This window comes from Thermomonospora sp. CIF 1, from assembly GCF_001896795.1.
Lineage (GTDB): Bacteria > Actinomycetota > Actinomycetes > Streptosporangiales > Streptosporangiaceae > Thermomonospora > Thermomonospora curvata.
Genome location: NZ_MOYN02000021.1, coordinates 454748 through 510885, shown reverse-complemented (window position 1 = coordinate 510885; position 56138 = coordinate 454748). Strand labels below are relative to the sequence as shown.

Annotated in this window: 53 protein-coding genes and 1 tRNA gene; 26 read left to right on the top strand and 28 right to left on the bottom strand. The window is 71.9% G+C overall.

Going from position 1 to position 56138, the window contains the following annotated elements; translation table 11 throughout:
* Positions 1-9: 9 nt before the first annotated feature.
* Entirely contained in the window at positions 10-702 is a 693-nt protein-coding gene (locus tag BUE48_RS15620; RefSeq protein ID WP_012853483.1) for an LppX_LprAFG lipoprotein, read from the bottom strand.
* Between the two features lie 166 nt (positions 703-868).
* On the opposite strand from BUE48_RS15620, the gene BUE48_RS15615 reads away from it, so the two are divergent.
* Positions 869-942, top strand: a tRNA-Ile gene (locus BUE48_RS15615).
* A gap of 120 nt (positions 943-1062) precedes the next feature.
* Here BUE48_RS15615 and BUE48_RS15610 read toward each other — a convergent pair.
* Entirely contained in the window at positions 1063-1266 is a 204-nt protein-coding gene (locus tag BUE48_RS15610; protein ID WP_286990288.1) for a DUF397 domain-containing protein, read from the bottom strand.
* Between the two features lie 586 nt (positions 1267-1852).
* Between BUE48_RS15610 and BUE48_RS15605 the strand changes: the two genes are divergently transcribed.
* On the top strand, positions 1853-2671 hold the full coding sequence (locus tag BUE48_RS15605; RefSeq protein ID WP_286990286.1) for a helix-turn-helix domain-containing protein: 819 nt from the start codon (positions 1853-1855) through the stop codon (positions 2669-2671).
* The gene (locus BUE48_RS15600) at positions 2659-2856 is read left to right on the top strand and encodes a DUF397 domain-containing protein (RefSeq protein ID WP_286990284.1); all 198 of its coding nucleotides are present in this window, start codon (positions 2659-2661) and stop codon (positions 2854-2856) included. The genes BUE48_RS15605 and BUE48_RS15600 overlap by 13 nt, the downstream gene beginning before the upstream one ends.
* 525 nt (positions 2857-3381) lie before the next feature.
* Here BUE48_RS15600 and BUE48_RS15595 read toward each other — a convergent pair.
* Genes BUE48_RS15595 through BUE48_RS15585 form a run of 3 tightly spaced genes read right to left on the bottom strand, consistent with a single transcriptional unit; the run spans position 3382 to position 7888 of the window.
* On the bottom strand, positions 3382-4026 hold the full coding sequence (locus BUE48_RS15595; RefSeq protein ID WP_012853479.1) for an SLATT domain-containing protein: 645 nt from the start codon (positions 4024-4026) through the stop codon (positions 3382-3384).
* Between the two features lie 4 nt (positions 4027-4030).
* Positions 4031-7477 (bottom strand): WD40 domain-containing protein, encoded by a 3447-nt coding sequence (locus tag BUE48_RS15590; RefSeq protein ID WP_286990281.1) that lies wholly within the window; start codon positions 7475-7477, stop codon positions 4031-4033.
* A 15-nt stretch (positions 7478-7492) separates the two neighbouring features.
* On the bottom strand, positions 7493-7888 hold the full coding sequence (locus tag BUE48_RS15585; protein ID WP_286990279.1) for a metallophosphoesterase family protein: 396 nt from the start codon (positions 7886-7888) through the stop codon (positions 7493-7495).
* A gap of 270 nt (positions 7889-8158) precedes the next feature.
* Here BUE48_RS15585 and BUE48_RS15580 point away from each other — a divergent pair, with 270 nt between their 5' ends.
* Entirely contained in the window at positions 8159-9568 is a 1410-nt protein-coding gene (locus BUE48_RS15580; RefSeq protein ID WP_286990277.1) for a S28 family serine protease, read from the top strand.
* Between the two features lie 196 nt (positions 9569-9764).
* On the opposite strand, the gene BUE48_RS15575 is transcribed toward BUE48_RS15580, so the two are convergent.
* Positions 9765-10961, bottom strand: coding sequence for a L,D-transpeptidase (locus BUE48_RS15575; RefSeq protein ID WP_041439846.1), 1197 nt, complete (start codon positions 10959-10961; stop codon positions 9765-9767).
* Positions 10962-11130: 169 nt separating this feature from the next.
* On the opposite strand from BUE48_RS15575, the gene BUE48_RS15570 reads away from it, so the two are divergent.
* Positions 11131-11361 (top strand): hypothetical protein, encoded by a 231-nt coding sequence (locus tag BUE48_RS15570; RefSeq protein WP_012853475.1) that lies wholly within the window; start codon positions 11131-11133, stop codon positions 11359-11361.
* Positions 11362-11389: 28 nt separating this feature from the next.
* Here BUE48_RS15570 and galT read toward each other — a convergent pair whose 3' ends face one another.
* The 3 genes from galT to BUE48_RS15555 form a co-directional block, all read right to left on the bottom strand.
* A complete protein-coding gene (gene galT, locus BUE48_RS15565; protein WP_041439843.1) occupies positions 11390-12424 on the bottom strand; it encodes a galactose-1-phosphate uridylyltransferase in 1035 nt (344 codons plus the stop codon).
* A 393-nt stretch (positions 12425-12817) separates the two neighbouring features.
* Positions 12818-13072: a DUF6343 family protein gene (locus BUE48_RS15560; protein WP_012853473.1), complete on the bottom strand. Its 255-nt coding sequence runs from the start codon at positions 13070-13072 to the stop codon at positions 12818-12820.
* A 7-nt stretch (positions 13073-13079) separates the two neighbouring features.
* The gene (locus BUE48_RS15555; RefSeq protein WP_012853472.1) at positions 13080-13532 is read right to left on the bottom strand and encodes a YbhB/YbcL family Raf kinase inhibitor-like protein; all 453 of its coding nucleotides are present in this window, start codon (positions 13530-13532) and stop codon (positions 13080-13082) included.
* Between the two features lie 187 nt (positions 13533-13719).
* On the opposite strand from BUE48_RS15555, the gene BUE48_RS15550 reads away from it, so the two are divergent.
* The 5 genes from BUE48_RS15550 (at position 13720) to BUE48_RS15530 (ending at position 16572) form a co-directional block, all read left to right on the top strand.
* Positions 13720-13845, top strand: coding sequence for a hypothetical protein (locus BUE48_RS15550; RefSeq protein WP_012853471.1), 126 nt, complete (start codon positions 13720-13722; stop codon positions 13843-13845).
* Between the two features lie 14 nt (positions 13846-13859).
* Positions 13860-15158: an erythromycin esterase family protein gene (locus tag BUE48_RS15545; RefSeq protein WP_286990273.1), complete on the top strand. Its 1299-nt coding sequence runs from the start codon at positions 13860-13862 to the stop codon at positions 15156-15158.
* Positions 15159-15343: 185 nt separating this feature from the next.
* A complete protein-coding gene (locus tag BUE48_RS15540) occupies positions 15344-15811 on the top strand; it encodes a fluoride efflux transporter FluC (protein ID WP_286990271.1) in 468 nt (155 codons plus the stop codon).
* Entirely contained in the window at positions 15808-16164 is a 357-nt protein-coding gene (gene crcB, locus BUE48_RS15535; RefSeq protein ID WP_286990269.1) for a fluoride efflux transporter CrcB, read from the top strand. Before BUE48_RS15540 ends, crcB begins: the two co-directional genes overlap by 4 nt.
* A 111-nt stretch (positions 16165-16275) precedes the next feature.
* Entirely contained in the window at positions 16276-16572 is a 297-nt protein-coding gene (locus tag BUE48_RS15530) for an MTH1187 family thiamine-binding protein (protein WP_012853468.1), read from the top strand.
* Positions 16573-16628: 56 nt separating this feature from the next.
* On the opposite strand, the gene BUE48_RS15525 is transcribed toward BUE48_RS15530, so the two are convergent.
* Together BUE48_RS15525 and BUE48_RS15520 are read right to left on the bottom strand one after the other, a co-directional pair.
* On the bottom strand, positions 16629-17417 hold the full coding sequence (locus BUE48_RS15525; RefSeq protein ID WP_286990267.1) for a neutral zinc metallopeptidase: 789 nt from the start codon (positions 17415-17417) through the stop codon (positions 16629-16631).
* Positions 17418-17622: 205 nt separating this feature from the next.
* Positions 17623-18018, bottom strand: a complete 396-nt coding sequence (locus tag BUE48_RS15520) for an STAS domain-containing protein (RefSeq protein ID WP_169313035.1) — start codon at positions 18016-18018, stop codon at positions 17623-17625.
* 586 nt (positions 18019-18604) lie between these two features.
* On the opposite strand from BUE48_RS15520, the gene BUE48_RS15515 reads away from it, so the two are divergent.
* Positions 18605-18742: a hypothetical protein gene (locus BUE48_RS15515; protein ID WP_286990266.1), complete on the top strand. Its 138-nt coding sequence runs from the start codon at positions 18605-18607 to the stop codon at positions 18740-18742.
* Positions 18743-18949: 207 nt separating this feature from the next.
* On the opposite strand, the gene BUE48_RS15510 is transcribed toward BUE48_RS15515, so the two are convergent.
* Both BUE48_RS15510 and BUE48_RS15505 read right to left on the bottom strand, forming a co-directional pair.
* On the bottom strand, positions 18950-19771 hold the full coding sequence (locus BUE48_RS15510) for an NUDIX hydrolase (RefSeq protein WP_012853464.1): 822 nt from the start codon (positions 19769-19771) through the stop codon (positions 18950-18952).
* An 85-nt stretch (positions 19772-19856) separates the two neighbouring features.
* The gene (locus BUE48_RS15505) at positions 19857-21848 is read right to left on the bottom strand and encodes an APC family permease (RefSeq protein WP_286990264.1); all 1992 of its coding nucleotides are present in this window, start codon (positions 21846-21848) and stop codon (positions 19857-19859) included.
* A 251-nt stretch (positions 21849-22099) separates the two neighbouring features.
* On the opposite strand from BUE48_RS15505, the gene ggt reads away from it, so the two are divergent.
* The 3 genes from ggt to BUE48_RS15490 all read left to right on the top strand — a co-directional run bounded on the left by ggt (position 22100) and on the right by BUE48_RS15490 (position 25424).
* Complete coding sequence (ggt, locus tag BUE48_RS15500) at positions 22100-23944, top strand: gamma-glutamyltransferase (RefSeq protein ID WP_012853462.1); 1845 nt, start codon at positions 22100-22102, stop codon at positions 23942-23944.
* A gap of 45 nt (positions 23945-23989) precedes the next feature.
* The gene (cutA, locus tag BUE48_RS15495; protein WP_012853461.1) at positions 23990-24379 is read left to right on the top strand and encodes a divalent-cation tolerance protein CutA; all 390 of its coding nucleotides are present in this window, start codon (positions 23990-23992) and stop codon (positions 24377-24379) included.
* A 136-nt stretch (positions 24380-24515) separates the two neighbouring features.
* Positions 24516-25424 (top strand): oxygenase MpaB family protein, encoded by a 909-nt coding sequence (locus BUE48_RS15490; protein WP_012853460.1) that lies wholly within the window; start codon positions 24516-24518, stop codon positions 25422-25424.
* A gap of 24 nt (positions 25425-25448) precedes the next feature.
* Here BUE48_RS15490 and BUE48_RS15485 read toward each other — a convergent pair whose 3' ends face one another.
* From BUE48_RS15485 to uraH, 6 genes are all read right to left on the bottom strand, one after another.
* Positions 25449-25748, bottom strand: a complete 300-nt coding sequence (locus BUE48_RS15485) for a metal-sensitive transcriptional regulator (RefSeq protein ID WP_012853459.1) — start codon at positions 25746-25748, stop codon at positions 25449-25451.
* Positions 25749-25849: 101 nt separating this feature from the next.
* Positions 25850-26437, bottom strand: a complete 588-nt coding sequence (locus BUE48_RS15480; protein WP_012853458.1) for a histidine phosphatase family protein — start codon at positions 26435-26437, stop codon at positions 25850-25852.
* Between the two features lie 39 nt (positions 26438-26476).
* Complete coding sequence (gene ald, locus BUE48_RS15475; protein WP_286990261.1) at positions 26477-27592, bottom strand: alanine dehydrogenase; 1116 nt, start codon at positions 27590-27592, stop codon at positions 26477-26479.
* Positions 27593-27733: 141 nt separating this feature from the next.
* Positions 27734-28867 (bottom strand): glycerate kinase, encoded by a 1134-nt coding sequence (locus BUE48_RS15470; RefSeq protein WP_012853456.1) that lies wholly within the window; start codon positions 28865-28867, stop codon positions 27734-27736.
* A 256-nt stretch (positions 28868-29123) separates the two neighbouring features.
* Positions 29124-30551 (bottom strand): NCS2 family permease, encoded by a 1428-nt coding sequence (locus BUE48_RS15465; RefSeq protein ID WP_286990258.1) that lies wholly within the window; start codon positions 30549-30551, stop codon positions 29124-29126.
* 172 nt (positions 30552-30723) lie between these two features.
* A complete protein-coding gene (gene uraH / locus BUE48_RS15460) occupies positions 30724-31056 on the bottom strand; it encodes a hydroxyisourate hydrolase (RefSeq protein ID WP_502694615.1) in 333 nt (110 codons plus the stop codon).
* 344 nt (positions 31057-31400) lie between these two features.
* On the opposite strand from uraH, the gene BUE48_RS15455 reads away from it, so the two are divergent.
* The 6 genes from BUE48_RS15455 (at position 31401) to BUE48_RS15430 (ending at position 39462) form a co-directional block, all read left to right on the top strand.
* Positions 31401-32705 (top strand): helix-turn-helix domain-containing protein, encoded by a 1305-nt coding sequence (locus BUE48_RS15455; protein ID WP_012853453.1) that lies wholly within the window; start codon positions 31401-31403, stop codon positions 32703-32705.
* A gap of 225 nt (positions 32706-32930) precedes the next feature.
* A complete protein-coding gene (locus BUE48_RS15450) occupies positions 32931-34157 on the top strand; it encodes a DUF5685 family protein (protein WP_286990253.1) in 1227 nt (408 codons plus the stop codon).
* A gap of 102 nt (positions 34158-34259) precedes the next feature.
* Complete coding sequence (locus tag BUE48_RS15445; RefSeq protein WP_012853451.1) at positions 34260-34487, top strand: hypothetical protein; 228 nt, start codon at positions 34260-34262, stop codon at positions 34485-34487.
* A 13-nt stretch (positions 34488-34500) separates the two neighbouring features.
* Complete coding sequence (locus BUE48_RS15440) at positions 34501-36546, top strand: bifunctional copper resistance protein CopD/cytochrome c oxidase assembly protein (protein ID WP_286990250.1); 2046 nt, start codon at positions 34501-34503, stop codon at positions 36544-36546.
* Between the two features lie 115 nt (positions 36547-36661).
* On the top strand, positions 36662-37600 hold the full coding sequence (locus tag BUE48_RS15435; protein WP_012853449.1) for an LLM class F420-dependent oxidoreductase: 939 nt from the start codon (positions 36662-36664) through the stop codon (positions 37598-37600).
* 140 nt (positions 37601-37740) lie between these two features.
* On the top strand, positions 37741-39462 hold the full coding sequence (locus tag BUE48_RS15430) for an AMP-binding protein (protein ID WP_286990248.1): 1722 nt from the start codon (positions 37741-37743) through the stop codon (positions 39460-39462).
* Positions 39463-39507: 45 nt separating this feature from the next.
* Here BUE48_RS15430 and BUE48_RS15425 read toward each other — a convergent pair whose 3' ends face one another.
* The 4 genes from BUE48_RS15425 to map all read right to left on the bottom strand — a co-directional run bounded on the left by BUE48_RS15425 (position 39508) and on the right by map (position 43145).
* Entirely contained in the window at positions 39508-40587 is a 1080-nt protein-coding gene (locus BUE48_RS15425; protein ID WP_012853447.1) for a S1C family serine protease, read from the bottom strand.
* 118 nt (positions 40588-40705) lie between these two features.
* Complete coding sequence (locus BUE48_RS15420; protein ID WP_041441973.1) at positions 40706-41422, bottom strand: metal-dependent hydrolase; 717 nt, start codon at positions 41420-41422, stop codon at positions 40706-40708.
* Between the two features lie 120 nt (positions 41423-41542).
* Positions 41543-42190 (bottom strand): ComEA family DNA-binding protein, encoded by a 648-nt coding sequence (locus BUE48_RS15415; RefSeq protein ID WP_245536870.1) that lies wholly within the window; start codon positions 42188-42190, stop codon positions 41543-41545.
* A 106-nt stretch (positions 42191-42296) separates the two neighbouring features.
* A complete protein-coding gene (gene map, locus BUE48_RS15410; protein ID WP_041439836.1) occupies positions 42297-43145 on the bottom strand; it encodes a type I methionyl aminopeptidase in 849 nt (282 codons plus the stop codon).
* A 70-nt stretch (positions 43146-43215) separates the two neighbouring features.
* Here map and BUE48_RS15405 point away from each other — a divergent pair, with 70 nt between their 5' ends.
* A complete protein-coding gene (locus BUE48_RS15405) occupies positions 43216-43401 on the top strand; it encodes a hypothetical protein (protein ID WP_041439833.1) in 186 nt (61 codons plus the stop codon).
* Between the two features lie 15 nt (positions 43402-43416).
* Here the strand turns inward: BUE48_RS15405 and BUE48_RS15400 are convergent, their stop codons facing one another.
* Together BUE48_RS15400 and BUE48_RS15395 are read right to left on the bottom strand one after the other, a co-directional pair.
* A complete protein-coding gene (locus tag BUE48_RS15400) occupies positions 43417-44073 on the bottom strand; it encodes a cyclase family protein (RefSeq protein WP_286990244.1) in 657 nt (218 codons plus the stop codon).
* 24 nt (positions 44074-44097) lie between these two features.
* Complete coding sequence (locus BUE48_RS15395; protein ID WP_012853441.1) at positions 44098-44682, bottom strand: hypothetical protein; 585 nt, start codon at positions 44680-44682, stop codon at positions 44098-44100.
* A gap of 141 nt (positions 44683-44823) precedes the next feature.
* Between BUE48_RS15395 and npdG the strand changes: the two genes are divergently transcribed.
* The gene (gene npdG, locus BUE48_RS15390; protein ID WP_012853440.1) at positions 44824-45504 is read left to right on the top strand and encodes an NADPH-dependent F420 reductase; all 681 of its coding nucleotides are present in this window, start codon (positions 44824-44826) and stop codon (positions 45502-45504) included.
* Between the two features lie 113 nt (positions 45505-45617).
* Here the strand turns inward: npdG and panB are convergent, their stop codons facing one another.
* Positions 45618-46484 (bottom strand): 3-methyl-2-oxobutanoate hydroxymethyltransferase, encoded by an 867-nt coding sequence (gene panB / locus BUE48_RS15385; protein WP_012853439.1) that lies wholly within the window; start codon positions 46482-46484, stop codon positions 45618-45620.
* A 301-nt stretch (positions 46485-46785) separates the two neighbouring features.
* On the opposite strand from panB, the gene BUE48_RS15380 reads away from it, so the two are divergent.
* The 4 genes from BUE48_RS15380 to BUE48_RS15365 all read left to right on the top strand — a co-directional run bounded on the left by BUE48_RS15380 (position 46786) and on the right by BUE48_RS15365 (position 52850).
* The gene (locus BUE48_RS15380) at positions 46786-48363 is read left to right on the top strand and encodes an MFS transporter (RefSeq protein ID WP_012853438.1); all 1578 of its coding nucleotides are present in this window, start codon (positions 46786-46788) and stop codon (positions 48361-48363) included.
* 31 nt (positions 48364-48394) lie between these two features.
* Positions 48395-49006, top strand: coding sequence for a TetR/AcrR family transcriptional regulator (locus BUE48_RS15375; RefSeq protein WP_012853437.1), 612 nt, complete (start codon positions 48395-48397; stop codon positions 49004-49006).
* A 240-nt stretch (positions 49007-49246) separates the two neighbouring features.
* Positions 49247-51340, top strand: coding sequence for a SpoIIE family protein phosphatase (locus BUE48_RS15370; RefSeq protein WP_286990239.1), 2094 nt, complete (start codon positions 49247-49249; stop codon positions 51338-51340).
* 466 nt (positions 51341-51806) lie between these two features.
* Entirely contained in the window at positions 51807-52850 is a 1044-nt protein-coding gene (locus BUE48_RS15365) for a hypothetical protein (protein WP_041439829.1), read from the top strand.
* Between the two features lie 85 nt (positions 52851-52935).
* Here BUE48_RS15365 and BUE48_RS15360 read toward each other — a convergent pair whose 3' ends face one another.
* Both BUE48_RS15360 and BUE48_RS15355 read right to left on the bottom strand, forming a co-directional pair.
* Complete coding sequence (locus tag BUE48_RS15360; RefSeq protein WP_012853434.1) at positions 52936-54711, bottom strand: NAD+ synthase; 1776 nt, start codon at positions 54709-54711, stop codon at positions 52936-52938.
* Between the two features lie 51 nt (positions 54712-54762).
* A complete protein-coding gene (locus tag BUE48_RS15355) occupies positions 54763-55806 on the bottom strand; it encodes a terpene synthase family protein (RefSeq protein WP_012853433.1) in 1044 nt (347 codons plus the stop codon).
* Between the last annotated feature and the right edge of the window lie 332 nt (positions 55807-56138).

The following is a 56138-nucleotide window of genomic DNA, read 5'->3' as shown; positions in this document are numbered from 1 at the left end:
CGCCCCCGCTCAGATCGGGGCCTTGAACCGGTAGTCGGCGTTGAACTCGGTGAAGGTGATCACCACCGCGCCCTTCCCGCCGGAGGGCGGCAGCTCCCCGCGCACCTTCAGCAGCCGGTGGTCGTCGGCGGAGATCCACACCTGTCCCTGCAGGTCCTCATCGACCCCGGGGATCAGCCCTTCGATCTCCTGCTTGGGCAGCGTCACCTTCACCCGGTAGGCGTCCTTGCCGCCCACCTTCTCCCGGGCCTCCGGCTGCGCCCCGCGCGCCGCCGTCAGCAGCTTGGCGATGCCCCGCTCGGGGTCCAGCACCGCCGACGGGTCGTACAGCGACCGGAGCTGCTCCTTGGAGGCCTTCTCGTACCCGCCGGTCAGACCCTTGTAGTACAGGACGTCACCGAGCAGCACGAACTCGGTCTCCATGCTCATCCCCACCTGCACGTGCAGCCGGCCCTCGGCGTCGCCGTTGCGCAGCAGCCGCACCTCACCGCTCTTGACCGGGAAGGAGACCGGATCGCCTTCGGTGGAGATGGTGAAGGCGACGCTCTTGAGATCCCGCATCGAGTTCGACGCCTGCTGGAGCGTCTGCGGCCCCTGCGGCAGCGACCCCTGGGAATCCCCGCCGGAGCCTCCCGAGCAACCGGTCAGCGCCAACGCGCACGCCAGGACGACGGTGGGTATTCGACCTCGGATCCAAGACATAGGGCGGACCTTATCGGCGCCCGCCGGGTAAGTCACTCGGCCCGGAGATGAGATGTCATGTCCGACTGTGTGTGGACATGACATTTCAAGTGGCCCGCCCCTCCGCGCCGCGGCTATCATTGCCGCGGCGAGCATGGGTGGTCACCGCGGCTTCGAGGCTCGTCGGGGGGCGGTAGCTCAGCCGGTCAGAGCAGCGGACTCATAATCCGTAGGTCGTGGGTTCGAGCCCCACCCGCCCCACACCGCTGCTTCCACATGCTCGCCCCCTGTGGGGCTTCCCCGACGTACCGTGACCCTCCGCCGAGGCCGGGCCGACCGAGCGGCCCGATGGTGGGGGCCTGTGCGGCCACATGCTTCCTGTCAGCGGCCGAGGGCGCCGTACTTCACCGCTGCCGGCGGCGAGTGCCACTCGTGGACGGCCGTGAGGAGGCACGGGGCGTCCGGCGCTTTGCTGTCACGGATCGCCACCGCACCGTGGACGGCGGCGATTTCGACGCGGTCACCGCCCCTGTTGCTGTGGCTGCTCTTGCGTCGGGCAAGCGGGGATCGATCACGGTTCACCATCCGCCTCCTTTTCCACCGGCGCAGCGCTCGGCCGCACCTCCGGTCAGCCCGGTGGACGCATTGAGGTTTTCTCAATGAGATACGAAGACAGTCCGGCGCCGCCTTCCGGCAGGACGAAGGTTTGCACGGCCAGTCCCAGACGGAGATGAGGCCACCGTAGGGTCACGCTTGATGCAGTGACGCGGTTACTTGCCCGAGGTTGTCTCGGAAGTGTTGGCGACCGGTTCACTGGTGATCAGAGGCGTATCGTCCAGAATGATGTGCAAATAGCCCCGTTTGTGTGGCTGTTGTCGGGCAAGGGTGTGCACCGGATCAGCGGAGCCGACGAGTCCGTTAGGGCAATGGTCAGGAGTCCAGAGCGCCCGGTACGGCCTTTCTCAGTGCATGGACGCAAGCGTTCATCGATCACCAAGATTTCATTCCCGGGGCCGTGACTTCCTAGTTTTATGGATATTCGGCAACCGGTCGAGTGCGCTTCGTCACAAAGCGAAAGGCAAAGGCTGGGAACTGGCCATGGGTGTCTTCTGTTGCCTTTAACGGGTTTCATCGACGCCCCGGTTGGTTTCATCTACTTGGAAGGACGGCAATGGCCCCTCGACGTAGGCGAAGCAGTGTTTCTCCGCCCCTGCCGGCCTTCGGCCGGCAGCTTCGCCGCTACCGGGAAGAGGCCGGGCTGACCCAGGAGAGCCTGGGCCGCCGCGCCAACAACGGCCGGGGCGTGACCGGCCAGTACGTCGGCCAGGTTGAAAGCGGCCGCACTCGCTGCTCCCGTGAGTTCGCCGAGACCATGGACCGGGAGCTGAAGGCGGGCGGCAGGCTCCTGGAGCTGTGGGACGACCTGGTGCTGGACTCGGCCTTCCCCATCTGGTTCGACTGGCCCAGCATCGAGGCTGAGGCAGTCATGATCCAGCCCCACCAGCCCTTGCCGGTTCATGGCCTGCTTCAGACCCCCGATTACGCGGCAGCCCTCTTGAAGGACAACCGCGAGGCCGTTGAAGCACGTCTTCACCGGCAAAGGATCTTGACCGGATCCGAGCCCCCACCGCCCGTCTTCTCCCTGCCGCTCGATGAGGTGGCGCTCTACCACGAGACCGGGAGCCCTGCGATCACGAAAGAGCGGCTAGAGCATCTGCTGGCCCTGGAGGAGCTGCCCAACATCACCATCCAGGTGGTCCCAAGCCGGGGAGAGCATCCCGGCAACAGCGGAGCATTCAATCTGGCCACGCCGGAGGACAGAAGCGAGGTCGCCTACGCTGACTCGGCCATTCGGGGGTTGACCATCAACGACCCAGACGACCTGGCCACAATCACGACTACTCTCATTGCGGTGAGGTCCTTGGCTCTGCCCTCGGCGCAGTCAAGGGAGATGATCCGAAGAGCGGTGGAGGAGAGATGGAGTCAGTAGACGTGAGGTGGCGCAAGTCGAGCTACACCACTTCCAACGGCGGTGACTGCGTCGAGGTCGCCCGCCTTGCCGAGGGCATCGGCATCCGTGACTCCAAAAACCGGGAGCGCGGCCACCTGACCATGCCGTTCTCCCAGTTCACCGCCCTGCTGGCCCACCTCAAGCAGCGGCCCCCGATCGCCTGACCTCCCGACCGCCCACCAGGTCACCCCTGGATGTTCAAGGGCGGTCCTCGTCTCTTTGTGCTTTGCCCTCAGCCCGACACCCGTTGGCCGGGTTCCCTCGGCTCCCGGCTGCCTGCTCTTCCCTTCTGCCGAAAAGCTTCAGAAGGCGCCCGCTCATGAACCCCTGTGGTACAGAGCAGCCACACGTCCTCCACTGACCATTGAGGTTTCCTCAGCGAATATGGCGCCTGCCTCACAATGCAACACTCTTTCCAGGGCTATGGCACAACTGGCCGGCCTCTGCTTTCCTCCCTCCACACTCACCGCGAGCCGCGCGGTTCTACGGCCCGCTGGGTGACGTCCTGCCTGTGCCCTCGCCAAGGCCTTTGCTCCAGCTCGGCGTCCTCGCCGTCCTTCGGAACGGTGAACCGCTGAGAAAGCTTTGTTCTTGGGGAGCACCAAGGCGCAGGGCGGTGAGGAATGACTTCGCTATGCTGCGTTTACTCCGGGGCCATGAGGTTTTGCAGGCCCTGATGAAATGTCAAGTCAGCGGCGGTTGACCTGGGTCTGCAATTGCAACAGCCCCGACTGAAACTCGGCGATCCACTCCGCGGTCTCGTCCATCATGATCTCCGACAGGTCCAGCACGAAGCCGCGCAGCAGGTTCAGATACCAGGCGACGTCCACCTCGGACTGCCCGGACCGGGCCTCCTCGGCGCTGCGGGCGGCCCAGTCGAACTGGAACTCCTGCAGGCGGCGCTGGATTTTCTGGGCGGTGCGCATATCGCGCATCCACCCCGACGAGATGCCCAGGAAGTGATCGAAGCCGTAGCAGGCCCCGGCCAGCGCCAGCAGCACATAACCCCACCCGCTGGGTCGGCCACCGCCTCCCACCACACTGGCCAGCGGCACCACCCCGCCGGCAGAGCCCAGCGCCACGGCCAGCGCGCGCAGCACCCGCGACAGCGTCCGCCGCCGCACCCGGTCCCGCATGTACCACCCGTACGCCTCCACCGCCCGGGCTTCGGCCTCCTCATAGAGCCGCCGCAGCACCTCCTCGGGCCGCTGCCACTCCTGAGCCTCCGGCAACCGAAACCGCCAGGCCCGCAGATCGCTCTGGCGACCCCGGCCGGTCTCCTCGGCGAGGGCGGGTTGGGGGACGGGCGGCTGGCCCGCTGCGGCAGTGCTCATCGGATCACCCCTCCCGGTCAGCGGGGATCGGCGCATTCCAGGGAATTCGACGCAGCTCGGGCACATACGGATCCAGCTCGCCGGGCTCGAACCGGCACAGCCCGATCGACCACCAGAACTCTCCATTCACGGTGCCGTCCACTTTGTAGATCAGCCCGGTCGCGTCGAAGACAGCGGTTCCGTCCTGGAGCGGGAGGAGTGTGCTGAGCGGGGTTCCACTGGTGATGTCCCAGATGCGGATGGCGCCGTCGCGGCTTGCGGTGGCGAGGTGGTGTCCGTTGGGGTGCCAGGCCAGGGCGCTTACCCAGTCGGTGTGGCCGTGGAGGGTGTGGAGGGTTTGTCCGGTGGTGGTGTCCCAGATGCGGGCGGTGCCGTCGTCACTGGCGGTGGCGAGGTGGTGTCCGTTGGGGTGCCAGGCCAGGTCCCAGATGGGGCCGGTGTGGCCGTGGAGGGTGTGGAGGGTTTGTCCGGTGGTGGTGTCCCAGATGCGGGCGGTGCCGTCGTCACTGGCGGTGGTGATGAGTTTGCCGTCCGGGCTCCACGCCACCGTGGTGTACGTGGCTTGCCGACTGGGTGAGGTTTCCAGCCGGGGTTGCCTGAAGGGTGGGAGAGCAGCTCCGGCAGTGTCGCATTCATCAAGAGCGCCATCGTCCAAGACCGCGCCGAGAAGCGCAGCGCGCTGCCAGCGGGAGCCGGTGACCTTGGCTAGGCGGAGGTCGGCCTGGAACAGGCGGGCGGCTTCAAGGGAAGCATCCCGCAGGTCGGCCCCAGAAAGACTGGTGGCGGTGCCGGAGCAGTAGTCGAGTTTGGCACTCCGCAGGATCGCCCCATTCAGAATCGTCCCATTCAAGGAGGCGTTTCTCAGGTCGGCCCCGGTCAGGTCGGCGCCGGTCAGGTCGGCGTTGTCCAGTCGGCAGTCGCGCAGGTCGGCTCCGTTCAGGTTGGCGTTGCGGAGGTCTAGGGCGGACAGATCCCGGCCCTGTATGTCTGCGCCGCTAAGCCGGATGGCCTTGGGCGGAGCGGAAGGCTGCGAGGTGATGCGGCGCCGGCGCTTCCACAACAGCAGGGCGTTGATCTTGGCGGTGTTGTCCTGTTCGCCGCTGGCCAGCACTCGTTCGGCCCAGGCCACTGCGGTCTGCTCACCGGCCAGGGTGCACAGGAAATCGGCCATCAGCTCCGAGATCGACTGTTGGCTGAGCAGGGCCGGGAACGGCTCGCCTGCGGTGAGCCGACGGGCCGCCTCCTCAGCGACCAGCCACTCCATCACCGAACCGTGGACGAAGCTGAAGCGCTCGTCCTCGCTGCGGGTCAGCAGTGTGCCCGAGCCGATCATGTGGGCGGCCTGCTCGGGGGTGAGCTGACGTTCGGCGAGATTGCGCAGGGCGGCGGCGACCTCGCTGAGGTCGGCCACACCCAAGGCGTCCTCGCCGGATTCCCACAGCCGCAGGGCCAGCACACGCACCGCCTCCCACCGTTCTTCCTTGCTGAGAGTCGGGGGAGAACCGGGCATATGGGCGCGGCCGTATTCGTAGCCGAGCCACTGGTCGAGCAGTTCCCGGTAGAGCCGGGCCGCGCTGATCTCGCCCTCACGGGCCCGGATCCGCTCCAGCCGGGTGCGCTCCAGGCGGGTGATGAAGCCGAGCATCCGGGGGTTGGCCGACAGCCCGAGCAGGTCCTTGACCTCGTCCAGCAGCTCGAACCAGGAGCGGGCGGCGACCTCGTCGCCCTTCAGGCATTTGGTCAGGTAGGCCAGGATCTGGTCTTCGTTGAAGCCTTGCAGCTTGACCAGTTGCCGGCCGGGGATGGTGGTTCTCTCTGAGAGGGCGGTCTCGACCTGTTTGTCGGATAGGAAGTACTGGGTGCGACTGGTCAGCACCACCTTCGCTCGGCCGGTGGCGGCCCGCACCAACTGGCCGAGATGCTCGGCGGCCTGGTCGTAGGTGACGCGCAGGGCCAGCTCGTCGAACCCGTCGAACAGCAGCAGTACCCGCCCTTCGCGGATGAGGTATTGCAGCCGCGGGTGATCGATCCGCTGCTCGCCACCCGCGGTGAGATGGACGGCCAGCAGTTCTTCCAGGCTGTGCGTTTTCTCCAGCGCCCGGAGCTGGATGAAGATCGGGACGACCGGGGGACGACCCTCTTCGTGGATGCGCCGAGCCAGCTCGCGCAGTGCGAAGGTTTTACCGTGGCCGAACTCGCCCAGCAGCACCACGAACCGGCCCTCGGGGTCGGCCACCCACTCTTGCAATCGGGCCAGCAGGTCCGTGCCGGGCTCCTTGATGAACTGGTCGTGGCGACCGCGCAGCAGCGTGTATCGCTGCGGCACATACAGCTCCGGCAGGTAGCTTTCATCGGCCGCCAGCCGCTCGGCCTGGCGCTTGGCGTAGGGGCGCAGATCGACCACGCCTTCGAACTCCAGCAGCGAGCGCACCCACACCCCCTGCTTGCCGGCCCACAGCCGCAGCTCGTCGGGGACGGGCTCGCCCTCATAGACCAGGTGAGAGACCATCGTCGGGTCACCAGGCCGCAGCCGAGCGTCGACCTGGGCGATGAAGACCGCGATGTCCTCGCGCGTCGGCGTCCCCTGGAAGGCGCCGATCGGAAACTGGGAGATCTGAGCCGGGCCTTCCTTCTTGGTCACCCGCAGGTACTCCTGAGGGCGGCCGGGAGCTGGGGCGATGCGTTCGATCCGCGCCTCGGGCCAGTGGAGCGTGCAGATCTCCTGGAGGCGGGCGAGCAGGTCGTCTCGCGGGACGGATGGACCGCCGAACTCGTGGGGGGATCGCTCCCGGTCGTGTCGCGGGTCGGCCGGGGAACGGTCGTCGGCCGAGCGCGGGTCGGGGAAGATCCCGTGGACGTCCTCGAACTGGTGTCGGAACCGCCGCACCCACTCTTCACGGCCCTTGCCGATGCCGGTGTCGCCCTCCCAACGGCGACGTGAGGGGTTGTAGCGGCGTCCGTACACCTCCAGGTGCCCGGCGGTGATCCGGATGAGCTGGTACTGGTTGGGCACCTCCGCGGGGCGGGCCTGCGGGCGCACTCCCGCGCTGCCCGCGCACAGCACCGGCAGGCCGTCCGGGCCGAGGGAGCACAGGGCGGCCTGGTGGGTGTGGCCGTGCAGCAGCAGGTTCAGGGAGGGGGCGAGGAGCTCGGTGAACCTGTCGCGGTCGCGGAGGAAGGCCTCATCCGTCTCGTCGCTGATCTCCGGGTTGTGATGCATCACCCCGATCCGCAGCCAGCCCTCCTCCTTGAAGCGGCGCAGACGGTCGGCGAACCACTGGAGCTGTTCCTCGCCGCAGTATCCGTAGTGGTCCTCCTCCCGATGGCTCTCGGCCATCGTGGAGTTCAGCGCCGCCACCACCGTCCGCAGCTCGGGCATCTCATACAGCGTCCAAGGCTGGTCGCTGAGGAAGCGCACCCCTGGCACGTCGGCGTAGAAGTCGGCGAACATCGCCGAAAATGGCTCCTACTTGGGCCAGTACGGCGGGATCGGCTCGGTGTCGTTGTCCTCGCACTCCTCGAAGTACCGCCGGCACTTGCGTCGGCTGACGTCGTGATTGCCCGGGACCATCACCACCCGGTCGCGGCTCAGGCCAAGACCGTCGGTCAGCTCCTCCAGGAACTCTTGGACCTGCTTGAACTCCTTCGGGAGACCCCATTCGGCCAGGTCGCCGGAGGCCACCACCAAATCCGGACGCAGGCCGTGCTCATCTTCCAGATGACGGACGTCCTTCAGTGTCCGGGCGGCCAGAGACGAGTGGCGCCGATCCCCTGGGGTCAGGCCTTCTTCGCCGAACCTGTGCTCCTTGCCGAACTGCGTGTCGGAGACGTGAAGCACGGTGACGGAACGGCCCTGCGACATCGCCCTCCCCCCGGTGACCAGCCCAAGGGAGCTTCCGTCTCGTCCCGCCAGATCAGCGGCGAAAGCGCCCTAACGCTCCATCCTAGAGAGTTATGGCGCCTGTGTGGCCGATTGCTGGATTGTCGGCGCTGGGAAGCGTGTCCCGATCGATCCCTAAACGGGCAGTTGGTGTGCTACAGGTCGGTAAAGAAACGGACCAGACAAATGGCGCGCTCAGTCTGTCCGCCTCTAGGGTCGCGGCGTCGGGGTCGCGTTTCCTGGGAGGTGCGGATGAAAGTCCGTAGTAGGAGGCTGCTCTCGGCCGTGGCCGTCGCCGGGATGCTGGGCGCGGTGGTGACGGTGCCGTCCCATGCGGCGGTGGGCGACATCGTCGAGCGACTGGAGGCCATTCCCGGCATGCGGGTGCTTTGGGAAAGACCCTCGGGGACTTCTGACTATCGGTTCTTCATGCTGAGTTACCGGCAGCCGATCGACCATCGCAAACCGAATGCGGGGACGTTCGAGCAGCGGCTGACCCTCATGCACAAGGACACCGCACGGCCGATGGTGCTGCACACCTCCGGCTACCACGTGGCGGAGGTGCCGTTCCGGGCCGAGCCGACCCAGTTGGTGGACGGTAACCAGATCTCGGTGGAGCAGCGGTTCTTCACGCCGTCCCGGCCGCAGCCGGCCGACTGGTCCACGCTGAACATCTGGCAGGCGGCCACCGACCACCACCGGCTGGTGAAGGCGCTCAAGCCGATCTACTCCGCCAAATGGGTGTCCACCGGCGGCAGCAAGGGAGGTATGGCCTCGGTCTATCACCGGCGCTTTTATCCCTCGGATGTGGACGCCACCGTCGCCTATGTCGCCCCCAACGATGTCGTCAACGCCCACGACAAGGCCTACGACCGTTTCTTTGAGACCGTCGGCTCCGACCCCGCCTGCCGCAGCGCCCTCAAAAACGTCCAGCGCGAGGTGCTGAAACGCCGGGAGGAGTTCGTGCGGCGCTATGAGGCGTACGCCGCGGAGAACGGCCTGACCTTCGGCAATCTCGGCGGCGCCGACCGGGCGCTGGAGGCCACCGTGCTCGACACCGAATGGGCCTTCTGGCAGTACCGGCTGGAGTCCGACTGCGACTCGGTGCCGTCCACTGACGCCTCCACCGACGAGCTGTGGAAGTTCGTCGACGAAGTGGCGGGCTTCTCCTTCTACACCGACCAGGGCCTGGAGCCGTACCTGCCGTACTACTTCCAGGCCGGCACCCAGCTCGGCTGGCCCGAACCCAAGTTCCGCCACCTCAAGGACGTGCGCCGTTATCCCGGCCTGTACAAGCCGCGCTGGTTCGTCCCGGCCGACCTGCGCAAGCAGATGCGCTTCGACCCCACGGCGATGGCCGACATCGACCGGTGGGTGCGGCACCACGGACGCCGCCTGATGTTCCTGTACGGCGGGAACGACCCGTGGACGGCCGAGCCGTTCCGCCTGGGCCCGGGCACCCGTGACTCGCTGTGGTACGAGGTGGCCGGGCTCAACCACAGCGGCAGGCTGATCCAGTACCTGCCCCAGGAGCAGCGCCGGGAGGCGATCGCCGCGCTGCGCCGCTGGGCGGGCCTGGAAGACGAGGTCTCCTTCCAGCGCGTCCGGCCCGGCCTGATCGACGTCTACGACGAAGTGCGCGACCGGCGTCCCCCGCTGTAACCGCGCGGCCCGCCCCCGGACGGCCTGGCACCCCGTGTCAGGGCCGTCCGGGGGACGGGCGGCACGCCGCATCACCCACGGAACGGGCCTGTCGGGTTTTCAACACGCCGTCTCCACGCATCGAAACGGGAACGCCGCGGCACCGGACACCTTCAAAGCCCCGTCCACGGCGCCTGGGCCATGTGTTGCAAAGGGTTCAGTTCAGGGCGCTGCCTTTCTTCCATTCCTTCCACGACAGCTGCCAGTAGCCCCAGCCGTTGTCCCATTCCAGCTCACGGCTGGTGCCGGTGATCTTGTAGATGTCGCCGCGCCGGGTGAACCGGTAGAACCAGGCGGCGTTCGCCGGGCTCATGTTCACGCAGCCGTGGCTGACATTGGCGCGGCCCTGCGCGTACACCGACCAGGGGGCGCTGTGGGTGAACTCGCCGCTGTTGGAGATCCGCACCGCGTAGTACACGTCCAGCCGGTAATACTCCGGATGCCCCTTGGGAATGCCGACCGTCGCCGAGTCCATGACCACGTGGTAGGCCTTCTCCATGGTCAGGTGGACGCCGCTGGTGGTGGTGTAGGCGTACTTGGTGGCCTTGCCCATGCTGACCGGGATCTTGCGGACGACCTTGCCGTTCTTGGTGACGGTCATCTGGTGGGTGCGGGCGCTGGCGGTGCTGATCTGCTCATCGCCCACCTTGAAACGCAAGGTCAGGTTGCGGGTGCCGTAGACGTCCTTGGCGGCCCGCACGCCCTTCATCCGGGCGGTCAGCTTCACCTCGGTGTGCGCGGGCCAGTACTTCTTGGTCCGGTAGATCACCTGCTGGCGGCCCACCCACCGCCAGGCGCCCTCCACCGGCTTGGACGCCGTCACCTGCAGGGCCCGCTCCACCTCGGCCTTGTTGTAGACGGGACGGTCGAAGCTCAAGATGATCGGCATGCCGACGCCGACCGTCTCGTCCTGCATCGGCGCCACGGCGCTGACCCGGATGGTCTCCTTGGGTTTGAGCGTGGTGAACGTGCTGGTGAGGGTGGCGGCCCGGCCGTCGGGGGAGACGGCGACGGCGGTCACCCGGTAGCCGGTGTCCGGGGCCAGCGTCCAGCGGGAGGTCCACCGGGTGCGGTCGGCGCTCAGCGTCCCCTCGACCCCGCCGTCTGCGACGCCGCCCTCGGCGTCCACCCGCTCGACCGTCACCTGCCGGATCGTGCCGCCCGCCGCCTGCACGACGATCGGGTGATCGGGGCGCGCCCGCTGCGTCCCGTCCGCCGGGGTGATGGTCAGCCGCGCCGGCTCGGGCGCCGAGCGGTGCCGGGCGGTCTCGGCGGCGCCGCCGGAGCAGCCGGTCAGGGCGAGCAGCGCCGCGGCGATGGCCGCCGCGGTCTTGCCGATGTGCAGGAGGTTCACTGGCTTGCCCCGCGCTGTGCGTTGCTCCCTCTTTCCGAGGGATCGGCCCTTTTCCTCACCGTAGAACGACATGCCCGGGTCAAGCGAGCCCAATGTCATCATCACTCGGTGTTAGATATCAGCTCCGGAGGGTGATTACATAGGGTCGTCGGCTGGTATGGAGCAGGACATGGGACGGCATAGACGAGGTCAACCCAGGGAGATCACGGTCGGTGAGCTGGTGGCCGCGTTGCAGCAGTTCGACCCGAAGCTGCGGGTGCGGCTGGCGGTCCAGCCCCGCTTGCCGCAAGAGCACCGGATCGGGCCGGTCGCCGAGGCCGACGGCCTGGTGTGGATCGGCGAGGCGGGGCACTGCGGGTACGCCCCCGACGAGGCCGCCGAGAGCCTCGGCTGGCGGTGAGCGGGGGCGGCCGGGCGCCGTGCGGCCTTCAATCCCCTGCCGCGCGCAGCAGCCTGGCCGCCTCCTCGGGGCGGACGTCGTTGATGAACGCCCCCATGGCCGATTCCGACCCGGCCAGGTACTTCAGCCGGTCGGCGGCCCGCCGGATGCTGAACAGCCGCAGATGCAGGTACGCCAGCTCCCGCTCGTGCCGCACCGGCGCCTGATGCCAGGCCGCCACATACGGCATGGGACGGCCGAAGAGCCGGTCGAAACGGCCCAGCACATCCAGGTAGAGCGCGGCGAAGGCGTCCCGCTCGGCCTCCTCCAGCGCGCAGATGTCCGGCACCCGCCGGTGCGGGTACAGGTGCACCTCGAACGGCCAGCGGGCCGCGTGCGGCACGAACGCCGTCCACAGCTCGTTGGCCGCCACCACGCGGGTGCCGGCCTCCCGCTCGGCCGCCAGCAGCTCGGCGAACAGGTCCCCGCCGGTGCGCTCGGCGTGCCGGCGGACGGCCGCCAGCATCTGCCGGGTGCGCGGCGGGACGAACGGGTAGGCGTAGATCTGGCCGTGCGGGTGGCGCAGCGTCACCCCGATCTCCTCGCCCCGGTTCTCAAAGCAGAAGACCTGTTCCACCCCGGGCAGCGCCGACAGCTCGGCGGTGCGGTCGGCCCACGCCTCGATGACCGTGCGCACCTGCTGCGGCGGCAGGTCGGCGAAGGACGCGTGGTGGTCGGGGCTGAAGCACACCACCTCGCAGCGCCCCCCGGTGGCGCCGGGCTGGAAGGTGGGGAACCGGTTCTCCAGCACCACCACCTCGTAGTCGGCGGCGGGGATCTCGGTGGGCCGTCCCGGCGCCGACGGGCACAGCGGGCAGGCGTCCTCGCCGGGCAGGAAGGTGCGGCCCTGCCGGTGCGCGGCGATCGTCACCCACTCCTCCAGCAGCGGGTCGTACCGCAGTTCCGAGACCGGCGGCGGCCCGCCGGCCGGCCGGGTGTCGACGGCGTCGCGGCCGGGGCGCTCGCACCGGTCGAAGTAGATCAGCTCCCGTCCGTCCGCCAGCCGGGTCACGGTGCGCCTCACCCGACCCACCGGGCCTCCCTTCCGCCTGCTCCCGGCGCCGGACGCGTCGTCCGCGCCGGTCCCCGAGCCTAGATCGCACCGGCCGGAGGAGGGGAATCCGGGCGGAGCCCGGCACACCGGGGCGTGCCTTCCCCGGGCTCGACGGAACCGCCGGCTCAAGCGCTCCGGCCGGGCGAGACCACGCCCCGGCCCACCGGCTCGGGGTCGGGCTGCGGCGGCGCCGGACCCGGGGCCGGCTCGGGCATCGGCCGGGGCGGCGGCATCGGGCCCGGCGGCTGCGGCGCCGGTTCGGGGGCCGGGCTCGGGCGCGGGGGCGGCTTGGGAACCGGCGACGGGTGCACCGCCCCGGGGAGAGGCGTTGCGGAAGCCATGTCGGCTCCTTCCTGTGATGGGTCATGGGGCGCGGCTGCGGCGGCGGAGCACCCACAGGTCGATGGCGGCGATCACCGCGACGGCCGCGCTGATCGCCGCCGCCGTCCAGAACCCCGCCACCGGGGAGGTGCCGCCGGCCGCCAGGACCCCGAACACCACGGCGGCGACGATTCCGGCGACCAGCGCCAGGCCGGACAGCACCATCCGCACCCCCAGCGGGCTGCGGGCGTTCAGCGGTTCGGTGCCGCGCGGCGGCCTGCGATCGTGCACGGGCATGGGAGGCTCACCTGCCGAACGTGCCGACCAGGACGCCTTCGCCGACCACCTTGTCCTCGATGGCCTCCTGCAGGTCGTCGGCGGTGAACCCGGGACGCAGGCCGGACGGCTCCGACAGCGCCGTCAGGCGGAAGAAGTACCGGTGCGGGGCGTCCCCGGCGGGCGGGTGCGGGCCGCCGTAACCGAGAGCGCCGTAGTCGTTGCGCCCGGCCACCGCCCCGGGGATCTCCTCACCGGCGTCGATCCCCTCGGTCTCGGGCGGGATCCCCGCCAGCAGCCAGTGCGCGAACGTCCCGCCGGGCGCGTCCGGGTCCTCGCAGACCAAGGCCAGCTCGACCGCCTCGTCGGGAACCTGCGACCACTCCAGCGGCGGCGAGACGTCCCCTGAGGCGTGGGAGTGCTCCCGCGGGATCGGCGCATGGTCGTCGAAGGCCGGGCTGTGCAGTTCGATCGTGTGCATGACCCCGGCGTGCCCGCTGCACCCCGTCCGACACGCCGCTTTCCCGGCGCGGAAAACAGGCCCCGGTGAGGCCGCCCGGCCGCGCCGGGGACGCGTGAGCGGGGCGTTCGCCGCATCGAACCCGGGAAACCGGGAAGGCGGGCGGAGACGGAAGACGGAACCGAGTGGCAGAACGGGGGAGATCCGGATGCACCGTCCGCGAACCCGCGCCTACGACGGCGCACGGGCCGAGACCAGGACGCAGCGGGAGGAGGAGGGAACCGCCTCCGGCAAGTGGGGCGGGTGGGCCGAGACCCCCCGAGACGAGCGCTGAGACCGGAGGCCGCCATGCTCAACGAAACTCCCGACGAGGCCGACATCTACGGCGCCGCCCTGCCGCTGGAGTACGAAAGCGACCTGGACCCGCTGCTGGCGCGCATCGGCGGCGCCCGCTGCGTCCTGCTGGGCGCGGCCAGCCACGGCACGCACGAGTACTGCGCCTGGCGGGCGGCCCTGACCCGGCGGCTCATCGCCGAGCACGGCTTTTCCTTCGTGGCGGTCGAGTGGGACTGGCGGGACTGCCGGCAGATCCGCCGCAGCGTCACCGGGACGCCGGAGGCGCCGCAGGACCCGCGCCGCGTCCTTGAGGCCCGCCGCCGCTGGCCCGCCTGGGTGTGGGCCAACGAGGAGACCGCCAGGTTCTGCCGGTGGCTGCGCGAGCACAACCTCGCCCACAACTCCGAGCTGCCGCCCCACCGGCGGGTCGGCTTCTACGGGCTGGACGTCTACGGGTTGTGGGAGTCGCTGCACACGGTGCACGCCTACCTGACCGAACACCACCCCGACTACCTCGGCATCGCCCGCAACGCCTACCGCTGCTTCGACCCCTACGGGGAGAACCCGCAGGTCTACGCCTGGAAGAGCCGGCTGGTCCCCGAAGGCTGCGAAGCGGAGGCGCTGGAGCTGCTGACCGGGCTGCGCCGCACCGCCGGCTCCGACGCCGTCGCCGAGGAGCTCGACGTCGAAAAGAACGCCGAGGCCGGCGCCGCCCGCTACTACCGGGCGATGCTCGAGGGCGGCCCGCAGGCCTGGAACCTGCGGGATGCGCACATGGCCGACACCCTGGACCGCCTGCTGGCCCTCCACGGCCCCCGGGCGCGGGCCGTGGTGTGGGCGCACAACACCCACGTGGGGGACGCCCGCGCCACCGCCATGGCCGACTCGGGAATGGTCAGCCTGGGGCAGCTGGTCCGGGAACGCCACGGCCGGGACCGGGTGGCCGTGGTCGGGTTCGCCGGCGGGCACGGCAACGTCATCGCCGCCTCGCACTGGGACGGCCCGATGGAGACCATGCCGGTGCCCGCGCCGATGCACGGCTCCCTGGAGGAGCTGCTGATGCGGGAGGTCGAACTGGACCAGGCGTTGTTCGTGTTCGCCGACGGGCCGGACCAGCCCTGGCTGACCGCCCGGCGCGGGCACCGCGCGATCGGGGTGGTCTACGACCCCGACCGCGACCACCGCCAGTTCGTCCCCACCACGCTCGCCGACCGGTACGACGCGTTGTGCTGGTTCTCCTGGACCTCGCCGCTGTCGCCGCTGCACCCGCAGCCCGTCCGGCGCGGCGAGGCCCAGACGCTGCCGGCGTGACCCGAGCCGCCCCGGACGCCCGGCCGGGCGTCCGGGGCGATGGCTCGTCCCTTTCTCCGCCGGGCACCGGCGCGGCGTGGCGGTTCACCCGGCGCCTGGGATCACGCGCTCGAAACGGCCCACTGCGAGGCGCGGCCTAGCCTGGGGTCGGAACCGGTCGATCGTGATGGCGGAGGAGGAGGGGCGTGCTCGACGCCGAGCCCATTCACTCGAACGTTCCGGCGCTGCGGCAAGAGCCGCGTCCTGCGCCGTGGGCCGTGCTCGGCGCCGTCTCGGCGGGCGGCGCGATCGGCGCGCTGGCCCGGTACGGCCTGACGGCGGCCTTCCCCGCGGGCCCGGGCGGCTTCGGCTGGGCGGTCTTCGCCGTCAACGTGGCCGGCTGCCTGCTGATCGGCGTGCTCATGGTCGCGATCACCGAGGTGTGGCGGGCCCACCCGCTGGTCCGCCCGTTCCTGGGGGTGGGCGTGCTCGGCGGCTTCACCACCTTCTCCGCCTACGTCATGGACGCCCACGCCGCGCTGAGCGCCGGTGCCCCGCGCACCGCGCTGGCCTATCTGGCCGGCACCGCCCTGGCCGCGCCGGCCGCCGTCGCCGCCGGCGCATGGGCGATGCGCTTGCTCGCCCGCCGCCTCACCGGGCAGGGGCGGCGGTGACCGCCCTGCTGGTGGCCCTGGGCGCCGCGCTGGGCGCGCCGCTGCGCTACCTGGTGGACCGCGCCGTGCAGGCCCGCCACGACTCGGCCTTTCCCTGGGGCACCTTCACCGTGAACGTCACCGGCTCGGCCCTGCTGGGCTTCCTGGCCGCCCTGCCCGCCGGGGAGGGGCTCACGGCGTTGGCCGGGGCCGGCTTCTGCGGCGCTTTGACCACCTACTCCACCTTCGGCTACGAGACGTTCCGCCTGGCCGAGCAGGGCGCCCGGACGCCGGCGCTGCTGAACGTCGCGGCCTCGGTCACGGCCGGGTTGGGCGCCGCCTATTGCGGCATGGCCCTGGCCGCCGCCTGCTAGGGCCGGTCCTGCCGAAGAGAGCGCCGTGCGGCGAGGCGGCCCGGAAGGTTCGAAGATCATGACAGGGGAGGCGCGGTCGCGGGGACCCGCCGTGGATGAGGAGGACGCAGCGTGCTGGTCGCTTTCTCAGTGACCCCGCTCGGAGCGGGCGAGGACGTCGGTGAGCTGGTCGCCGAGGCGGTGCGGGTGGTGCGCGCCAGCGGCCTGCCCAACCGCACCGACGCCATGTTCACCACCGTCGAGGGGGAGTGGGACGAGGTGATGGCCGTGGTCAAGGCCGCGACCGAGGCGGTGGCGGCCCGCGCCCCACGGGTCAGCCTGGTGCTCAAGGCCGACCTGCGGCCCGGTGTCACCGACGCCATGACCAAGAAGGTCGAGTCTGTGGAGCGGTATCTCAGCGGGGGCTGAGGCCCGCCCTCGTTGCGCCGTGCGGGGACCGCCGCCGTCCCCGCCGGGCCTTCGGCTCACGAGGAGGGCGCGTCGGGAATGCAGGCCCGCACGCCGCCGTCACGGCCCTTGCCGAACGCGGTGATCCGCTCGATGGGGTCGCCGTGGTCCTGCGGATCGGTCCATTCGCTGTCGTCGCCGATCACGACCAGGCCGTTGGACAGCTCCTTGACGTCGCCCTCTTCGAAGCGCAGGGTCCCGTCCGCCGCGGCCCCGTACAGCGCCGCGCCCGCCAGGCAGTCGGCCTGCAGCTCACTGGCCAGCGCCACGTGCTCCATCCGCAGCCGGTTCTGGATGGCGTGCCCCCACTCGTGCGCGATGACCAGGTAAACCCAGGCGTCGCCTTGGGTGTAGCCGGCGCGCATCAGGTTCTCGTCCCAGGCGATGTAGTCCTCCGGGACGCAGTAGAAGGCGTTGTTGGGGGTGGCCGGCTGCCCCGCGCAGGTCGGCGCGCTAGACAGGTCGTTGCCGTCGTAGCCGCCGTAGACCCGCGGCGAGGTGTAGGTGCCGGTGAAGAACTCCGACCAGTGGGTCCGCCAGTAGTCGTCGATTACCTGCGGCGCCCCGGTGATGTCCTGCTGATACTCGGTCTCGTCGATCTGAACGCCCTGGGCCGCGCCGTCTTCGTCCCGGCCGGCGGGCGGGGTGGGCGTGCCGGTGCCGCCTTCGCTCCGGGTGACGGCGGGGGTGGCGGACGCGGCCGGGCCGGCCTCGTCGACCTCGCCGACCTGAATGGTGCAGGCGCTGGAGGCCGTCAGCGCGACGCCCAGGGCGAAGGCGGCCAGGGATCGCCGGGGGATGTGCATCGTGTCTCTCCGTCAGTCGTCCGGCGCGCCGTGCGCGCGACCGATATGCCCTCTGACGGGGGAGAACACGGTTTAGATCCGGGCTTGGATGTGAACAAAGGCACCGGCGTGCGCACGAACAAAGGCGGTATTGGACGCGTCCAAAACGGGAGCGCCGGGCCTGCCGCTCCCCGGGGGCGGCCGGTGCGCGGGAGGGGAGGCGGCCTCAGCCGGCCGACTCCAGCCAGGCGTGGAGGTCGGCGTCGGTGGGCGGCAGCACCCGCCAGAGCGCCTCGTCCAAAGTGGCGCACAGCGGGATGCGCTCATGGATGTGGAAGGCTCGGAACAGGTGGCCCAGGAAGGGGCGCAGCCCGACGATCGCCAAGGCGACGCGGCGTTCGGCGCACCGGCGTTCCACGGCCGACAGCGTCCACAGGGCGCTGCCGTCGCAGAACGTCACCCCGCTCATGTCGAGGATCAGCGGGCGCCCGGCGTCCGGCGCCGCTTCCAGCAGCCGTTCCTGCAGCCCTTGACTGCCATAACAGTCGATCTCTCCGCACAGCAGCGTGACGGTGTAACGGTCGCCGTCCACCACGACCATGTCGACGGAGGAGTCTGCCACGATGACCTCACTGGGATTCTCGTGGCAAATCAGCATTGCGCCGGTGCGCATCCTTGCCAAGAGCCCACACGGGTAATTTCTGACACTGGACCGAGTGGGGTCCTTTCCGGCCCGGCTTTTTTCGTTTACGCGGGCTGTCCCAGGAGGGCTCTGCTTCCCGGGCGGAACCTCCGGCCCCGCCGCGGCCGGAGGGCGCCGCCGGACGCGCGGCTCGGCCCCGTGCGGATGCCCATCTCCCGCGCCCGGTTTTCGGGCTTGCTTTTTGTTTCATTGCGGCCTGGCGCCGCTGTCGCCCGCATGCGATAAAGCGACCGCCGACCGGGGGACTTCTGATCGACGGCGGAGTTTTCGTTTCAGTGATCCAGGCGAGGTGACCGGGCGGTATGCGGGTCCTTATAACCGGCTGACCGAATTTTCTGAACGGGGCGGCCACGGCGGGCGGCGTCTTGACCGCGGAGCCGGTCCGCAAAACGCCGAACGAAGCCGACGCGCCCTGCGATCCGGCCTGGAGCCCGGTATTCCGGCCGGCGGGACCGGGCCCGGCCGGGCCGGACCCGGCCTCCGTGCCGGCGAGCCGACGCTGGACGTGGCCGCGCTGCACTGGCACTGGGAGTGGCGCCTGACCGGACGCGCCGCAGCCGTGGCCTGGTACCTGCGGTCCGACTCCGGCCCGCCGCTCACCGAGGAGCTGCTGAGGGCACTGGACGTGCGCACGGCCGCCTGACCGTCCCCGGAGGGCACCGGGCGGCACCGCATCCTCAGGAGGCCGGGGCGTGATCGCGGTGACCGCTCTTGGCGCCGGTGGGTTGACGGCGTCCCACCGGTGATGCGCGGCCCCCACTGGTCGCGCCGCGGCGGACGATCGCTTCGGACCGGCTCCGGCCCCCGCGCACGGAGCCGGTCCGAAAAGCCGGGGCCGCGGCGGCGAGGTTCACCGCACCTGCTCTTCCCGGCTGGGACGCAGCAGGGCCGGATGCAGCAGCCGGGCGTCGCCGGCCCGGTAGAGCCGGGCACGGGGGCCGCCCCGCCGCCCGCCTCGCTCGGTGGTCTCCCCGGTGCTCTCCACAAAGCCCGGCACCGACAGCACCTTGCGGTGGAAGTTGCCGGCGTGCAGCTCCTCTCCCCACACCGCCTCGTAGACGGCGCGCAGTTCGGGGATGGTGAACTCCGGGGCGCAGAAGGCGGTGGCCAGCGGGGTGTACTCCAGCTTGCTGCGGGCCCGCTCCAGCCCGTCGGCCAGGATCTGCGCGTGGTCGAAGGCCAGCTTGCGGGTGGTGCCGGGACGCTGCGTCCCCGCCTCGGTCAGCCCGAGCGAGTCCACCGGCACCCAGGCCGCGTCGGCGGCGTCGCTGCCGGCCCGCGGGTCGGGCAGCTCGGGGGCGAACGCCAGGTAGGCCACGGAGATGACCCGCATCCGGGGGTCGCGGCCGGGCGCGCCGTAGGTGGCCAGCTGCTCCAGGTGCACCCGGGCCAGCGCGCCCTCCTCGGTGCTCAGCCCGGTCTCCTCGGCCAGTTCGCGGGCGGCGGCCTGCGGCAGGTCCTCGGCCTCCCGCACGCCCCGCACGAACCCGCCGGGCAGCGCCCACATGCCCGCGAACGGCGGGGCGCCGCGCCGCACCAGCAGCACATGCAGCGCCCCGTCGCGGATGGTCAGCGCCACCACGTCGACCGTGACCGCGACCGGGTCGTAGGCGCGCGGGTCGTAGGAGGCCAGGAACTCCTCCTCGCGCTGGGTGTCCGGCGTCCGCTTCACGACGAATCCTTCTCAAGGTGAGATTGTCTCTGGTTGAGAATAACTCAACTCGCGGCGGGACGCACCGTCCATCTCCGCTGTTCGCTCAGGGACGGCGGTATCCCCCGTAGGGGGGCTCGCCGGGCTCCTCCGGGTACGGCAGGTCCCCATCGGCGGGCCCGGCCGGGGTCTGCCCCCAGGGACGCCTTCCGCCCTGGACGTAGGGACGCGGCCCACGGGGCAGGCGGTCCTGGGGGAACTCCCCGTCACGCCCGCTCCTGCCCGGGGGAGGGAAGAGGGGACCGCTCTGCGGGCGGGGCGGCGCGGCCTCCTGGAAGGAGGACGGGGCGTGCGGCGGTGGGGCGCCTTGAGGACGGGGCGGTGCGGCATGCTGCGGCGAGGGGTGCGGATACGGCCCTTCCGGCCGGCGGTGTGCAGAGCCGGTGCCCCAAGGCGACTCCCCCGGGGAAGGGTACGGCGGGGAGGGCTGCACCCCGGCCGGAGCGGAGAAGGGCCGATCGAGAGGGCTTTGCCTGAGCGGACCCGCTTGCGGAGAGATGGGCGGAACGTCGAACGGGGAGCGGGCCGGGGGAGGGGACGAAAGCGCCGTCGCAGGGGCGGGCGGCCGGTCCAAAAGCTCGCGCAGGCGGCTGTGGCGCCGGCCGTAGAGCAGGTAGAAGACGAACCCCGCCAGCATCCAGACGCCGAAGTAGCTCCAGGTCTTCAGCTCCAGGTTGAGCATCAGCCAGGCGATGGACGCCATCGCCAGCATCGGTATCGTCGCCCCGCCGGGCACCCGGAAGGGCGGGCGCAGGTCGGGCCGCACCCGCCGCAGCGCCGGCACCGCGGCCGACACCGCCAGGAACGCGAACAGCGCGCCGATCACCACCAGCGGTTCCAGTGTCAGCACGTCCACCGTCTGCGACAGCACCACGGCCGTCCCGCCCGCCACCAGCGTGGCCCGGCTGGGCACCTGGTAGCGGCTGACCGCGGCCAGGCCCGAGGGGAGCAGCCCGTCGCGGGCCATGGAGAACACCACCCGGGTCAGGCTGATCAGCACCACGAAGATCACGGTGGTCAGCCCCAGCACCGCCCCGATGTCGGTCACCGTGCCCATCCAGCCGGCGCCCGCCTCGGCGAACGCCTGGGCGAACGGCGGGCGGGCCGGGTCCAGCTCGCGGTAGGAGATCATGCCGACCATGGCCACCGCCACCCCCACGTACAGCACGATCGTGATCACCAGGCTGGTCAGCAGGCCCTGGGGCACCTTGCGCGGGGCGTCCTCGGTCTCCTCGGCGGCGGTGGCGATCAGGTCGAAGCCGATGTAGGCGAAGGCGATGGCCGGGGTGGCGGCGAAGATGCCCCAGATCCCGAACGTCTGGGAGGGGTCGCCGAACAGCGCGGTCAGCACCGTCGGCTCGCCGCCGCCGGGAGCGGGCCGGGCGGGCGGGACGAACGGGGTGAGGTTGCCGGCGTCGAACAGCAGCAGCCCGCCCACGATGACCAGCCCGATCACCAGCAGCTTGGCCAGCACCATCGCCCACAGCGTGCGCAGCCCCACCCGGCTGCCGCTGGCCAGCAGCCCGATCAGCAGCACCAAGATGGCCAGGGCGAACACATCGAAGCCCCGCTCCTGCCCGACGACTCCCGCCAGCCCGGACGGCATCCCGATCGACAGGTCCTGCAGCGTCTGGACGGCGATCAGCGACCAGGCGCGCGCCACCGCGCAGGCGGCCAGCAGCAGCTCCAGGATCAGCGCCCAGCCGATGAACCAGGCCCACAGTTCCCCGAAGGCGACATAACCGAAGGAATAGGCGCTCCCGGCGACCGGCACCGCCGAGGACAGCTCGGCAAAGCACAGCGCGGCCAGCAGGCACACCGTGCCGGCGATCACGAACGATGCGATCACCGCCGGGCCGGCCGCGGTGGCCGCCTGCACTCCGGAGATCTTGAAAATGCCGGCGCCGATCATCACCCCCAGCCCGAGAATCACCAGGTCGCGCTTTTTGTACAGCACACGCAGCCGGTGCCGGCCGCCTCCGTAGTTTTGCGGGGCGGCCTGTTCCACGGGCAGCCGCCGCAGCAGATCGTTGCGCATGGGCGTCTCCAAGTCCGGGGCGTCGCCACACGCCGGCCGGTGCGGGCGGCCGAGGTGCGTTTCTGCGCGAGAGTCCGGGGCGTGGGAGACCAAAGAATGTCTAAAGTTCTAGTAAAGAGCAATCTCCTCTCCGGAGAAGTGATCAAAAAGCCATACAGCTCACTTGCCGCCGGCCGGGTCTGGCGGCGCTCTCGGCGGGGTAGTGGGACCGGAGAGACGGTGGTGGCGGCTGTCCATTTGCGGAGGTTCCCGTGCCTGCTGCCCTTTTCCGCAGGTCGGCGCTTGCCGGGACGCTGGTGATCACGCTGCCGTTGCCGGCCCCCGGCCCGGCCGGTGCGATCGCCCCGCCCTCTCCCGCCGAGCGGACGGACCGGCGGGCGCAGACTGTGGCGACCGGCTACGGCGGCGCGGTCTCCACCGTGGACGCCGACGCCAGCCGCACCGCCATCGAGGTGCTGCGCCAGGGCGGCAACGCCGCCGACGCCGCCGTGGCGGCCGCGGCCACCCTCGGGGTGACCGAGCCCTATGTGGCGGCTCTGGGCGGCGGCGGGTTCTTCGTCTACTACGACGCCCGGACGCGCCGCGTCCACACCGTGGACGGCCGGGAGACGGCACCGGCCAAGATGCACGCCCGCTCCTTCGTCGATCCGGCCACCGGCCGGGCCATTCCCTTTGAAGAGGCCGTCACCAGCGGGCTGTCGGTAGGGGTCCCCGGCACGGTCGCCCAGTGGCAGCAGGTCCTGGACCGCTTCGGCACCCGCCCGCTGGGCGCGCTGCTGCGGCCGGCGATCCGGGTGGCCGAGCGGGGGTTCGTGGTCGACCGGGAGTTTCACGAGCAGACCGCGCTCAACGCCGACCGGTTCGCCGCCATCACGCCGACGCGGAAACTGTTCCTGCCCGGCGGCCGCCCGCCGGCGGTCGGCTCCCGCTTCCGCAACCCCGACCTGGCCCGCACCTACCGCACGCTCGCCCGGCGCGGCCCCGCCTGGTTCTACCGGGGGGAGCCGGCCCGGGAGATCGTCCGGACCGTGCGGCATCCGCCGGTGGAGCCCACGGCCACCCGCACCGTCCGGCCCGGCCTGATGGAGCTGTCCGACCTGGCCGCCTACCGGGCGCCGCTGCGCCCGCCCACCCGCGTCACCTACCGGGGACTGGAGGTGTACGGGATGGCGCCGCCTTCCTCCGGCGGCTCCACGGTCGGCGAGGCGCTCAACATCCTGGACCGCTTCCGCCTTGACAAAGGCGACCCCGTGCAGGCCCTGCACTACTACCTGGAGGCGTCCCGCCTGGCCTACGCCGACCGCGGCCGTTACATCGGCGACCCCGACCATGTGGACGTCCCGCTGCGGGAGCTGCTCTCCCGCGGCTTCGCCCGCGAACGGGCCTGCCTCATCGACCCCGGCAAAGCCGCCGTCAGCCCGGTGCCGCCGGGCTCCCCCGACGGGGACTACCGCGACTGCGAGCCCGCCCGGGGCGAACCGCTCCGCCTGGGCCGTGAAGGACCGCAGACCACGCACCTGGTGGTCGCCGACCGGTGGGGCAACGTCGCCTCCTACACCATCACCATCGAGCAGTTCGGCGGCAGCGGCCTGACCGTGCCCGGGCGCGGCTTCCTGCTCAACAACGAGCTGACCGACTTCACGATGCAGCCGCCCCCGCCGGGCGCCGCGCCCGACCCCAACCTGCCCGGCCCCGGCAAGCGCCCGCGCAGCAGCATGGCGCCCACCATCGTGCTCAAGGACGGACGGCCGCTGCTGGCGCTGGGCTCCCCGGGCGGCTCCACGATCATCACCACCGTGCTGCAGATCCTGCTGGGCCGCATCGACTTGGGCATGGACCTGCCGGCCGCGCTGGCCGCCCCGCGCGCCACCCAGCGCAACACCCCGCAGACCTTCGCCGAGCAGGCGTTCCTGGACGCCTACGGGCCGCGCCTGCGCTCTCTGGGGCACGAGCTGGCGCTTTTCCCCGGCCCGCCGGCCGGCCAGATCGGCGCGGCCACCGCGCTGGAGTTCCTGCGCCCGGGGCTGGTGCAGGCGGTGGCCGAACCGCACCGCAGGCACGGCGGCAGCGCCATGGTGGTCAGGCCCGCTCACTGAGCGGAAAGCCGACTACGATCGTCGCTTAGGGGAAGGAGCAACGGCATGCCCCAGGCGTACCTACAGGTGACCACCACGACCGACTCCCGCCAGGAGGCGGCCGCCCTCGCCAAGTCCGCGGTGCGCGAGCGCCTGGCGGCCTGCGCCCAGCTCGTCGGCCCGATCTCCAGCACCTACTGGTGGGAGGGCGAGATGGAGACGGCCGAGGAGTGGATGGTGGTGTTCAAGACCACCGCCGACAACTTCGAAGAGCTGGCGACGCTGATCACCGAGCTGCACTCCTACGACACCCCGGAGATCATCGCCACCCCCGTGGTGGCCGGCAGCAGCGACTACCTGCGCTGGGTCAGCGAGCAGACCAAGCCGGTGGAGACGGCGGACGAAAGCGCCGCCCCGCGCCGGGAACAGGCCGCCCAGCCCAGCGCCTCCGGCTGACTCCGTCCCGACCCGACCTGTCAGAGCAAACCGGGCATCTCGGTAAAAGATGTGATCTACCTCATGACAGGGGGGTAAGTCATTCATTACGCTCGTGTTTCCACATATCCGGGTATGGGACGGACGAGGTGGTGACATGGGCGGGCTCCGCGAGATGGACGGCAAGCGCGGCTCGGACCGTGCGGCGGGCGCCGATCGCCCCGGCGACTTCGGTCTGTTCGGACCGGGCTCGGTGACCTGGCGGGTGATGGGCGAGCCGGTCATGATGATCGGCGGCTTCCGGGCGCTGCTGCTGCAGGCGCTGCACCCGCGCAGCATGTGGGGCACCGCGCAGAACTCCGAGCTGATGAACCCCGACTCCGCCTGGCAGCGCCTGGCCCGCACCATCGAGTTCGTCCGGGTGCGCACCTACGGCTCGCTGGAGGAGGTCGAGCGGATCGGCCGCCGGGTCCGCAAGATGCACGCCAAGCTGGAAGGCCTGGACATGCGCACCGGCGAGGTGTTCCGCATCGACGACCCGGAGAACCTGCTGTGGGTGCACATGGGCGAGGTCGACTCCTACCTCGACATCGCCCGCCGCGCCGGGATCGTGCTCAGCGACGCCGAGGCCGACCGCTTCGTGGACGAGCAGCGCCGCGCCGCCCAGGTCGTCGGGCTGGACCCGGCCGACGTGCCGGCCTCGGTGGCCGAGATGCGCGACTACTACGCGATGATGCGGCCCAAGATCTGGGCGTGCAAGGAGGCCCGGGAGGGGCTGCGGCGGCTGTTCAACCCCCCGGTGCCGCGCCCGATGCTGCCGCTCAAGCTCGCCGCCCCCAGCCTCGCCACGCTCACCGTGGCCACGCTGCCGCGCTGGGCCCGCCGCATGTACGGGCTGCCCGGCCTGCCCACCTCCGACCTGGCGGCGACGCTGACCCTGCAGGCGATGCACCGCGGCACCCGGGTCATCCCGGCCCGGCTGCGCTACTCCCCGGACGCCAAGCGGGCGCACGAGCTGATCCGCGCCTACGAGGCGGAGGCCAGGAGCCTGGGCATGGCCTCCTGAGGGCGCCGGAACCCGCGGCCGCCCTCAGCCGCGGCGCATCAGCCGTCCCACCGCGGCCATCAGCTCGGTGGACATCTCATCGGCCTTGCCCTCTTGGGCGCCCTCGGCCACGCAGTGCCGCACATGCCCGTCCAGCAGGCCCAGCGCCACCTTGTCCAGCGCCGCCTGGACCGCGCTGATCTGGGTGAGGACGTCGATGCAGTAACGGTCCTCCTGGACCATGCGCTCGATGCCGCGGACCTGCCCCTCGATCCGCCGCAGCCGCGTCTGCAGCTGGTCCTTGGTCGCGGTGTACCCGCGCGTGGGAGCCCCGTTGGCCGCCATGGTGGGTGTCGCCCTCCCCGTCTGGGTCTGTGCTCGCCGCACTCAGGGTATCCACCCCTGGGGGGTATGAGCTCTGTCCGGGAGGTGAGGTCGGCCGCCGCTCACACCGGCGTGTTCCAGGAGGTGATCACCGGGCGGCCGTGCTCGGTGCCCAGCGTGCCGGCCGTCCCGGTGTGCAACGCGAACAGCCTGCCGCTCGCCGGCGGCAGCCCCAGCCACCGCGCGGTCAGCACGCGCAGCAGATGGCCGTGCGCCACCACCGCCACATCGCCCTGCTCCAGGTGGGGCCGGATGCGGCCCAGCACGGCGTCGCAGCGCTCACCGACCTGCTCCACCGACTCGCCGGGATGCTCGGCGTCCCCGGGGATCACCCCGTCGGCCCACAGGTACCAGCCCGGCCGCCGCTTGCGGATCTGGGCGCTGGTGAGGCCCTCATAGCCGCCGTAGTCCCACTCCCACAGGTCCGGGTCGATCTCGACGGCGCTCAGCCCGGCGAGCTCGGCGGTGCGCCGGGCCCGCAGCGCCGGGCTGCACACCGCGTGGACCACCCGCCGGCGCGCCAGATAGGGCCCCAGCGCCCGGGCCTGCTCCTCGCCGCGGGCGGTCAGCGGCAGATCGGTGCGCCCGGTGTGCCGCCTGGCCCTGCTCCACTCGGTCTCGCCGTGCCGCAGGACGATGATCTCCCCCATGGCGATCACCTTAGGGGAGCGGTGCGCCGGCGGAGGAGGTCAGCCCAGCACCGAGGCGAGGTCGATGTGGTCCAGGCCGTGCGCCTCGGCGACCTCGGGGCGCACGAGGTGGCCGTCGTGGACGTTCAGGCCCGCCGCCAGCGCCGCGTCCTCGCGCAGCGCCCGCCGCCAGCCCTTGTCGGCGATCGCCAGCACGTACGGCAGGGTGGCGTTGGTGAGGGCGTGGGTGGAGGTGCTGGGCACCGCGCCCGGCATGTTGGCCACGCAGTAGAACAGCGACTGGTGCACCCGGAAGGTCGGGTCGGCGTGCGTGGTGGGGCGGGAGTCGGCAAAGCACCCGCCCTGGTCGATGGCGATGTCCACCAGCACCGAGCCCGGCTTCATCGCGGCCACCAGCTCGTTGGAGACCAGCTTGGGGGCCTTGGCGCCGGGGATCAGCACCGCCCCGATCACCAGGTCGGCCTCGCGCACCTGCCGTTCGACGGCATAGGCGCTGGAGACCAGCGTCTTGATCCGCCCGCGGTAGAGGGCGTCGATGTGGCGCAGCCGGTCGACGTCGATGTCCAGCACGGTCACCTCCGCGCCCATGCCCGCCGCGATCTGCGCGGCGTTCAGCCCGGCCACGCCGCCGCCGATCACCGTCACCTTGGCCGGGGCGACCCCGGGCACCCCGCCGGGCAGCACCCCGCGCCCGCCGGCAAAGCGCATCAGGTTGTAGGCGCCGACCTGCGGGGCGATCCGCCCGGCCACCTCCGACATGGGGGCCAGCAGCGGCAGCGAGCGGTCGGGCAGCTGGACGGTCTCGTAGGCGATGCCGGTCACCCCCGCCCGCAGCAGCGCGTCGGTGCAGGCCCGGGAGGCGGCCAGGTGCAGGTAGGTGAACAGCGTCTGGCCCGGACGCATCCGGTGGTACTCCTCGGCGACCGGCTCCTTGACCTTCAGCACCAGCTCGGCCTCGCCCCACACCTCATCGGCGGTGTCCAGGAGCTTGGCCCCGGCCGAGGCGTACTCGGCGTCGGGGATGGACGAGCCCGCCCCCGCGCCCCGCTCGATGAAGACGTCGTGGTGCCGGCGGGTGAGCTCCAGCACTCCCGCGGGGGTGATGGCCACCCGGTACTCGTGGGTCTTGATCTCGCGGGGAATGCCGACCTTCACCGTGCCCTCCGGGGTCCAGGATGTCCGTTTTCCCCAGAGTGCGGCCGGGTATGCCGGCGGGGCTATGAGCAGCCTGTCGCGCAGTTCCGCCGATTGCCGACAGAGTGTAAAGCCCCGGGGAGCGCCGCCGAGGAGGGCGTATCAGGCGACCGGTCCGAGGCTGCTCGGCGGCAGCCACTCGTCGGCGATCGCCACCGTGAGCTGTTCCAGCAGCGGGCCGGCCTGGCGCATGCAGCGTTCCATGTCGGGCTCGATGTCGCTGAGCGCATAGGCGGCCTGGATGCGGGCGCGGCGCAGCTGCTCGCCGGTCAGCCCGCGCCGCCCGGCCACCGCGATCACCGGGACCCCGGCGCGGGCGGCGGCCCTGGCCACCCCGATCGGCGCCTTGCCGCGCAGCGACTGGGCGTCCAGCGACCCCTCCCCGGTGATCACCAGCCGGGCGCCCTTGGCCTTGTCGGCGAACCCCAGCAGATCCAGCATGAACGAGATGCCCGGCTGGATCTGGGCGCCCAGGAACACCAGGGCGGCAAAGCCCAGGCCGCCGGCCGCCCCGGCCCCGGGCCGGTCGCGGGCGCTCTTGCGGGAGACCGCCTCGGCCAGGTCGGCCCAGCGCCGCAGCCCGGCCTCCAGCACCCGCACCTCCTCCCGTCCGGCGCCTTTTTGCGGCCCGTAGACGGCGGCGGCCCCGTTGCGGCCCAGCAGCGGGTTGTCCACGTCGCTGGCGATGATCACCTGGACTCGTGACAGGTCCGGCAGGCCGCGCAGGTCCAAAGCGTGCAGGGCGCGCAGCGCGGCGCCGCCGGGCGGCAGATCCCGGCCGGTGGCGTCCAGCAGCCGCCCGCCCAGCGCCTGCACCATCCCGGCGCCGCCGTCGGTGCAGGCGCTGCCGCCCAGGCCGAGCACGATGCGGCGGGCGCCCAGCCGCAGCGCGTGCGCGATCAGCTGCCCGGTGCCCAGGCTGGTGGCGCTCAGCGGGGCGGGCCTGCCGCCGGGCAGCAGCCGCAGGCCGGAGGCCGCGGCCATCTCCACCACGGCGGTGTCGCCGTTCATCGCCAGCGCGGCGGTGACCGGCTGCCCGGTGGGGCCGGCCACCTTCACCTCCACCCGCCGCCAGCCGGCCGCGATGACCGCCTCGACGGTGCCGTCCCCGCCGTCGGCGATCGGCAGTTCCACGATCGGCACCTGCGGCCGGGCCCGCCGCAGCCCGTCGGCCAGCCGGCGGGCGACCTGCGGCGCGCTCAGCGACCCCTTGAACTTGTCCGGAGCCACCAGCACATGGCCGCCGGCCGGGACCTGCCCGGGGGAGGATGCCGAGGGGGATGCTGTGGAGACCACTGCCACGCCTTTCACGCCTGATGTCACGCCCGATTCCACGTCCGATGAGGTCAGGCTCTGCCTTCTGCTTACGTCACACCGGGACCATTTGACACCTCGCGGGGACCCTACGTCGTGCGGTCTGAGATTCTCAGTATCCGTTCCCCGCCGCACTTTCCGGCGCGGCCGCCGCGGCGTCAAGGCCGGGCGGCGGGCCTCAGCCGATGCCCAGCAGCAGTTTGATCGGGTGGAGGGCGAAGTAGGCGGCGAACACCGCGGCGGCGATCCACAGCGGGTAGTGCACCTCGCGCCAGCGGCCCCGGCCCGCCTTGATCAGCGTGTAGACGATCAGGCCGGCGCCGATGCCGGTGGTGATCGAGTAGGTGAACGGCATCATGACGATGGTCAAGAAGGCCGGGACGGCCAGCTCCAGATCCGACCAGTCGATCTTGGAGACCTGGGTCATCATCAGCGCCCCCACCAGCACCAGGGCGGGTGAGGCGGCCTGGGCGGGCACCACGGCCGCCAGCGGGGTCAGCAGCAGGGTGCCCAGGAACAGCGCCCCGGTGAACATGTTGGCCAGGCCGGTGCGGGCGCCCTCGCCCACCCCGGCGGCCGACTCCACATAGACGGTGTTGGCCGAGGAGCTGGTCAGCCCGCCCAGGGCGGCCGACAGCCCGTCGGCCGCCAGGATCCGCCCCAGCCGGGGCACCCGGCCCCGCTCGTCCACCAGCCCGGCCTCGTCGCTGATGCCCAAGATGGTGCCCATCGCGTCGAAGAACCCCGACAGCACCAGGGTGAACAGCACCACCAGGGCGCTGAGGAAACCGGCGCGGACGAAGCCGCCGAACAGGTCCACCTGCAGCAGCAGCCCGAAGTCGGGGGCGGCCACCAGCTCCTTGGGCATCCGCGGGGTGACCACGCCCCAGCCGCCTTCGGGGATGCGGGCGTGGGTCTCGATGACGATGGCCAGCGCGGTGCCCACCACGATCCCGATCAGGATGGCGCCGGGCACCCCCCGGGTGTACAGCACGATCATCAGCAGCAGTACCACTGCGAACACCAGGGACGGCCAGGTGTTCAGCGAGCCGGCGGCGCCCAGCGCCAGCGGGGTGCCGCCGGTGCCGGCGGTGACGAACCCGGCGTCCACCAGCCCGATCAGCGCGATGAAGGCGCCGATGCCGACCGCGATGGCGTGCTTGAGGGACAGCGGGATGGCGTTCATGATCCGCTCGCGCACCCCGGTGACCGCCAGCAGCACGATGACCAGGCCCTCCAGCACCACCAGGCCCATCGCCTGCGGCCAGGTCATCTGCGGGGCGGCCTGGTAGGCGACCACCGCGTTGATGCCCAGCCCGGCGGCCAGCGCCAGCGGGGCGTTGCCGACCAGCCCCATCACGATGGTGGCGATCGCCGCCGACAGCGCCGTCATCGTGGTCAGCTGCGGGATCGACAGCCTCGCGCCGGTGACGTCCTGCGCCCCGCCCAGGATGATCGGGTTGAGCAGGATGATGTAGGCCATCGCGAAGAAGGTGGTGACCCCGCCGCGGGCCTCGCGGGCGAGTGTGGTGCCGCGCCCGCTCAGGTCGAATAACCGCTCCAGCGGGCCCCCCGCCCGTCGCGGCCCGGTGCCGGCGTGCACCATCAGGACGTCCCCCGATCATGCTCGCGCGGTACGACGCGGGCGGCCCGCCCCTGGTCGCCGCCCGCGTCGCCGCGTACTCAGATTAACTGCCCGAAATGTGTTCTGGGCTCACCGGAACCCGTTTTAGCGAATGTCCTGTGGTGTCCGGCTGTGACTTTTCACAACCGGAGGCCTAGCTTCCCCGGTAAGTGGAGTAGCCGTAGGGGCTCACCGCCAGCGGCACGTGGTAGTGCTCGGCCGGGTCGGTGATCTCGAAGATCACGCAGATCTCCGGGTAGAAGGCCGGCACGCCCAGCGCGGCGAAGTAGGGGCCGGTGCCGAAGCGCAGCCGGTGCACCCCGGCCGACAGCTCCGTCCCGCCGCCGGGCAGGTCCTCCAGCCGGCCGTCGTCGCCGGTCAGGTCCTCGGCCAGCGGCTGCCAGGTCCGTCCGTCGTAGCGGTCCAGCCGGACCGGCACCTTGGCGGCGGGCCTGCCGCGGTGGGTGTCCAGGACATGGGTGCTCACACTCAAGGGCGCTCCAGAACTCCTATCGGGACGCGGGCGGGCGGCTCTGCGGCGGCGCGGGCCGCCCGGCGCCGCGCGGCCCTCCCGCTCCGCGAGTGCCGTTTTGCACGCCCTCAGTAGAGCATCCGCACCCTGCCGTCTCTACTGGTGGGACGCTCATCACGGTTCTGTATCACGGTACGGGAGGACCCCTCGCCATCAGGGGTGTTCGTGAATACGCTGCGATACCTACGCGGAGAGCGACCGAGCGGCGCGGCCGCCTCTTCAGCGTTCGGGGGTCTGTGGGGAAGAGTCGGGAATCACTACCGTGTGCACACCCCCGCATGCGGTGAGTAAGGGGCTTCGTGGTGGCCGGACAGGAAACTCTCGGACAACGCATACGTGCGCTGCGTATCCGTCAGGGTGTCAGCCAGGCGCAACTCGCCTTTCCCGAGCTGTCCGACAGCTATATCTCACTGATCGAAAGCGACAAGCGGGTGCCGGCCCCCAGCGTGATCGAGCTGCTGGCGGCCAAGCTCAATTGCTCGGCGACCTACCTGGTGAGCGGGGTCAGCGAAGAGGTCGTCGACGAGCTGCGGGTCACCTTGGACTACGCCGAGATCGCGCTGCAGAACGGCGCCGCCGAGGAGGCCCGCGCCCGCTTCGCCGAGGTGCTGTCCAACACCGACGCGGTGGCGCTGCCGGAACTGCTGCAGCAGGCGCGCTGGGGGCACGCGCTGGCCCTGGAGGCGGCCGGGGCGCTGGAGGAGGCGATCGCCGAGCTGCGCCAGCTGACCGCCGAGACCTCCCCGGAGGCGGACCTGGAGCAGTGGGCCAAGGTGCACGTGGCGCTCAGCCGCTGCCTGCGCGAACGGGGGGACATCAGCGCCGGCGTCGAGGTGGCCGAAGAGGCGCTGCGCAAGCTGATCGCCTCCGGGGCGGACTCCACCGACGGCGCGGTGCACCTGGGGGCGTCCCTGCTGGCCGCCTACATCGAGCGCGGCGACCTGGTGCGGGCCCGCCAGCTCGCCGACCAGCTCATCGCCCGGGCCGAGCGGATCGGCAGCCCCCGGGCGAAGATGGCCGCCTACTGGGAGGCCGCCTACGTCGCCGAGGTGCGCGGCAACTACGAAGAGGGCATGGAGCTGGCCGAGCGGGCGCTGCCGCTGGCGGGCGCGATGGACGACCCCCGCAGCGCGCACCGGCTGCGCATGGTCTACGCCGGGCTGCTGCTGCGGGCCCGGCCCGAGCAGGCCGAGCAGGCCCGCGAGATGCTGCTGCGCATCCGCGAGCAGATCGACTCCAGCTCCGCCGGGGAGATCGACGTGGCGCTGTGCCTGGTGGAACTGGCCCGCGCCGAGATCGTCCTCGGCCGGCCCGCCGAGGCGGTCACGCTCGCCCACGAGGCGTTGGACCTGCTCGGCGACAGCCCGCGCCGGGCCGGCGCCTGGGCGCTGACCGTGCTGGGCGAGGCGTACGTGCGGCTGGGCCGCACCGAGGACGCCGTGGAGGTGCTGACCCGGGCCGCCACGCTCATGGAGGAGATGGAGTCCTCCCGGGAGGCCGCGCAGGCCTGGTTCGACCTGGCCGAGCTGCTGGGGGAGACCGGCGCGGCCGACGGCCCGCGGCTGGGCGCCTACCGGCGCGCCCTGGCCTGCGCCGGGCTCTGACGACACGGCCCCGCCTCAAGGGACGGGCGCCTTGGCGGGGGCGCAGCGTCCCCGGGGCGGGGCCACATGTGGTCTCGGCATGACCGAAAGCGACTTTTCGGCCTGTAACGGCTCTATGATCGTCCGCGCCGGACGGGCGGTCCGTCGCCTCCCGGCGGGATGAGATCGCGCCGCGGCCCGGACCGGAGCGCCCGGACGCCCACGGGGCGAGGCGAGGGGAGAGGGATGTTCGGAGTCGTACGGCCGTGCCGCCACGTGATGTGCCGGTCGCTGTTCGAAGGCTGGATGGCGCACCTGTGCGGGTTGTGCCTGACGTTGCGGGCCGAGCACGGACAGGCCGCCCGGCTGGTCACCAACTACGACGGCCTGCTGGTGTCGGTCCTGGTGGAGGCGCAGGCCCCGGAGCGTTCGCCCCACCGCAAGGCCGGTCCGTGCGCGCTGCGGGGAATGCGGACGGCCCGCGTGGTGGACGCCCGTAGCGAAGGCGCCCGGCTGGCGGCGGCGGTGTCGCTGATGCTGGCGGCGGCCAAGACCCGCGACCACATCGCCGACGGCGACGGGGCCTACGCCCGCGCCCTGGTGGCCGCCGGGGCGAGGCGGCTGGCCGGCCGCTGGGAGGCCGCCGGGACGCGCACCGGGCGGGCGCTGGGCTTCGACGCCGGCGTGCTGCGGGAGGCGGTGAGCCGGCAGGCGGAGCTGGAGTCGGCCGGCCGGCCGCTGCGGCTGCTGGAGGTGACCGAGCCGACCGAGACGGCGGTGGCGGCGGCGTTCGCGCACACCGCCGTGCTGGCGGGCAAGCCGCACAACGCCGAGCCGCTGGCGGAGGCCGGGCGTTTCTTCGGCCGCCTGGCCCACATCCTCGACGCCGTGGAGGACCTGGAGCAGGACCGGGCCTCGGGCGCCTACAACCCGCTGATCGCCACCGGCACGGACCTGGCGACGGCCCACCGCCATTGCCGGGACGCCCTGCACGGGCTGCGACTGGCCCTGGCCGACCTCGACCTGGCCGACGACCGCCTGGTCAAGGCGCTGCTGGAACGCGAGGTGGCGCGCTCGGTGGAGCGGGTCTTCGCCGCCTACCCCGGCCCGCCGCAGGGCGGTGGTCCCTACGGTCCGCCCCAGGGGCCCTATGGCCCCGCCCCGCAGCAGCCCTACCCGCCGGCCGGGCACCCGCCGTCCGTCCCCATGGGGCCCGGAGCACCCGGAGGGGGCTGGGGCGGTGGCGGCGGCGGTGGCGGCTGGTACGGCAAGGGGCACGGCCGTCCCAAGCGCCCGCCCTTTCCGATCCCGTGCCTGGCCGACACCTGCGTCTGCCTCAGCTGCGGGCTCTACCAGCCGAAATGGAGCAAATACCGCGGCAAGAGCTGCGGCGACCGCTGCTGGTGCACCCGCGACGGCGACTGCTGTGACTGCTGCGAGGGCTGCGGCAACTGCGGTAACTGCTGCGACTGAAGCGGGCCGGTCCGGTCGCCTGCGGGGGCCGTCGAGGGCTGGGGCGAACCTCAATAGGGTAGAGGGCGCCCCAGTCCGTACCCGGAGACCAGCGACGTTCCCATGACCAGTTCCAAGGCGCGCATCGGCGCCCTCGCCGCGATCCTGCTGACCTTGATGGTGGCAATGGCCGTACCCGCCGCCGCGTCCGTCTCGTCCACCGAAAGCACACCCATAGCCCAGAAAACCTCCGGCGGCGCCCCCAAGTGGCTGATGATCGGCAGCGGGCTGCTGCTCGGCGTGGGCATCGGCGGAGCGCTCACCCTCCTGCGCAAGGACTCCTCCAAGTGACCGGGGGCGCGCGATGAGCAAGGGCGTGGCACAGGTGGCGCGGGCCGCCGCGATCGCCGTCGCGGCGGCGGGCGCGGCGCTGGCGGCGGCGATGGTGGCCGGCGGCGCGGCGGCCGAGGAGATCGTCCCGGGGATCGGGGACGCGGGCGCGCTGACCCGCTGGGGACTGCCGGTCGCCCGGGTCGCCATGCACGCGGCCGCCGCGCTCACCGTCGGCGCGCTGCTGGCCGCCACGATGCTGCTGCCGCTGGAGGTCGCCGGCGGCAAGGGCCGGCTGTCCGCCGACGCGCTGACCTATCTGCGGGCCGCCTCCTGGCTGGGGGCCGGCTGGGCCGCCGCCGCGGCGGCGGCGCTGGTGTTCACCGTCTCCGACGTGCTCGGCGAGCCGGTGGGGCAGGTGCTGACCGGCAACCGGCTCAGCGGCTATGTGGGCGACCTGCCGCAGGCCACCGCGCTGATGCTGGTGATCTTGCTGGCGGTGCTGGTGGCGCTGCTGGCGCGGACCACCGCCACCGTGAACGGGGCGGCGGGCCTGCTGGTGACGGCCCTGGTGGCGCTGCTGCCGCCGCCGCTGACCGGGCACGCCGCCTCGGCCGGCAACCACTCCCTGGCGGTCACCTCGATGGCGCTGCACGTGCTCGCCGTGGCGCTGTGGGTCGGCGGGCTGGCGATGCTGGGCCGACACGTCCTGACCGGCGGCGGGCGGCCGGAGATCATGGCCGGCCGCTACAGCCGCATGGCCCTGTGGTGCTACATCGTCGTCGGGGTCAGCGGGATCGCCGGCACCATGGCCCGCCTGCCCGGCCCGGCCGAGCTGGTGACCACCTCCTACGGCCGGCTGGTCCTGGCCAAGATCGTCCTGTTCGGGGCGCTGGGCTGGTTCGGCTGGTGGCACCGCCGCCGCACGCTGCCGCAGCTGGCCGAGCGGCGGCCCGGCGCGTTCGCCCGGCTGGCCGCGGTGGAGGTGGCGGTGATGGCCGCGGTGCTGGGGGTGGCGACGGCGCTGGCCCGCACCGCCCCGCCCGCCCCCCTGCTGGACGAGAACGCCGTGCAGGTGCTGCTGGGCTACCCGATGCCGCCGCAGATCACCTTCGGCCGCGTCCTGACGCTGTGGAAGCTGGACTTCTTCTTCGCGCTGCTGGTGGTGGTGCTGGGCGGCCTGTACCTGGCGGGGGTGGCGCGGCTGCGCGCCCGCGGCGACCGCTGGCCCATGCTGCGCACCGTCTCCTGGTTCTTCGGGCTGCTGACCATCGTGCTGGTCACCCAGAGCGGGCTGGCGCGGTATGCGCCGCTGCTGTTCAGCATGCACATGGTGCAGCACATGACGCTGAGCATGCTGACCCCGATCTTCATGGTGCTCGGCGACCCGATCACGCTGGCGCTGCGGGCGATCAAACCCGCCCCCGTCCGCGGCGACCGCGGCCCCCGCGAATGGCTGCTGGTGCTGCTGCACAGCCGGTACGTGCGGGTGATCTCGCACCCGGTGGTGGCCGCCGCGATCTTCGTGGTGACCACGTTCGCGCTCTACTTCACCCCGCTGTTTGCGAACGCGATGCGCAACCATCTGGGGCACATCGCGATGGAGATCCACTTCCTGGCGGCCGGGGCGCTGTTCTTCTGGGTGCTGATCGGGGTCGGCCCCACCCCGCGCAAGGTCCCGTACGTGGCCAAGCTGGTGACGCTGTTCGCCACCATGCCCTTCCACGCCTTCTTCGGGATCGCGCTGATGAGCCTGGGCGAGCCGCTCGCCGAGGGCTGGTACCGGTCGGTGCATCCGGACTGGGCCGCCTCGATACTGTCCGACCAGCACGCCGGCGGCGCCATCGCCTGGGGCTTCGGGGAGATCCCCACCTTCATCGTCCTGCTGGCCCTGGTCGTCCAGTGGTTCCTGGACGACCAGCGCACCGCCCGCCGCGAGGACCGCAAGGCCGAGCGGGCCGCCGCCCGCCACGAGGAGGACGAGCTGGCCGCCTACAACGCCCGCCTGGCCGCCTTGGCCCGGCGCGACGAACGCATGAAGAAGACCGCCGGCGGAGGGACCGGGGAGGGCGGCTCCTAGCCGCGCCGCCCTTTCCCGGCGGGGCCCGCTGTCAAGGGGCGGGGCTCAGCTCAGGGCGGATCCGCTGACGGCGGACGGCGCTGACGCCCCCGCCCCGGCCGGGAAAGGTGGGGGCATGCGAGATTTCCGGTTCGGGTTCAACTTCTTCGATCTGCCCTCCCGCCAGGAGTTCGTCGCGCGCTGCCGGACGGCCGAGCGCTTCGGCTACGACGTGGCCTTGATCCCCGACCACCTGGGCGGGCCGGCCCCGTTCCCGGCGATGGTGGCGGCGGCCGAGGCGACCGAGCGGCTGCGGGTCGGTCCCCTGGTGCTCAACGTCGGCTTCTGGAACCCCCACCTGCTGGCCCGCGAGGTGGCCACCGCCGACCGGCTCACCGACGGCCGCGTCGAGCTCGGGCTGGGCGCCGGCCACATGAAGTGGGAGTTCGACGCCGCCGGCCTGCCCTGGGAGCCGTTCGGCGCCCGGGTGGAGCGGCTGGAGCGGACGGTCGAGGAGCTGACCCGGTTGTTTTCCGGCCCGGACTATCCGCAGCGCGCGGCCGTCCGGGAGCTGCATGACCTGGCCGAGCTCAAGCCGGTGCAGCGGCGGGGCTTCGGCGGTTTCGGCCCGCCGCTGCTGATCGGCGGCACCAGCGACCGGGTGCTGCGCCTGGCGGCCCGCTGCGCCGACATCATCGCCTACGGCGGGGGCCTGCAGATGAAGGGCGCCGAGCCGGGGACGTTCCGGCTGGCCACCGCGGCCGAGGCCGAGGAGCGGGTGCGCTTTGTGCGCGGGCTGCTGGGGGAGCGGGCCGACCGCGTCGAGTCCAGCGTGCTGATCCAGGCCGTGATCGTGACCGGCGACCGGCGTGCGGCGGCCGAGCGCCTGTCGGCCGAGCGGATGCCGTTCCTGACCCCCGAGCAGGTCCTGGAGACCCCGTTCCTGCTGCTGGGCACGCACCGGCAGATCGCCGACCAGTTGCTGGAACGGCGTGAACGCTATGGGTTCTCCTACATCACCGTGCACGGTCCGTACATGGAGGCCCTGGGCCCGGTGATCGAACTGCTGCGCTGAGGAGCCCATCGGACGTCGCTTCGGCACATCGGGCGCATCGTTATGGGCAAACCCTTGCGCCAAGAGAACCGAACGCGATTCGATTAGGTCTGCGGCTGTGTGAGCAGCCTCACTACCAGCAGTTTCGTGAAAGGACGACGATGGGTGCGACGTCTGCGGGCAACCCCGCGCACTGGCCGGCCGGACTGCCACGGTCCCTGGATTACCCCGACGTCGCGGTGGGGGCGATCCTCGCCGGTGCGGCCCGCCGCTGGGGCGACCGGACGGCGTTCCACTACCAGGGGCAGGACATCTCCTACGCCGAGCTGGCCAGGCAGGCGGCGCGGTTCGCGCACGGGCTGCGGGCCCGCGGCATCGGGCGCGGCGACGTGGTCGCCATCCACCTGCCGAACATCCCGCAGTTCCCCGTCGCCTACTACGGCATCCTGCTGGCGGGCGCCACGTTCTCCCCGTGCAACCCGCTGCTGCCGCCCGACGACCTGGCCTTCCAGCTCGACGACTGCGGCGCCGTGGCGGTGGTGACGCTGGACTTCGTGGCCGGCTCCCTGGCCCAGGCGCTCAAGAACACCAAGGTCCGCACGGTGATCGTGGCCCCGCTGATGGGCGATGCGGTGGACCTGTCCACCCTGTGCGACGGCGCGTTCGCCGAGTGCGGGGTGAACTTCGCCGAGATCGGCGCAGGGCAGCCGGACACCTTCCCCGAGGTGGACATCGACCCCCGCACCGATTTGGCCCACATCGCCTACACCGGCGGCACCACCGGCCGCTCCAAGGGCGTGATGATCCCGCACCGCAACGTGGTGGTCTGCTCGCTGCAGTACGCCTGCTGGGGCGCCGGGGCGCTGCCGAAGCTGGACGAGGCCGGCGGGCTGACGCTGGACCAGATCGGCTCGGAGGAGGAGTACCCGGTCCGGCTGGGCACCGGCGTGCTGGTCAACGTGGCGCCCTGGTTCCACGCCATGGGCACCATCGGCTACCTGAACATGCCGATGCTCAACGGCTCCACCGTGGTGGTCCACCCGCGGCTGGACGTCCCGGCGTTCCTGGCCGACATGGAGAAGTTCCGCGCCACCACCCTCGGCGGCGCCCCCGCGCTGTTCTCGGCGCTCATGGCCGACCCGTCGTTTGAGACGCGGGACCTGTCGTCGGTGCGGTCCATCTCCTCCGGCGCCGCCCCGCTGCCGGTGGAGATGATCAACAAGCTCCGCGAGAAGTTCCCCGACGCCACGCTGGTCGAGGCCTACGGCCTCACCGAGGTCACCATGGGCGTCACCGCCAACCCCCCGCACCGCTCCGGGGAGCGCAAGGCCGGCACCGTCGGCGTCCCGGTCTTCGACACCCAGGTCAAGCTGGTGCCGGTGGACGCCGAGAAGGTCGACGACTCCACCCCCGGCCTGCCGCCCGGCCAGGAGGGCGAGGTCTGCGCCAAGGGCCCGCAGGTCATGGTCGGCTACCTGAACCGGCCGGAGGAGACCGCCGCGGTGCTCAGCGAGGACGGCTGGCTGCGCACCGGCGACATCGGGGTCTTCGACGAGGACGGCTACCTGTCCATCGTGGACCGCAAGAAGGACATGCTGATCTACAACGGGTACAACGTGTACCCGCGGGAGCTGGAGGAGATCCTCTTCACCCACCCCAAGGTCGCCAACGCCGCCGTGGTGGGCCGTCCCGACCCCAAGGCCGGGGAGCTGCCGACCGCCTTTGTGGTCAAGTCCGGCGAGGTGACCGCCGAGGAGCTGATGGAGTACGTCAACGCCAAGGTCATCCACTACAAGAAGCTGCGTGAGGTGATCTTCGTCGACGAGATCCCGGTCTCGGCGGCCGGCAAGGTCCTCAAGCGGGAGCTGCGCGAGCGGCTGTAGCCTCCCGGTGCCCGGCGGCGCTCCGGCGCCGCCGGGCCTCCTGGCTCACTCTCCGGGCAGCTCGCCCAAGGTGACCTTCACGGTGCGCTCCCCGGCGCCGTCGGCCGGGCGGATGACCACCTCGACGGTGTCCCCGGGCGACAGCTGCGCCAGCACCTGCGACAGCGCCGTCTGCGTGGGGGTGTCGGTGCCGTTGACCCGGACGATGACGTCACCGGGCCGGATCCCGGCCCGCTGGGCGCCGCCGCCCTCGGTGACCGAGACCACCCCCACCCCGGCGGGCTGCCCGCTGCGCAGATCGGCCACCGTGCGGACGGTCACCCCCAGGGCGGCCCGGCCGGAATTGGTGACCCGGCCGTCCTTGATCAGCTGCGGGACGATCCGGGTGACCGTGTTGCTGGGGGTGGCGAAACCGATGCCCGGGGCGGCGCCGCCGCCTTGGGGGTCGTTGGCGGCGGCGGTGGGAATCCCGATCACCTCGCCGTTCAGCGTGACCAGCGCGCCGCCGCTGTTGCCCGGGTTGATCGCCGCGCTGGTCTGGATGGCGTCGGCGATGGTCGCGCCGGGGAAGGCGCCCTGCCGGCCGGTGGTGACGCTGCGGCCGGTCGCCGAGACGATGCCGTTGGTGACGCTGCCCGACAGCCCCAGCGGGCTGCCCATCGCCAGCACGATGGTGCCGACCTCCAGCTTGGCGGAGTCGCCGAAACGGGCCGGGGGCAGCACCCCGCCGCGCACCTTCACCACCGCCAGGTCGTCGGGCACGAAGGCGCCGACCACGCTGGCCTGCAGCGGCCGGCCGCCGCTGGCCGGGACCACCTCGATCCGCCGGGCCCCGGCGATGACGTGCGCGTTGGTGACGATGTGGCCGGCGGAGTCGTAGACCACGCCCGAGCCCTCACCGGAGTCGGTGGTGATCTGCACCACCGAGGGCAGCACCGCCTTGATGACCCTCTCGTACTGCTCCTCCAGCTGAACGGCGCCCTGCGCGGTGGCCACGGTCGCCGTGCCGGTGCCGCCGGCGCCCGGCCTGCCCGGCTCCGGGCCGCCGGCGCACCCGGCGGCCATGGCCGCCCCCAGCAGCACGGCTGCTCCCGCCCGCAGCACGGGCCTGAGCTTTGCGTCCATGCAGAACCTCCTGAACCGGGTTGTCCCCACCACAAAAGGTTCAATCGGACGGTGATCGCCCCCTGACGGGGCGGAGCGCTCGCCGCGGCTCGCGGGACGCGGCAGGGACGGCGCCCGGTCAGCCCGCGCCGGCGAACCAGCGGGCGGCCGCGTCCCCGAACACCGCGTAGGCGGCCAAGATCACCGCGCTCACGGCCAGGACGGGTGCCACCACCACGCGCTCCACCGCGCCGTCGGTGCGCGGCACCAGCGGCAGGCCCACCCGCCACGGCGCCGGCCACAGCACCGGGCAGCCGCGCGGCGTCAGGCAGTCCCCGATCACGTGCGCCAGGCAGCCCAGGGTGACGGCATAGCCGGCGAAGCTCATGTCCAGGCCGCTCATCCACCACACCGCCAGCGCCGCCACCGCGCAGTCGGCGGCCGACGACCACACCGGGTGCCCCTCGAAGTCCAGGCCGATGCCGCGCAGCCCGAACCCGACGGTGATGAACAGCGCCACCCACCAGGCGTACGCCACATGGGTGGCCAGCAGGTCCATCACCAGCCCCGCGGCGAGGGCGAACAGGATCGAATGGGTGGCCTGCCGGTGCCCGCCGGAGATCCGGCCGACCCACTTGCACAGCAGCTTGGTGAGCGGCCCGATGGTGTTGGCGATCCGCCCGTTGTGGTGGTCGATGTCCGGCAGCAGCGCCGCGCCCGCGCACACCACCGCGCCCGCCAGCACCTGAGAGGTCGACAACGAGACCGCGAACTCGCCCAGCAGCCGCTCCTGGGAGAGCAACGGCACGGCCGCCAGCCACACCACCGCGCCGCTGAGGGCGTGCGTACGCCCCATCATGGGAGGTTCACCCGAAAGATCCGCACACACGGACTGTAACCATCGCGGACCCCGGCCGGGGAGCGGCACGCCGAAAACCGGCCATGTCGGGTACCGGCCGCCGGGGCCTTGCCGGCTTCAGGGCAGGAAGACGGCGTATTCGGCGATGTCGGAGGTGAGAGCGGGCGGCAGCTGCGCCAGGGTGGACAGCTCCTCGGCGGACACGAACCCGCCGGTCTCCTGGCGGACCTTGATGATCCGGTGGGCGAGCTCCTCGGTGACGCCCGGCAGCATGGTCAGCACCGTCGCCGGGGCGTGATTGACGTCGATCAGCCCCCCGTCGTCATAGCGGCGCGGCAGGTCCGGCCGGCCGATGCGCAGCTCCTTGGCCATGGCCGGGTCCTTGGCGGCCAGCTCCCGCGCCTTGGCCCGCAGCAGCCGCTGCCGCCGCACCATCTCGATCGCGGCCTCGTTGCCGGCCAGGCCGCCCGTCCCCTCCGGATCGAACACCCTGCGCCGCACCAGGAAGGCGTGAAAGCAGCCCACCACCGCCTGCGTCAGCAGGCACGCCCCGTACAGCCGCTCGGCGCCGGCGTCGGTGTCGATGACCGGCAGCAGCATCATCTGCAGCGCGAACACCCCGAGGTAGAACGCCGCGGCGACCACCAGATGTCCGCTGCGGCGCCAGATCGCCGCGCCCGCGAACGCGAACGGGGTGGCCCAGCCCAGGGTCAGGAAAGGCGACACCGCCCAGATGACGCTGAGCGCCGCACGCCCGGGAGACATGCTGTCGGAGGGGACCCGGGGCTCATACGGCGCTGGCGAGGTCATCCGTCACGTCTCCCATGGCGGAGGCAGAAAGCGGGCGGCAGATCTCTTACCCCGCCGAAGGTCAGGGAAGAGTGAGAATTTCGTGACCGTCCTCGGTCACCAGCACGGTGTGCTCGAACTGGGCGGTGCGCTTGCGGTCCTTGGTGACCACCGTCCAGCCGTCGTCCCAGATCTCGTACTCGATCGTGCCGAGGGTGAGCATCGGCTCGATCGTGAACGTCATGCCCGGCTGCATGATGGTGGTGGCGTTCGGGTCGTCGTAGTGCGGGATGACCAGCCCGGAGTGGAAGGTGGTGCCGATGCCGTGCCCGGTGAAGTCGCGCACCACCCCGTACCCGAAGCGGCGGGCGTACGACTCGATCACCCGGCCGATCACGTTGATGGCCCGGCCCGGCGCGACCGCGCGGATGCCGCGCATCATCGCCTCACGGGTGCGCTCCACCAGCAGGCGGGACTCCTCGTCGACCTCCCCGACCAGGAAGGTGGCGTCGGTGTCGCCGTGCACGCCGTCGATGTAGGCGGTGATGTCGATGTTGATGATGTCGCCTTCGCGCAGCACCGTGTCATCGGGGATGCCGTGGCAGATCACCTCGTTGATGGAGGTGCACAGCGACTTGGGAAAGCCCCGGTAGCCCAGCGTGGAGGGGTAGGCGCCGTGGTCCAGCAGGAACTCATGGCCGATCCGGTCGAGTTCGTCGGTGGTGATGCCGGGCCGCACGTGCCGCCCGACCTCCTGCAGCGCCTGCCCGGCGATCTTGCCCGCCACCCGCATCCGCTCGATGATCTCGGGGGATTTGATGTCGGGCTCGCCCGTGCGGGGCTGTTTCTTCCCGACATACTCCGGGCGGGCGATGTGCGCCGGTACTTTGCGCATGGGGGAGATGCGGCCTGGCCGGAGTTGGGTCGTCATGTCACTGGAGTGTAGTTGTCCCGCCGTGGGCACGACTGTGGACGCGAAGCCGGCAACGGGAGGTGGCGGGTTGGAGATCTCCGACGACGCGTGGTGGTACTGCCTGCGGCACATGCGGGTCGAGCACGGCCCGGGCTGTGCGAACAAGGACCGGATGGGCCCCTACCGGACGGAGGCCGAGGCCGCCGGCGCCCTGGAGCTGGCCCGCAGGCGCAACGAGGCCTGGGACGAGCAGGACGACGAGGGAGACGACTGACTCGCCGGGGGCGTCTTAATCGACCACCGCGTAGGCGCGCACGGGGAACGTGCCCATCCCGGTGATCGGCGGGGGCACCGCGCTGAACCGGAAACCGCCGGGCGGCAGGTCCTCCAGCCCCCGCAGGTGCTCGACGATCGGGATGCCGGCCGCCAGCAGCCCGCTGTGCGCCGGGCGGCTCAGGTCGGCCATGTCGTCGATGTTCACCGAGTCGATGCCGACCAGCGCGGCGCCGCCGGCGATCAGCGCCTCCACCGCGCTGCGGGCCAGGTAGGGGTGGTCGGGCGCGCCGTAGCGCTCGGTGCCGAAATGCCGGCTCCAGCCGGTGGCCACCAGCACCGCCCGGCCCGCCACCGCCACGCCCGCCAGGTCGTCGGCCTCCAGCGCGCGCCGTCCCGGCCGCACCCGCACCACCGTGCCGGGCAGGTCCGCCAGCCGCTCCAGCGGGAACGTCCCGAGGTCGGCGCCGTCCTCATACCAGTGGAACGGCGTGTCCACGTAGGTGCCGGTGTTGGCGACCATGGTGATCTCGCCGATCTGGTAGGCCATGGCGGGGCCGAAGCGCTCGGCGGCCTGGGCGCGCGAGATGTGGTCGCCGATGCGCGGGACCGGCAGCCCGGGGTAGGTCGTCATGCCCGCGGTGATGCGGTGGCTCAGCTCGATGAACGGCATGGCCCCAGTGTGGGACGCCCGAGGTCACTCCATCACCGGGCCGGTGACCTTCTCCAGCAGGCGGGCCAGCCGGTCGCGCAGGCCCGGCCGGCGCCGCGGCGCGCCCCCGGCGGCCGCGCTGACCAGGTGCTGGGCGCCGTCGAAGGACAGCAGCCGTTCCCCGGCGGGCACCGTCAGCGCCTCGTGGGCCAGCCCCGACAGCTCCCGGTCCCCGCCGTCGAGTGTGAGGATCGTCACGCCGGTGCGGCGCGCGTCGTCCACCCGTTCCAGCAGCGGGGCGGGCGCGGCGTCCTCGGCGACCACGAACAACGTCTCCCCGCGCCGGGCCTGCTCCAGCCGTTCGATGCCGACGCGCAGGTGCGGCGGCGAGCCGGGCGGGGGGGACCAGCGCACCAGCGTGGGGGACAGCCAGGGCAGGTGGTTGAGACGGCTCTCGTCGTCCAGGTGGGCCGCCATGTGCCAGGGTTCGGCGGTGGGGGTGCCGACCAGCAGCAGGCCCTCGGAGCGGTTGGCGCAGTCGCGCAGCGCGAGGGCGAACTCCTCGGTGCGCCCCAGCCAGTCGGATGCCGACAGGACTTCGCGCAGCATCGCCACCTGCTCTGCGTCCATGTCTTCATCGTGCCGCAGCCGGCGGCCGCCAGGGGGGCGAACCGACGGAGAACCGACGGAGAACCGACGGAAACGAGCGGCCGTGAAGGTAGGGCGGAGCCCGCCGGAGGGCGGCTTGGAGCGCTTTGGCAGGATCGGGGCATGAGTGAGCAGAAGACGCCCTACGACCTGCCGGACGTCGCGGGCCTGTCCATCGGCATCCTCGGCGGCACCGGCGACCAGGGCAAGGGGCTGGCCCGGCGGTTCGCCATGGCCGGCCACCAGGTGATCATCGGTTCCCGCAGCGCCGAGCGCGCCCGGCAGGCCGCCGAGGAGCTGGGGCTGGGGGTGCGCGGCGCCGACAACGCCACCGCGGCCGCCGAGCCCGACGTGGTGATCGTGGCGGTGCCCTGGGAGGGCCACAAGGCCCTGCTGGAGTCGCTGCGCGAGCAGCTGGCCGGGAAGATCGTCATCGACTGCGTCAACCCGCTGGGCTTCGACAAGCGCGGCGCCTACGCCCTGCCGGTGGCAGAGGGCAGCGCCGCCGAGCAGGCGGCCGCGGTGCTGCCCGACAGCCGGGTGGTGGCCGCCTTCCACCACGTGTCGGCCAAGCTGCTGCTGGACCCGGACGTGGCCGAGGTGGACCTGGACGTGCTGGTGCTCGGCGACGACCGGGAGGCCACCGACCTGGTGCAGGCCCTGGCCGGGCGGATCGCCGGGGTGCGCGGCGTCTACGGCGGCCGGCTGCGCAACGCCCACCAGGTCGAGGCGTTCACCGCCAACCTGATCTCCATCAACCGCCGCTACAAGGCCCACGCGGGCCTGCGCATCACGGACGTATGAGGAGCCTTCCCGGGCCGGTCCCGCCGCGGGACCGGCCCGGCAGGGCCGCGAGAAATGACGACGGCGGACGGGAGCGCGGCGCGGTCCGCTCCCGTCCGCCGGTGGAGGAGAGCTCAGCGGTAGGAGTGCTCGGGGCTGGGGAAGGCGCCCGCGACGACCTCTTCGGCGAACGCCCGGGCCGCGTCGCCGAGCACCGTGGCCAGGTCGGCGTACTTCTTGACGAACTTGGCGGTGCGCGGGGTCAGCCCGGCCATGTCCTGCCAGACCAGCACCTGGGCGTCGCAGGCGTCCCCGGCGCCGATGCCGATGGTGGGGATGGACAGCGAGGCGGTGACCCGGGCGGCCAGGTCGGCGGGCACGCACTCCAGCACCAGCGCGAACGCGCCGGCCGCCTCCAGCGCCTTGGCGTCGGCCATCAGCTGCTCGCCGGCCTCGCCGCGGCCCTGCACCCGGTAGCCGCCGAACACGTTCACCGACTGCGGGGTCAGGCCCAGGTGGCCCATCACCGGGATGCCCGCGGCGACCATCGCCTCCACCTGGGGCAGGATGCGCCGGCCGCCTTCGAGCTTGACCGCGTGCGCGCCGGTCTCCTTCAAAAAGCGCACCGCGGTGGCCAGCCCCTCTTCCACGCTCGTCTGGTAGGAGCCGAACGGCAGGTCGGCCACCACCATCGCCCGGCGCGAGCCGCGGACCACGGCGGCGGTCAGCGGGATCAGGTCGTCGACGGTCACCGGGATGGTGGAGTCGTAGCCGTAGACCACCATGGCCGCCGAGTCGCCGACCAGCAGCACGGGGATGCCGGCCTCGTCGAACACGCGCGCCGTCATCGCGTCGTAGGCGGTCAGCATGGGCCACTTCTCGCCGCGCTGCTTGGCGGCGGCGATGTCGCGTACGGTGACCCGCCGGTCGGTTCCGGCCTTGCCGCCGTACAGAGCGGTCGGACGGCCGTGCTGGGCGGGGCTGGAGACAGCAGAAGACATGAGACAACCTCCGGTCTCGAGGCGCCACGGTGGCGTACCCGGACGGGATCGATGATCCCACGGACAAAACGGATGCGGTAGACCCGGGCATTCCCGGCCGGAGCGTTTTCGGCGGTTTGCAGGATGCGGTGACACGAAGGGCCGGAACGCAATACGAAACGATACGGTACCGTATCTATATTGTTTCCGAGCGCGTCGTTCCACCCGCGATCGCTCTCCCGAGAGTCTTGGAACACAGGCGCCTCACCGGCTCATTCCCGCCTGCAGGGGACGGAGGAGACCGGGAGGGCAAAGGAGGAACGTGCAATCACAACCCCGCCAGGGCGGGCACCCCCGCCGCTGGCCGATTCTCGGCGTGCTGGTCTTCAGCCTGCTGGTGGTCGTCCTGGACAACACCATCCTCAACGTCGCCCTGCGCACCATCGCCGACCCCGGGCGCGGGCTGGGCGCCACCCAAAGCGAGCTGGAATGGGCGATCAACTCCTACACGCTGGTGTTCGCCGGGCTGCTGTTCACCTTCGGGGTGATCGGGGACCGGCTGGGCCGCAAGCGGGTCCTGGTGGCCGGCATGGCGGTCTTCGGCCTGGCCTCACTGGTGTCGGCGTACGCGCAAAGCCCCGAACAGCTGATCGCGGCCCGGGCGCTGATGGGGCTGGGCGGCGCGGCGATCATGCCGCAGACCCTGTCGATCATCACCAACGTCTTCGACCCCACCGAGCGCGCCCGCGCCATCGGGATCTGGTCGGCGGCGGTCGGGCTGGCCGTGGCGATCGGCCCGATCACCGGCGGGCTGCTGCTGAACCACTTCTGGTGGGGCTCGGTCTTTTTGATCAATGTGCCGATCGTGACGCTCGGGCTGACCGGGATGCTGCTGCTGGTCCCCGAGTCCCGCAACCCCGACCCCGGGCGGCTGGACCCGCTCGGCGTGCTGCTGTCGATCGTCGGCCTGGTCTCCCTGTCGTACGGGATCATCGAGGGCGGCGAGCGCGGCTCCTGGCTGGAACCGGTGGTGCTCGGGCCGATCGCCGTCGGGCTGGCGGTGATCGCGCTGTTCGCCTGGCACGAGGCGCGCACCGACCACCCCGCCTTCGATGTGCGGCTGTTCCGCGACCCCCGGCTGTCGGTGGCGGTCGGCTCCATCGCCTTCTGCTTCTTCGCCACCTCCGGGGTGTTCTTCTTCGGCTCCTTTTACCTGCAGTCGGTGCGCGGGCTGAGCCCGCTGGAGGCGGGGGCGATGATGCTGCCGTTCGCGGCCGGCCAGCTGATCTTCTCCCCCTACAGCCCCACCCTGGTGCGCCGGTACGGGGCCAAGGCCGTGTGCACCGCCGGGATGCTGCTGGTGGCCACGGCGATGGTCGGCTATCTGCTGTGCGACGAGACCAGCCCGCTGTGGGTGTTCGGCGTGGTGGCCTTCGTCCAGGCCAGCGGCATGGCCCACGTGATGCCGCCGGCCACCGAGTCGGTGATGTCGGCGCTGCCCCGCGAACGGGCCGGCGCCGGCTCGGCCCTCAACAACACCGCCCGCCAGGTCGCGGTGGCGATGGGCGTGGCCGTGCTCGGCTCGCTGGTCGCCTCGGTCTACCGCGGCGAGCTGAGCGGCCTGCTGGCCCGCCTGCCCGCCGGGTTGCCCGCGCAGGTGCGGCATGCGGCCGGCGAGTCCATCGAGGGCACGCTGGCGCTGGCCGCCCGGCTGGGCCCGGCGGGGGAGGGCCTGATCGAGCCGGCGCGCAGTGCGTTCGTGCACGGCATGCACGTCGCCGTGGTGGCCTCGGCGATCGTCGCGTTCACCGGTGCCATGCTGGTGCTGCGATGGATGCCGGGACGGCCGGCGCCGGCCGGCCGGCGGCCCCGGCCCGCCCCGGCCGAGCAGCGGCTTTGAGCGGAAAGTTGCGACGAAGGCGGTGACGGCGATGAGCCAGACCGAAACCCGGTCCCGCAGGCCCGAACCCGCCAGGCCCGGGCGGCCGCGCAGCGCCCGGGCCGACGAGGCGATCCTGCAGGCCACCCTCGAGCTGCTCGCCGAGGAGGCGGGGGTGGCCGGGATCTCCATGGAGGCGGTGGCGGCGCGGGCCGGGGTGGGCAAGAGCACCGTCTACCGGCGCTGGCCCAATAAGGAACGGCTCATCGTCGACGCCTTGGCCGCTCTCAAACGCCCCCTTCCCGACCCGGCCGGCGGCTCGGTCCGCGACGACCTGCTGGCGCTGGCGGAGGCCATGTGCCGCGAGCGGTCGGCCAAGCACGGCCGCTGCCTGTGGAACGTCCTGGGCGGTGCGGATAAATATCCCGAACTGCTGGCCCGTTACCACCGGGAGGTCATCGAACCGCGCCGGGAGATCATCCGGCGGGTGCTGCGCCGGGGTGTGGAGACCGGGGAATTGCGCGCCGACCTTGATGTCGAAGCGGCCATCGAAATGCTCGTGGGCGCCATGACCCTGCAAAGCCGCGCCCCGGCGGCCACCGCACCCCCCGAGGACCTGGCCGAACGGGTCGTGGATACGCTGCTGCGCGGCATCGCGGCCTGAACTCCGCCGCCACCGCAGGCGATGAGATTCGGCCTTATCCGTCTTATTCCGCGGCCCATTCTCCGCGCGATCTCCCGCCCCATCCGGCCGTTCCGCCCGGGTGCCTTCCCCGGTTCTTCTCCCCAGCCGAGTGACCATGCTTCATACTGAGCGCCAGGAAGCCGTGGAACGACAGGTTCTCAAGAGCGCGAGGTGACCGACTTGCCGACACCCCGGACTGCGGGCGCGCAGCCAGGTGCCGTGCCCGCCGCCGATTCGGACTCCCGGACCTTGGTTCTCGGCATCGACCGATCCGGACGGGTGGTCCAGTGCGGCCACAACGCTCGCGCCGTTCTGGGGCACCGGGCCGAGGAACTGCTCGGCAGGGACACCGCTGCGCTGGTGGCCGACGAGGCCAAGGAGGACCTGGACACCCTGCTGGAGGGGGTCGCCGCCGGGCAGGAGCGCACCGCCGTGCTGGCCGTGCGGCGCGCCGACGGCTCGGTGACCGACGCCGTCGTCACCGCCCAGCCCATGGTGGCCGCCCAGGACGGCCGGCCCGGCCCGGTCGTCGCCGCGCTGCTGCACGTGCGGGTGGCGCTGCCGCCCAGCGAACGCTTCCAGGACCCGGCGCGCATGCGCCGCGCCCTGCTGGACGACCCGCTGACCCGCTTCGGCGCGTCCTTGGACCTGGACCAGACCGCCAAGGAACTGGCGGACGTGATCGTCCCGCACTTTTGCACCACCGCCACCGTGCTGGTGCTGGAGAGCCTGGTCGCCGCCGACGAGGTGCACAGCGAGTCCGGCGCGGCCGTGCTGCGCCGCCTGGCGGTCGCCTTCGACGACGGCAACGAGATGTGGCCGGCGACCTTCCCCCAGGGGGAGGTGCTGGTCTACCCGGAGGGCACCCCCTACCGCAAGTGCCTGGACACCGCCCAGCCGGTGCACATGCCCCAGGTGAGCGCGGAGACCGCCGCCGAGATCGCCCGGGTCTGGCGCCGCCCCCCGGTGGCCGGGCTGCTGAGCGGCGTGTCGATGGTGCTGCTGCCGCTGATCGCCCGCGACACCCTGCTGGGCATGATGGTGTGCGTCCGGGTGCCGGGCTTTCGCCGCTTCGACGCCTACGACGTCGAGATCGGCATGGAGTTCGCCGCCCGCGCCGCCATCGTGCTCGACAACGCCCGCCGCTTCAGCCGGGAACGTGCCACCGCCCTGGCGCTGCAGCGCAGCCTGCTGCCCAACCGGCTGTCGGCGCCGACCTCGGTGGAGGTGCGGCACCGCTACCTGCCCGGCAGCAAGCTGGTGGAGGTCGGCGGCGACTGGTACGAGTCGATCAAACTGCCGGGCGCCCGGGTCGCCCTGATCGTCGGGGACGTGGCCGGGCACGGGGTGCGCGCCGCGGTCACCATGGGACGGCTGCGCACCGCCCTGCACACCCTGGCCAACCTGGAGTTCTCCCCGGCCGACGCGCTGCATGAGCTCAACGAGCTGATGATCGAGCTGGGCGAGCAGGAACCGCACTTCGCCACCTGCGTGTACGCGGTCTACGACGCCTCCGCCGGAACCTTGGAGATCGCCTCGGCCGGGCATCTGCCGCCGCTGCTGGTGCGGCCCGACGGCACCAAGGAGTACCTGGAGGTGCCGCCCGCCCCGCCGCTGGGCGTGGCCGGCGGCACGGCGATCGGCAGCCGCACCTTCCGGGTCGACGACGGCAGCGTCTTCGTCATCTACACCGACGGCCTGGTGGAGAACCGGGGCCGCGACATCGACGACGGCCTGTCGCGGCTGCGCGACGTCTTCGGCCCCGACACCGCCGAGCGCCGCATGGAGGACCTGGCCAAGGCCGTCCTGAACGGGGTGTACGCCGACCACCACCGCGACGACATCGCGGTGCTCATCGCCCGGCTGCGCCGGCTGCCCGAAGAGCACCGGGTCTCCTGGACGCTGCCGGCCGACCCGGCCGCCGTCCGCCGCGCCCGCGGCCTGGTGCGCACCCAGCTGGACCGCTGGGGCCTGGAGGAGCTGTCCTACACCACCGAGCTGCTGACCTCCGAGCTGATCACCAACGCGCTGCGCTATGCCCCCGGCCCCATCGAGCTGCGCCTGCTGATGGAGCGCACGCTGATGTGCGAGGTGTTGGACCGCTCCGCGGCGCTGCCCCGGCTGCGGCACGCCACCGACGAGGAGGAGAACGGCCGGGGCCTGCTGGTGGTCAGCCAGCTCGCCCACCGCTGGGGATCCCGCCGCACCGCCACCGGCAAGGTCGTCTGGTGCGAGCAGCTCATCCCCGGCGTCGATCCCGAGCCCGAAGAGCCTCCCCAGTCCTGGCCGGGCGAGAACCACCACCGCGACTGACCGCTTGCGGCCGCCGGCCGCGAAACCTCCGCACGCAGCCGGCCTCGCCACGCCCGCACACCGGTGCTCCCGGCCCTGCGGGCAGCGGGGATCGCCTTTCACTGAACCTTTTCAGCGCGCCGTTTCCGCGGCTGAGGACGGAGGCGTCGCGGTCGAGGAGACCGTGACCCGTGATGGCACGGCACCGTGCTGAGGCTCCGGTCTCGGCCGCTTGAGGCCACGTGCTGGAAAGGTTCACCGTGCCCTTGGCCATGACCGGTGCCGGCCAGGCCGTTTCGGCTTCGGCACTCGGGCGGCGGCCGTTGCCGATGGGATTCTGATCGGGCGCTGCGGGCGTCCTTCTCACCGGCCGGAAGACCGCCGCCGCGTCAGGCTGCATTGGGCTTTGCAAGGCTGTACCGGCACTCCGCTGTGGGAGAGACGCACAAGGCGCGCCTTAACGGATCACCGAGTGAACGGGTGAGGCATGTCTGTCGCTGACCTGGATCTGCGCATGTCTCGGCGAGCGCTGGTGTGGCAGATTCCGCTGTTGCTTTTCACATTGGCGGTGGGGGTGATATGGGCGGCGCGATGCTCCATGTGGGAGCTGGCGGCGGTACTGCTCCTCATGCCCGTGCTCCTGCTGGGAGACATGGTGGTGACGCTGCGCGGCCGGGTCCGGGTGACAAGAGAGGGAGTGGGCAACCGGCTGGGCGTGCGATGGACATGGACGCCCTGGCACCAGGTCAAGGCCGTTCAGGTCAGACGGGGGATCATCGGCCGCAGCGCCGTGCTGGTCGGTGTGGGCGGCCACAGACGCCTGCTGGCCGCGCCGCATGATCGCTTTCTGGCCCGGGACCGGGAGTTCGACCGGCGAATCCGGCGGATGCTCGAACTGGCCGGCGACCGCCGGCCGGAGCTCGTCGAGGTCTCGGCAAAGTCGGGGAGTCTCGTCAGGACGGTGCTCTCGCTGCTGCTGGTGGGCTCGGCCCTGGTGCGCCTGCTGCCCGTGTTGTGGCCGCCCGACCAGCCCTGGTGGCCGGGGCGGTTGGAGGCGGCGCGGATTCCGCGCGCGTGTTCCGCGCTGGACCCGGCCGTTGCGCAACAGTACCTCGGGTCAGCGCGCAAGGTGATCGACCACGATTCGCGGGATGACTTGTCGGACCTCTCCCGGTGCATGTGGGAGGGCGCGCTGGGTTTGCTGATCCTGCGATATGACCGGTACGCGGATGTGGACTTCCAAAACGGAATGCGCGAGTCCGCCGATCGATACGAATCCGCGGTCGCCGACGCCGTGCGCGATGGCGCCCGCCGGACCGCCGAGACGCCGTCCCTGGGGGATGAGGCCGTCGCTCTGCTCGGTTCCCCGGTGAGGGGCGTGCATGAGGCCCATGTCGTCTCCCGGCGGGCGAACGTGGTCGTCGCCGTGACGCTGCGGTCCGATCACCCGGCGGGTCGCCCGGCGGCACGCACCCTGCGGGACGCCGAGGAGATCGCACGGACCGCCCTGGGACGGATCGCTTTCGGGTGACGGCGAGACGGCCGGATGACCGGCGCCCGCCGGCCGGCTGCGGAGAGCGGGCGCCGGGCCGGTGCGCCCGGGGGGCCCGGTCCGCTCAGCCGGCCGAGGGCTCGCGCCAGCGGTTGGTGATGGGCAGCCGGCGGTCGCGGCCGAAGTTCTTGCCGGTGATCTTGGGTCCCGGCGGGTACTGGCGGCGCTTGTACTCGGCCCGGTCCACCAGGCGGATCACCCGCTCCACCAGGGCGGGGTCGTGACCGGCCGCGATCAGCGCGTCGCGGCCCATGTCGCGTTCGACGTAGTCGTCCAGCAGGGCGTCCAGCACGTGGTATTCGGGCAGCGAGTCGGTGTCGAGCTGGCCGGGCCGCAGCTCCGCCGACGGCGGCTTGTCGATGATCTGCTGGGGGATGGGCGGGACCTGTCCGGCCGCCACCGCCTGCTCGTTGCGCCAGCGCGCCAGCGCCCACACCATCGTCTTGGTGACGTCCTTGATCGGGCCGAAGCCGCCCGCCGAGTCGCCGTACAGGGTGGAATACCCGGTGGCCAGCTCGCTTTTGTTGCCGGTGGTCAGCACCAGGTGGCCGTGCTGGTTGGACAGCGCCATCCACACCACCGCGCGCACCCGGGCCTGCAGGTTCTCCTCGGCCAGCCCACTGGGGTGCAGCTCGCGTTCGAACGCCTCCACCATGGGGTTGATCGGCACCGTCCGGGCCTGCAGGCCCTGCCGTTTGACCAGCTCCTCGGCGTCGGCGACGGAGTGGCCGGAGGAGTAGCGGCTGGGCAGCAGCACCACGTGCACGTTCTCGGCGCCGATGGCGTCGGCGGCGATGGTGGCCACCAGGGCCGAGTCGATGCCGCCCGACAGCCCGCAGATCACCGAGCGGAAGCCGTTCTTGCGCACATAGTCGCGCACCCCCAGCACCAGCGCCGCGTACACCTCGGCCAGGTCGTCCATGGGCGGCGCCACCGGCGGGGGGACGGCCTCATACGGTGGGACCGGGTGCGGCGACAGCACGGTGCGCTCCACCGTGATGGTGGCGCCGTCGGCGGCCCGCACCGGCTGCTCCCGCGGCAGCGGCTCCGACCCCGCCTCCGGCAGCTGCAGGTCGGCCACCAGCAGCTCCTCGGTGAAGCGGGGGGCACGGGCCAGCAGCCGCCCGTCCGGCCCCACGATCATCGAATCGCCGTCGAAGACCAGTTCGTCCTGCCCGCCGACCATGTTGACGTAGGCCAGCGTGCACCCGGCCTCCCGGGCCCGCCGCGCGGCCAGCTCCAGCCGCACATCGTCCTTGCTGCGCTCGTACGGCGAGCCGTTGATCACCAGCAGCAGCCCGGCGCCGGCGGCGCGGGTGACGCTCACCGGCCCGCCGTCCTGCCACAGGTCCTCGCAGATCACCGCGGCCACGTCGATCCCGGCCACCCGCACCGCCGGCAGCCGGTCGCCGGGCACGAAGTAGCGGAACTCGTCGAACACCCCGTAGTTGGGCAGGTGGTGCTTGGCCGAGCGGACCGCCACCCGCCCGCGGTGCAGCCAGGCCAGCGCGTTCAGCGGGGCGCCGGCGGGCCGGCCGGGACGCGCCGGGGCGTCGGCGCGGCGGTCCAGATAGCCGGTCACCACCGGAAGATCGCCCAGGCCCGCATCGGCCAGGCGCCGCGCCACCTGCTCCAGGGTGCGCTGGGAGGCCTCGACGAACGAGGTGCGCAGCGCCAGGTCCTCCACCGGGTACCCGGTCAGCATCATCTCGGGGAACGCCACCAGATGGGCGCCGGCCTCGGCGGCGCGGCGGGTCCACTCCACGATCAGGTCGGCGTTCCCCTCCAGATCGCCGACCGTGGGATTCACCTGAGCGAGAGCCAATCGCAGCTGTGCCACACCCCCAGGGTAGGCGGCCGTGATCGGTCGGCCCGCCGCCGGGACGGCGGCTCAGCCGATGGTCCGGGCCACGCCGGCGGCCGTCCGGTGCAGCAGCACCACGGGGGAGCGCACCGGCGGGGTGTAGCGGCCGGTCTCGGCCAGCCAGTCCATGTGGGCCCGCGGGGCCTGCAGCAGCACCCGCACCACCGCGGCGGTGTCCTTGCGGCCCTGCGGCCCGATCTCCAGCCGGTCCAGTTCGGCGCCCACCGCGCGGGCGGCCTCCCGCACCTGCGGGGCGCGGCGGGCGATGCGGTCGACCACCCAGGAGGCGGCCTGTGCCGGCGCCATGCCGAGCTCGCGGCAGGCCACGGCCACCAGGTTGCCGGTCACCGGCACGGTGCCCTGGCGGGACTCCTTGGGGTAGGAGACCACGTCGTTGGCCCAGGTGATCATGTCGGCGGTGCCGTCGACCAGCGCCTTCCAGGCGGGGCTGCGCTTGAGGCGGGGGTCCAGCGCCACCTGCAGCACCGGCTCGGCCAGCTCATACAGGAACGGCCCGGCCGAGCGGCGGCGCAGCACGGGGTAGTCGGCCAGCGGGGCTATGCGGCCGGTGCGGCGGTTGACCGCCTCCTCGGCGCAGGCGGCCCGGTGCTCCTCCATCAGGCGCAGGAAATGGTGCCGCCACTGCGGGCTCGTTCCCGGGACGGTGTCGCGCCACAGCTCCTCCAGCGCCAGCTCCAGGGCGCCGGCCTCCGGCTTGGTGTGGCCGCGGCGCAGCGCCCCCAGCAGGTCGGCGTACAGCCCGTCCACGGAGGTGGCCGAGGCGCCCAGCGGGGTGTCGTCGAAGTGGTCGTCCAGCGCGAACAGCCACATCAGCCAGCGGGCGAACAGCACCACCCGGTCCGGCTGGGCGTGCGGGAAGATCCGGCAGGCCAGCCGTTCGAAGCGGGCGCGTCCCAGCGGCGTGGCGTCCGGGTCGCCGAGCAGCAGGCCCCGGGAGCGGGCCCACCCTTCGGCCTGCGCGCCGATCAGCTGGGCGGCGGGGTGCATGCCGGACCGGTCGGCGAGCGAGGCCACCCGGTCGGCCAGGGAGAGAACGAGTGCGGCATCCACAGCACGACCAGGCTAGGGAGCGCGCCGCGGGGGAGTCGCCGACCGCCACGTCAAGTCTTCGGCAACGGCGGGGCGGGAAAATCTCGCGGGCGCCCTGCCCGGTTCGGCTGTGACCAAGTTCATGTTCTTTTCGGGCCGGCCGGTAGATTTGGCTGGGGCAGACCTTTTCTGGGGACTCTGTAACGCCAAAGAAACAGCCACAAGGCATACTGCTAGGTAGCCGGACGTGTCGGCGCATGCATGGCGTGTCCGGGGGCCTGGCGGAGGGTGCCGCCCACGGCGCCGCGGATGGGGGCGAAGTGGTCCCGCCGGCGGCGGCGAGCGGGTAGGAA

Coding starts and splice junctions, on each gene's coding strand:
- BUE48_RS15600 (WP_286990284.1), top strand. CDS start 2,659: ATGGAGTCAGTAGACGTGAGGTGGCGCAAGTCGAGCTACACCACTTCC.
- panB (WP_012853439.1), bottom strand. CDS start 46,484: ATGTCTTCTGCTGTCTCCAGCCCCGCCCAGCACGGCCGTCCGACCGCT.
- BUE48_RS15490 (WP_012853460.1), top strand. CDS start 24,516: ATGGGCGGGCTCCGCGAGATGGACGGCAAGCGCGGCTCGGACCGTGCG.
- BUE48_RS15620 (WP_012853483.1), bottom strand. CDS start 702: ATGTCTTGGATCCGAGGTCGAATACCCACCGTCGTCCTGGCGTGCGCG.
- npdG (WP_012853440.1), top strand. CDS start 44,824: ATGAGTGAGCAGAAGACGCCCTACGACCTGCCGGACGTCGCGGGCCTG.
- BUE48_RS15610 (WP_286990288.1), bottom strand. CDS start 1,266: ATGGTGAACCGTGATCGATCCCCGCTTGCCCGACGCAAGAGCAGCCAC.
- BUE48_RS15605 (WP_286990286.1), top strand. CDS start 1,853: ATGGCCCCTCGACGTAGGCGAAGCAGTGTTTCTCCGCCCCTGCCGGCC.
- BUE48_RS15545 (WP_286990273.1), top strand. CDS start 13,860: ATGCTCAACGAAACTCCCGACGAGGCCGACATCTACGGCGCCGCCCTG.
- BUE48_RS15550 (WP_012853471.1), top strand. CDS start 13,720: ATGCACCGTCCGCGAACCCGCGCCTACGACGGCGCACGGGCCGAGACC.
- BUE48_RS15450 (WP_286990253.1), top strand. CDS start 32,931: ATGTTCGGAGTCGTACGGCCGTGCCGCCACGTGATGTGCCGGTCGCTG.
- BUE48_RS15395 (WP_012853441.1), bottom strand. CDS start 44,682: ATGGACGCAGAGCAGGTGGCGATGCTGCGCGAAGTCCTGTCGGCATCC.
- BUE48_RS15580 (WP_286990277.1), top strand. CDS start 8,159: ATGAAAGTCCGTAGTAGGAGGCTGCTCTCGGCCGTGGCCGTCGCCGGG.
- BUE48_RS15465 (WP_286990258.1), bottom strand. CDS start 30,551: ATGGTGCACGCCGGCACCGGGCCGCGACGGGCGGGGGGCCCGCTGGAG.
- BUE48_RS15425 (WP_012853447.1), bottom strand. CDS start 40,587: ATGGACGCAAAGCTCAGGCCCGTGCTGCGGGCGGGAGCAGCCGTGCTG.
- BUE48_RS15440 (WP_286990250.1), top strand. CDS start 34,501: ATGAGCAAGGGCGTGGCACAGGTGGCGCGGGCCGCCGCGATCGCCGTC.
- BUE48_RS15595 (WP_012853479.1), bottom strand. CDS start 4,026: ATGAGCACTGCCGCAGCGGGCCAGCCGCCCGTCCCCCAACCCGCCCTC.
- BUE48_RS15445 (WP_012853451.1), top strand. CDS start 34,260: ATGACCAGTTCCAAGGCGCGCATCGGCGCCCTCGCCGCGATCCTGCTG.
- BUE48_RS15525 (WP_286990267.1), bottom strand. CDS start 17,417: ATGCACATCCCCCGGCGATCCCTGGCCGCCTTCGCCCTGGGCGTCGCG.
- BUE48_RS15400 (WP_286990244.1), bottom strand. CDS start 44,073: ATGCCGTTCATCGAGCTGAGCCACCGCATCACCGCGGGCATGACGACC.
- BUE48_RS15585 (WP_286990279.1), bottom strand. CDS start 7,888: ATGTCGCAGGGCCGTTCCGTCACCGTGCTTCACGTCTCCGACACGCAG.
- map (WP_041439836.1), bottom strand. CDS start 43,145: ATGACGACCCAACTCCGGCCAGGCCGCATCTCCCCCATGCGCAAAGTA.
- BUE48_RS15555 (WP_012853472.1), bottom strand. CDS start 13,532: ATGCACACGATCGAACTGCACAGCCCGGCCTTCGACGACCATGCGCCG.
- BUE48_RS15570 (WP_012853475.1), top strand. CDS start 11,131: ATGGGACGGCATAGACGAGGTCAACCCAGGGAGATCACGGTCGGTGAG.
- BUE48_RS15375 (WP_012853437.1), top strand. CDS start 48,395: ATGAGCCAGACCGAAACCCGGTCCCGCAGGCCCGAACCCGCCAGGCCC.
- BUE48_RS15480 (WP_012853458.1), bottom strand. CDS start 26,437: ATGGGGGAGATCATCGTCCTGCGGCACGGCGAGACCGAGTGGAGCAGG.
- BUE48_RS15435 (WP_012853449.1), top strand. CDS start 36,662: ATGCGAGATTTCCGGTTCGGGTTCAACTTCTTCGATCTGCCCTCCCGC.
- cutA (WP_012853461.1), top strand. CDS start 23,990: ATGCCCCAGGCGTACCTACAGGTGACCACCACGACCGACTCCCGCCAG.
- BUE48_RS15590 (WP_286990281.1), bottom strand. CDS start 7,477: ATGTTCGCCGACTTCTACGCCGACGTGCCAGGGGTGCGCTTCCTCAGC.
- BUE48_RS15505 (WP_286990264.1), bottom strand. CDS start 21,848: ATGCGCAACGATCTGCTGCGGCGGCTGCCCGTGGAACAGGCCGCCCCG.
- BUE48_RS15415 (WP_245536870.1), bottom strand. CDS start 42,190: ATGTCTCCCGGGCGTGCGGCGCTCAGCGTCATCTGGGCGGTGTCGCCT.
- BUE48_RS15485 (WP_012853459.1), bottom strand. CDS start 25,748: ATGGCGGCCAACGGGGCTCCCACGCGCGGGTACACCGCGACCAAGGAC.
- BUE48_RS15560 (WP_012853473.1), bottom strand. CDS start 13,072: ATGCCCGTGCACGATCGCAGGCCGCCGCGCGGCACCGAACCGCTGAAC.
- BUE48_RS15430 (WP_286990248.1), top strand. CDS start 37,741: ATGGGTGCGACGTCTGCGGGCAACCCCGCGCACTGGCCGGCCGGACTG.
- BUE48_RS15365 (WP_041439829.1), top strand. CDS start 51,807: ATGTCTGTCGCTGACCTGGATCTGCGCATGTCTCGGCGAGCGCTGGTG.
- BUE48_RS15420 (WP_041441973.1), bottom strand. CDS start 41,422: ATGGGGCGTACGCACGCCCTCAGCGGCGCGGTGGTGTGGCTGGCGGCC.